The sequence below is a fragment of the Nostoc sp. genome (assembly GCF_036919595.1).
In the GTDB taxonomy this organism is placed as follows: Bacteria; Cyanobacteriota; Cyanobacteriia; order Cyanobacteriales; family Nostocaceae; genus Nostoc.
Window position 1 is genome coordinate 1 of sequence record NZ_JBALCO010000041.1, and the last position, 42,030, is coordinate 42,030.

Consider the following 42,030-nt stretch of genomic DNA (forward strand, 5'->3'; position numbering starts at 1 on the left):
GCGACCAACGAAAATTTTTTGAGTTGCATTTAGCTGCTGATTTTCAGGTACAACTCTTAATTTACCCGTTTTTAGGCTTAACCGAAAAGTATTGGCTACAGACTTTTCTCCATTCCACAAAAAAATGTAGTGGATTCAATTAACCGCTAGCAATCACACTTTGCCAGCCAAGTTCATCAACTGTTTGAAGTTCACAAGATAAATGGTGTTGTTGGCGCTGTCAATGTTAATCCACCCTTTTTCATGCAGCTTTTCCATGATTTTGGTGGTTTCTTCAACACCGATTTCTGTCACCTCTGCTAAATCTTTAAAGGGAATGTTAAAAATTTCTCTTCCTAAGTCTGATTCCTGACCATAGTTTTCACCTAAAGTCACTAGGGTATGGGCGAGTTTGACTGCTGGTGGTGAAGACCGCATTTGTAAGCGCAGGTTAATTTGCCGCAATCGCCGCACCATCAGTTGCAACATACGGTGATGTAACTGCGGGTCTTTAAACAATATTTGAATAAAACGCTCTCTAGAGATACTAAGCAACTTCACGGGTGAAAGGGCAATGACATCGGTTGAACGTGGAGATTCATCCAAAATTGCCATTTCTCCAAAAAAATCGCCACGGCCAAAAATTGCCAGAGCTACTGAATCTTCCCCGACGGTACGCCGGACTTTGACCCAACCAGAAACCACGAAGTAAACAGCGTTACCCCAGGCATCTTCCATCACAACAGCTCGCCCAGATGGGTATTCATGTTCAATTGCAACGTTGAGCAGCCATTCCAAAGTCTGTGGATTGGCTGTACTCATTAAGGGGAAAAGTTCACTAAAAACCTCAGTTAGCATGAAATATTTGCAAAAAATGGATTCAAAAGTGGGAAACTAACTTTGCTACTATAAGTTTGTTGAAACCGTAATCTTACTTAGAATATGGTCGCAAAATTTGTATTTATTTGAGATGAACCTTTAAGGTTGATCGGTCTAGGGTTTCATTACAACATAACAATTATGTATGTGATCGAAATCAGCAGTTTTACTGACAGATTTATGATTTGGTGTTTGTTTATGAATTGCTATCTAGTGCCAGTATTTTGATCTGTTTATCTAAATTTTTCACTAATTCATTCAGGGCTACCATTGCCTCTAATTGCTGAAAGTCAAGGCTAAGAATAATATTTTGCCTTTAATTTACAGGACTTACGCACAGGTAACGGAAAATCGAACCACAGAGGACGTAGAGAAGCCAGTACGCCCTTGCGCTTCCCCAACTTGAAGCAACTGGCGCGACACTGAGGAATAAGAGTTTGAGAGGTTTTTTGCGTAAGTCATAATTTAGTTGGTAGTTAATAAATTGGACTTTGTTCGATTGTTAAAATTTAAATTAATATATATACCTAAATAGACCTAAGTAGAAGATGAATTTCAGATGTGGATTGGGGATAATATTGAGTTACGATCTGCTGTAGTAAGTGAGGCATGAGGCGATGAAGAGGCTCCAGGAGTAGAGGGGAGAAACTTGTGATGAATTCCCCTCTGCTCTCCTACTCCTTGTCTCCCACGGTTTGAATTGATCAATTAGATGCCTCACAGCCTACTCCTGAGTTCTTAAAGCTTGGGCAGCAAGATAGACTTTTGTCCATTCGCCTAGCACTTGATGGGTTTTGAGTTTTAAATTTTGGGCTATTGCTTCTATTGAGTTACCCGCTCTTTGCAAATCTAGGATCTGCCGCTCTAGAGGAGTCAACTTTTTATAAAGTTGCTGCCATTGATTTTGTGTTAATCCCAAGTTATGTTCTTGTAAGGAAATTGAGAGCCAGCTGTCTACGAGTTCTGGTTTACCTTTAAGAGCAAAAACCCGCACGGCGTGGTAACTAATTTTTTCTCGCAGACGATATACCTCTTTAGTCTGCTTATTTAATCTGTGGGCAATCTCTTCCTGGGACTTACCTTGCAGATACAGTCGTAGCCACTCCACTGCGTCTGTTCCCAGATTTTCTTGTAGATAATTTTCAAATTCTTTTTGTACTGACTGACGCAGCACTTGTTGTTCCTCTAGTTGTTGTGCTTGTTGATATTCTGCGATCGCCTGACTATCCACTAAGTTAACTCGATTCTCACTGTCGTCTGTAAGAACTTCTTCCGATACCAGTCTAATTAAGTCACGGCTTGGCACTTGAGTTAAGCCACCGCGCTGAGTTCGACGCAAGTAATTTACAAACCGATAAGCTAATAGGGGTTGATTGCGTACTGGCCGCAGACAATATTCTTCTACACTGGCAAATAGCAGAGCATCCCCCAATCGTCGATCGGTTGTATATTTGGCAATATCAGCCATTTGCTGTTGCATGTGGCTATCGCTTTGCAGTAATTCCTGGAGTACTTCTTGCAACACATCGATCACGCTGCGCTGGCGATCGCGGCTAAGGGCAACCCAAGTCTGAATTTTATTTCGTAATGTCACTAAACTTCCCAGTCGCGTTATCAAGTTGCGATAAGCACGCTCTCGCCCCAGCCCCAAGTAGCGTTGACGTAAAATCCTCCAGCGATATTCCATCGCTTGCTTGGCGATATCTAGTTCCTTAGGGTTAAACAGATCAAACCGTTTTGAGTCAGATCCAAATAGCCAGAAAATAATACTTTGCCTAGCAGCTTCACTTTGTTCTGGACATTCCGCAGCCAAGCGCTTTCGCCAATCTAGAGCTAGTTTTTCCACATCTTTTATCATAGCGAGATTGCGCTCCTCGAAACTCAATTTTGAAGTTTGCATCACAACCCCCATTTGTCCCACCTAATTGTTTAACTGGCAGCTGCCCCTGATTTCATGAGTTTCATGAAAACATCTCAGTGATTCCACTTTTATTACGTCTTAATTCACTAAAATTATGCAAAAATTTTTGCATTGGTGTTTTGCTTTCAATTTCAAAGTGCTCTAAATCCTTGAAAATCAAGCATTTCTGCCAATTCTGTTAATTTAAATTTTTTGTTAAGTTATGTTTTTTAACTGAGAATAGAAATCTGCCTCCTATAGTGGTGAGGATACACCTTTGCAGGAGATGGGTTGCAAAAATCTGATATTTTATAACCGAGCCGAGGAACGAATCTAATTTAACTCAATGTCAGACGTTATTTCACTCGTATAAGTTTCGACACTCTATAACCTTTTACGTAGTAATATCACTAGTTTTATTTTATCCTACACTCTTTTAAATAAAAATTTAGAAGCAGATATGAGACTCTGCTTCTGAATTCTTTTTTGATCATAAATTTTGGATAAATCTGAGCGCTATAGCTTGGAATTAGCCCCAATATGCCATGTAGCGATGTCTACGACGGGGTATGCCTACGCTATTCTAGTAGTATGGATTGAAATTCGCTTATTTATCCTCTTTAAACTAACTTCAGCCACAACTGTACCTCTAAAATTGGCAAGTTATTCTTAAAACCTTTACATTCCCAAAAAGGAATAGTCAACAGTCAATATTGATTTTGACTATTGACTCTGATTGTTGCTTTCCCTTCTAGTTCAAAATTTAACTTATGCAAAATCTAAAAACTGTAAGAATGCAATTCTCTAAAGTTTTGATAGTCATAAGCCTCACAAGAGACTTCTCTTTAAATTCATTGATAGGGATTCTTCGTTTTGAATTTTGAGAGAAGTCGGAGCGCTGGCTTCCAGCGAGATGAACTTGGGTAATTTTGAATTCTCTGTTCGCGTAGCGCCTTTGCAGGAGAAGGGGTTGACTTTATCGCCCGTTCGATGATCTAACAATGGGACTTTCTACAGATTCTCGATACTGTTGGACTTGTTCTGTGTAAGCAATTGGCAGAACAGCTTCAACGTTTTCATGGGGACGAGCAATAATCACCCACGATTCCAGTGTACCGCCAAAAACATTTTCTGCGGCTTCAATACCAGCAGCCATAGCTGTCTTTACTTCAGAAACATCGCCACGAATATTAACTGTAAAGCGAGCACTACCTACTCTGATATAACCAACAAGGGTAACTCGACCAGCTTTTAGCATAGCATCTGCTGCTGCTAGCACCGCAGGAAAACCTTTAGTTTCGAGTGCTCCAACTGCTTGTAATGACATTATTAATCTCCTGTATGAATAAACGATATGGGGGCTACAAGTTAATTGTACGAAGCTTCGCTACAGATTTTGATAGCAAAATTGCTTAGGACATGCGGAAAGGTTCTGATTCTTCAGTGAAATGGATTGGTAATATGGTTTCCACATTTTTCGGAGGATTAGGAACGATGTAGTGGGTAATTACTGCACCAACCTTGACTTGCTCTCCAGCTGCGATTCCGGCTTCAACAGCTCTTTTTACCTCAGCAACGTGTCCCCGGACGGCGACTAACAAACGAGCGCTTTCAGCTTGACCATAGTACACAATTGTGACTTCGCCAGCTTTGACCATTGCATCTGCCGCTGCTAAGACACTAGGAAAACCTAAAGTTTCAATTACGCCAACCGCCATTGGCATGGCATTAGCTCCTGGATTAAGGGATAGGCGACTTTAATTGTACGTGGCTTTAGTCCCAATTTTGACATTTTGGAAAACTTTCTTTGATACCAGGATTCTGCGGGAGTGGGGAGTGGGGAGTAAGGAGTTAAAAGCAAAGCCGAAGACGCTTCGCCTCCGATTATGAGTTGGGAGTTAGAATGTTTTGATAGCCGCTGGTCTATGTTTTATATATTATAAGTAATACCTTAGCATGTCAGTTTGTGTAATTTTGTTGTTTAACAAAATCAGCGATGCGTGGAAGCAAGCTAGTACGATAAACTAAAATTTATGTTTCCGAATTTTCTTCCTACAGCAGTTGGGCAACTGACAGAATCTACCTCGATCGCACTAGCTCGGAGTATTCAAACAACTGCGATCGCAAATCTGTCTTTCAAACAGACAGCAGTTCATTAGGGTAGATTTTGAAATTTACTAGAAAGTCAGTTTATAAAGAAATAGCTATGAGAATAGAAAGAAATAATAGTGTGGATGCCTTAAAAGCATTAAGCGTTGCTTTTGTTTTCATCTGGCATTCACGACCATTTTAATGGAAGAATTGCAATTATTTGTGGAGCAATAACTATTTTATGTTATTTTCATTCTCTAAAGCAAATGAAATATAATTTCTTATTACAAAAATTATTTAAATACTTTCTTGGTTTATTTTCATTACATAAATACTGGCAATACTTATTCTTCTAGCTAGTTAAGCCTTATCAAGTTGCCATAAATACAGGAGTTTTTGAAACTCCTTTGAGTAAAATTTTTATAATTGAAGGATTTTTTACTGTTTTCTCAATTTGTTTATTCAGATTAACTCGTTTAAAGCAGTTTGTTACCTAGAGCATCGATTCAGCAATCAAAAACCTAATCCCCCAACCCTTGTAGGGTTGGGGGAGCAAAGATTAACTGACTTTAGTCAAGTAACCACATCTCATTAGAACTATCAGGATACTCATTTGGTTGATTTTGAGGTTGATTTTGAGCTAGTGTTTCCGATGAGCGATATGATTTTTTGTAATTAAGTGGATTGTAGTGGCCTTTTACTGGTTGTATAGCACTAGTTTCTTTTACAACACTATCAGCATACTGATCTGGTTGATTTGGAGCTAGTCTTTGCGATGGCAGATGTGATTTTTTGTAGTTATATGGATTGTAGTGTTCTTCTACTGGTTTTATAGCACTAGTTTGTTTTACGACAAGTTTAGAATTATCTTCTGCTGTTTGTTTTAAAGCACTAATTTCTTCTATGAGATGGGAATTTGCTTCTGCAAGTTGCAGTGCTGTTTTTTTGGTTTCGTCAAGTTCTTTTGTTACCTGTTGTACTAATAATTTGTGTTCAGATGCTAATGTTTTTTGTTTAGATAATTTTGATTGCAGATCAGCAATTTCCTGCCCAAGAGATGCTTCATTCTCGTGGCTTTTTTCCAAATTACTTGTCAACTCTTTGACAGTTGCTTCTAAATCAGCCTTAGTGGGACTTGTGCGCTTAATAGAAGTTGACTCAGGTGTCTGTGCTGAGGATTCCTCATCAGACGAAGCCTGTTCTTCAGCAATTTTTTCTGCTGTAACTTCGATCGCAGATTCACCTTCTGGGGGTGTAAATTTTTGCGCCTCTTCTTGTAATAAGTCAGAGAGACTTTGTTTCTTAACCATTATTTTCTCCAATCATGCTGTAGTTCATCAGCTGCGCGGCGATAGTCTAACTCCGCCTCCCGTGCGTTTCCTCCTCGCCATTGAGTAATTGCTACACCTTCAAGCGCCGCTCGTTCATGAGCTTTATAGGTACGGATGAAGGTATTAAAAGCAGGAATACCTAACCGAGTCAGAGTGTTTTTCGCTTCTAGTGCTTCCCCCAGACTGCGCGTATCGACTTTAGTGAGCAATACCCGATGGGGGGTTCCCAAGGGGATGACGGCTTCCTTGACTGTTTCCACGAGGATAGCTAAATCCATTGCGGCTGGGGGTGTAGGCAAAACTAGATAATCTGCGATCGCAACTACCGCCACTAATGCTTCAGAGCGCAGCGCGGGAGGCGTATCCACCACTACTAAATCGTACCCTGTTATCTTTCCTAAATCACCTAAAAGTGTGGGATCGGTTTCTTGAGATAAATCAAACCCCATTCCCTGCTGACTGCGCCCAAACCACCAACTGGCAGAACCTTGAATATCTGCATCAATCAGCAGCACCTTTTTTTTCTTCGCAAAGTTTGCAGCCAGATTGACTGCGGTAGTCGTTTTACCGACTCCTCCTTTACCGTTAAGAATAGCGATGATTTTTGGCACTGCTGCTTCCGATTCTGCCTCTTGAGTGCTGAGTTAGGAGTTGAGACGCGATTAATCGCGTCTGTACAGGAGTTAGGAGTTATTATTCTCCTTTTTGTCTCCCTGGTCTCTAGTCCCTAGTTCCTAGTTCTTAGTCTTTAGTTCCTAATCCCTAGTTCTCAGTCCCTGGTGATGAAACATTTTTTATTGGGACTGCCTTACAAGAATATACCGCTTTATGTGACCCTCAAGAACATGGAAACTCGTAACAATAAAATTCAGAAGCCATCAACTCCACAAAATTCTATGACAGCAACTTACAATTTGCCTGATGGGCCTAAAATGCCGCGCTGGCTACGGATGATCAAGTTTATTAGTCAACCAGTGAAATATGTGGATGATTTTGCCAAAATCTATGGTGATACCTTTACTATCAGGAGTAGTCGCGGGGATAACCATCTTGTGTACTTTAGTCAACCCCAAGCACTTGAGCAGATTTTTACTGCTGATTCCAGCCATTTTGAGGTTGGGAGGGGGAACATAGGACTAAAATTTTTACTTGGCGATCGCTCCTTTATGTTATCAGATGGCGATCGCCATCAGCGCCAACGGCAACTATTAGCTCCTCCTTTTCATGGTGAAAGGATGCGAGCTTATGGTCACGATATCTGTAAAATAACCCGACAGGTGAGTAATGAATGGCAAATTGGCAAGCCTTTTAATATCCGTGAGTCGATGCAGGAAATCACCTTGCGTGTTATCCTGCGGGTTGTATTTGGTTTGAGTGAAGGACAGCTTTTTGAAGAACTTAGGCGATCGCTAAGTGACTTGCTAGACTTCATCACTTCGTCCGTAATGTCCAGCGCCTTCTTTTTCAGGTTCATGCAAAAAGATTTCGGTGCGTGGAGTCCGTGGGGTTGGATTTTGCAACAACGGCAAAAAATTGATCAACTGATTTATGCTTTGCTTCGGGAACGTCGGGCTGAATCTAATCAAAATCGCCCAGATATCCTGAGTTTGATGATGGCTGCTCGTTACAACGATGGTCAAGAGATGTCAGATGAAGAATTACACGACGAGTTAATGACGCTATTAGTTGCAGGACATGAAACTACCGCTTCTGCATTGACATGGGCTTTTTACTGGATTGACCATTTACCAGAGGTGCGTCAGAAGTTGCTACAGGAACTTAACACCATTGGAGTCAACCCCGATTTGAGTAGTATTGCTAAATTGCCCTATTTGACAGCAGTTTGCCAAGAAACATTGCGAATTTATCCAATTGTCATGAATGCTTTCGTGCGGATTGTGAAGACCCCAATTAAAATTATGGGCTACGAACTGCCAGAGGGAACGGCAATAATTCCCAGTATTTATTTAGCGCATCATCGAGAAGAAGTCTATCCACAATCCAAGCAGTTCAAACCAGAACGCTTTTTACAAAGGCAATATTCACCATACGAATATTTACCCTTTGGTGGCGGTAATCGTCGCTGTATTGGGATGGCATTTGCCCAGTATGAAATGAAAATCGTCTTGGCAACTGTTTTGTCAGATTTTCAACTTTCGCTGGTGAACAAACGTCCTGTGCGTCCTGTGCGCCGCGGTTTAACTCTAGCTGCACCTACTGGAATGCAGATGGTTGCAACACCTCAAGTTAAGCGTGCAAATACACCAGCTCTAGTTTAGGTAAGTAGGGGAGGCAGTTATCAGCGGTGGAAGCCGCCGCTGATAACTGCTATTGGATTAGACGGAACCTCGTAACGCACCATCCATCATCTTGATCTATCGCGGTGCCGTATCCGTGCTAACACACCCTACGATTAATGGATATTTTTTTAATTGAAGTTTATTAACAGCGATCGCACGGGATTAGATTACCACCAATTATTATTTTATTTGTCAATAATTAAAAAAAAATATAGCGCCAGCCTAATAACAGGCTGGCGCTGGTTTATTGATTTAATTTACAGTTAAAAATACTTAAATGAATTTATTAAATTTTCCTGGCTCATTGTCCGCAATCTTATTTAAAATCAGGCGATGTCTACGACGGGCGTAGTTATTGAAAATTAGATATTAGGAAAACTATTCTCTAGTGCCCCGTCTCCAGTTCCTAGCCCCCAATCCCTAATTGCCAGTGAAAATGCTTAATCAAATTTGGTTATCACAGTTACAAAAACATCAAGCGATCGCAGTCATCCGCGCCCCTAAAATCGAAGTGGGACAGCAAATGGCAATGGCTGTAGCATCTGGGGGAATACAGTTGATTGAGATTACCTGGAATAGCGATCGCGCTGGGGAATTAATCAGTCAACTACGCTTAGAATTACCAGACTGTATTATTGGCACCGGTACGCTATTCAATGTGCAACAGCTACAAGAAGCGATCGCATCTGGGGCGCAATTCCTCTTTACACCCCACTTTGATTCCGCAATGGTTCAAGCAGCACAAGAAAAAAATGTACCCATTATCCCAGGAGCGCTGACTCCAACAGAAATTGTTACCGCCTGGAGTCAGGGCGCTAGTTGTGTAAAAGTGTTTCCCGTGCAAGCAGTGGGAGGGGCTGATTACATCAAAAGTTTGCAAGGACCACTAAGTCAAATTCCCTTAATTCCTACTGGCGGCGTCACTCTGGAAAATGCCAAAGAATTTTTACAAGCGGGAGCGATCGCTGTAGGTTTGAGCAGTGAATTATTTCCCAAAAAGCTTGTCACAGAGGTAAATTGGGAGGCGATCGCATCCAGGGCAAGAAAGCTGATGCGACAGTTAGGTTAACTTAGAATCAAATCATCAAAAGTTCACGTCTATTAAAGTAATAGATAGGGAAATAAAGGTGAAAACTGATAAGTTTCTCAAGACTTCATGATTTGAGTGTGAGTGTATCTAAAATGAAAAAACTGATTTCTCCTGACTGGGTGCGTTGCCTACAAATACTTCTCACTGGTACAGCACTGTCCTTAAGTGTTTTTACTACTACTGGAACGAGTGAAGTTTGGGCGAATTCCAAAAATCAAGTGATTGCACAAACAATCCAGACATTACAACAATCGGATCAGCGCTGGATTCAAATTAATCTTTCAAAGCAACGATTAATAGCTTGGCAAGGTGACAGAGTTGTTTATGGAAGCGCTATCTCCTCTGGCAAAAAAGCTACTCCCACTCTTGTTGGTACTTTTAAAATTCAATCCAAGTTCAAAACTACGCAGATGCGGGGAGAAAACTACAATGTTCCCAACGTTCCTTATGCGATGTTTTACCAAGGTAGTTACGCTATTCACGGAGCTTACTGGCATAAAAGTTTTGGTACTCCAGTGAGCCACGGCTGTGTGAATATCGCACCTAAACATGCAAAATGGCTATTCGAGTGGGCATCAGTCGGTACACCAATAGTCATTCAGAAATAATAGGTTAAGCAGCCAGAAGGCAATTTAGGTAAAATCATAAATAACAACAAATCAAGACAATTAAGTAATTCCCAGCAAGATTTTATGCTAGGAATCTTCGGAGTCGGAATTACTGAACTTGAAATAAAATATAGAAGAGGGCATTCAACGATTTGCCCAAAGAAATAAGCGTAAATCCTGACAATTCCTGGATGAAATTACAAATGCAAATATAAATTCGGAGAAAATTTGCATTTAGGCATATTAAATGACAGATTTTTTGTAAAGGTTGTCCTTTGTAATTAGTTATTAGGAATGCAGATTAAATAAAATGCAAAACTTCTGTTTCGTAGAGTGCGTTATGCCCTTGGTTAACGCACCATCCCAATATTTTCGGTGCGTTCCCGAAGCCGTAATACTACGAAAGTTGCTCTTTGCTCTTTATTTAATTCGTGTTCCTTAGTGAATAACAAAGCACAAATGACAAATGTGCTTGGACACAGATTAGCTTAGGACTTGTCTTGAAAAGCATTAGCGGATGAATTGCGTAAATCCTCTACAGGAAGCTAGAAGTCGCTCTGGAAATTTGTAGTTTTCCAGAAAACTACTTCACTTCATGATTTTTGCGTAGTTTAGAAGATGAAGCATAATGCAAACCTGGATTCGCAGTGGTGGGATTCGTTCTTCAGGAACTTTTTGTACAGGTGTGGCGCTGATGATGGTGACTTTATTCTCTTGGTCATCACCTTTAGTAGGTACACCCAACTCGACTACAGCAACAGCCACGTCAGTTGATGAAAACGGCATCACTGTATTTAATGATATCAGGCAAACATCCCAACCTCGCTGGATTGAAATTGACCTGTCAGAGCAACGCTTACGCGCATGGAAAGGTAATAAACTTGTTTATTCATACCGCATTTCTGGAGGTAAGCGATCAACCCCCACACCCATAGGTAGATTTCGGATTAATTCTAAGTATCGCACTCACCGAATGCGAGGCAATGGCTACAACATTCCTGACGTTCCTTACACAATGTATTTTTACAGAGGCTATGCCATTCATGGTGCTTACTGGCATAACCGTTTTGGGACTCCAGTCAGCCACGGTTGCGTAAATTTACCTGTTAAGCAAGCTCGCAATCTTTACAACTGGACTACAATGGGAACTTTAGTAATCGTGCGGAAATAATTGCAATTCTTACCTTGATGTATGGACAGGTGCGTTACACTCCGTGAAAGTGCCTGTCCATATATACTGCTAGACTAAAAACACATTTTCGAGAAATTCAGGAGCTATGAGCGCCACAACTACTCAACGACTTACCCTGGAAGAGTTTCTGAAGCTTCCAGAAACAAAGCCTGCGAGTGAATGTATTAACGGTAAGATTATTACTAAGCCAATACCGAAAGGGAGACACAGCCGCTTACAAGGTAAACTTTGTGCTGTTGTTAATGAAGTCACGGAAAATCAGAAGATTGCCTATGCATTTCCCGAATTACGGTGTAGTTTTGGAGAACGCTCAATAGTACCCGATGTGGCTGTATTTCAGTGGGGACGCATATCGTTTACTCTTGATGATGAAGTACCTGATAATTTTGAACTTCCACCAGACTGGACGATTGAGATTCTTTCGCCAGAACAAAAACCCAACAAAGTAATTGGGAACATTCTTTACTGTCTAAAGTATGGTAGCCGCCTGGGATGGTTTCTTGATCCTGATGACTTCAGTATTTTGGTATTTCTACCAGAGCAACAGCCAATGCTACTCCAGGGAAAAGATTTTTTGCCTGTATTACCAGAAATTGAACTTGCACTAACCGTCAATCAAGTTTTTGGATGGTTAAAAATGGGCGGCTAAAAATAACTCGCCTGGAATAAGAAGGTGCGACGCCGAATAGCCCGCACTTCTCTTTGCACTTGGGCAAGATTATTCCATACACTTTTATTAGCAGCTTTGTACCAGTTGTTAAGCGCATCACAGAAGTCAGCATACTTTTGACAAAATTCGCGCTGCTTTTTACGACTGATGATGTGCATTATATCTAGCTCAATTGTGCCACGAGTTGATTCTCCAAAAGCGTATCATTCGTTAACAAGTCTTCAACGGTGATTCGCAAAAAGCCTTGCTCATCAACTTGAAAGAAAATTTTGATCCGATCGCTTCCAGGATATCCAACTGGTGTCAGTTGGGCAATTGTTCTCGCGCCTTCTTGATCGTTGAGGGATTTGACGCTGGTTTCACTACTTTCCAGACGGCGAGTAATTAGGCGATCGCCATCAAAATAAACTTCGGTATTGCCTGTATCTGTTCCCAATTCTCCCACAATTAATTCAATACTAGGCTGATTTTCCACAGAAGCGCCTAAGACTAATTCTACTGGCTGATTCATCGGGTATGCTTGTCCAGCTTTAATTAGAGAATGCCATTTGTGACGCTGGTTGCGGCGATCCCAGTAGCGGATACCATAACTATGATACAGAAAGTCTTTGATTTGTATCCCTTGAGTTAGTTGTAATGCACCTTGAGCGATCGCTTCAAAGGGACGTTCGCAACGGATTTTTTCTGGTTCAAAATACTGTTTTATCCATGTCTGCACTGCTGGTAATTGCACTGTTCCACCAACTAACAAAACTGCATTAATATCAGGAAGTTCTATCCCTTGGCGTTTTGCTTGCTGCAATAGTGTCGTCATCGACTCATCTAGTAATTCAAAAAATGCATGTTCTTTGAGGACATTTTCAAAAGTGTCGCGGTTTAGTTCCAGTTCATAGCTTTCAAATGTCTCATCATCAAAATAAACTTCACTTGCTTGGTTTTGGGTTGATAGCTGAATTTTTACCCGTTCCGCCAATCGTGTTGTCAAGGGACTTATCCTCAGTTCTTGAGTTTTGGCAAAGTAATCTACCAACCAATTATCAATATCAGTACCACCCAAATTTTGCCCAGCTTTCGCTAAGACACGGGCAGTTTTGACTTTTTGTTTTGAATTTTCAGCCAGGGACTTATTACCCCACTTGAGGATAAATCCCAGTGGCTTTGTGGCTGCTTGCACACCTTGATCCAACCGGACAAGGGATAAATCTAAAGTACCGCCACCAAAGTCAATCACCAAGAGAATTTCTTGATCTGCCAAACCATAACCTAAGGCTGCGGCTGTGGGTTCATCTAGCATTCGCACCTGTTCGACGGGAAGGGCTTGACACACGTTCCCCAACCAATGACGATAAGCTTCAAAACTGTCTACAGGTACCGTTAACACTAAAGAATCTAACCCCCCTTCCAGGGGCGCTAGTTGTTCAATCACCTGGGTGAGGAACCATTGCCCTACTTGTTCAAAGGTGACAATTTGCCCATCTAATTCGGGTAAGAAACCTTGGATATCTGCACCGATACCCCGCTTAAAGCTGCGGAAAAATCGTGTTTCGCCCCTGAGGTCAAGACCGCGATCGCGTACTTGTTGCCCTACTAATACTTTATTTTGGGTCGCATCTTCAACATAAACCAAGCTGGGAATCAGTGGCGGATTGAGACTTTGTTTAATTGATAAACCTGGTAGATTCAGGGTTTCTGGCTGCTGGGTTACGGGGTTCCAACGAGCAATGACTGTGTTGCTAGTACCAAAATCGATTGCGATCGCCATATTTTATATTTATTCTCTCGTAGGAAGACGCCAAAGTTACTTTATTTTTGATTATTCTCTATAAGCCACCAAGAATGCAAATGCGCCCAGAGGCGTACTCCTGCGATCAGCAAGCTACGCAAAGCATCTAGTAGAGAAGCACGGTTTGTCCTTAGAGCTTGTTTGATAAAGTATTTTTGGTAACATGAAAGCTTCGGAAATCTAACCTTCCTAGCCCCCAGGGCAAACGCATCTAAATTACTCTTGATCAGGATCAAGTTAAGAAGCAACGAAAAATCAGCATTTCTCGTTTAATTTATTTTCCCAGGCTCAAAGCAATGTCTACGACAGGCTACGCCTAAAGCTTTGGCAATAAGCAGGGATTAATGATATTGTTTTCTAGCCTATTGAAAATAGAACAGTCTTATTGACATAATGCGATCGCTCTGCTCATTAAGCCCTACAAATAAGAACTTAACACTAACCCGGTACGCCGGGTTAGTTTTAGGTATTCATGCTCAATCTTCACGCCGTAACTGCCATGCTGCACCGCAAGCGGCCCCGGCCCCAGCTAACAATCCGGTACTCATTCCTTGGATAGTTTTTTGGATTGGATCTTGGATTAAACAGTCGCTTGTAACCTTACTGTTTTCCAAGCAGAGACTACTTTCTGCCCAACCGGCAGTACCTCCTAAAATTACACCAGTTATACTACAGGAAATAACTAGCAGCAAAAGACGCTGGGTTTTTCTAACCATAGATAGATGTGTCAAATATTAGAGATAGTGAGCGACTCTCAATTACTTTACACATTCTTGCTAGCAAATGTCAGCTGGTTTCAAAAGAACTGATCGCTATTCAAAACCTAAACAAGTCTTAAAAATCTGATTGGACATCGCAAAAGTTAATTTTGCCTGTAATTAAGGATACAAATTACATTGATAAATCGTATGGATCATATTTTTACCTCTTTTGAGGTACTAATACAGGTAGTTGACGGACGCCTGCTACGAATTTGGCGTGTTGTCCAACAGTCAAAACATTGAACTGACTGGATATAAGTTCCAAACTTTTGTTCACTACTGCTAGCTTTTTGTAGGTGGGAACGCTCATTCCAGGGAAGAATGATAGTTCTGGCACATCCTCTTGACTTAAAAAATCTGTAGGATGGAGTAACAAAGAAGGCTGGACGCGTGTTATTTTACACAGCCACAGGGCAATTCGCAGGTAGAGTAACGCCACTTCCGAAGAAAATGTACTTAGATACATTATGTAACTGAAATGAATTGGCACCTTAAAAATTGGCATTGTGGTAACGGGAATCTCAGTGAGTTTATCCTTACCCATGTGCCACTGGTAAGCTTTCAGAGGCTGCAAACCGTCTTTGAAACCACCAAATAAGGCTTCCCGTTTCTTGCGTTCTTCCTTGCTCAGTTTACAAGTCATCAAATAATACGCTCGTGCTATGGGCCCCAAAAATGTGGGAAAAGTCGAAGCATCATATTCGTATCCCCGTCGTGCTAAGACTCTCAATACCGCAGGAGAAAAACTGTATCCAGGTCCCCGGAAGCCAATAGGATGTTGATGAGTGACGCGCTTGATATGTTCTTCAGCCAAGGCCACCTCTTGTTCAATCTCATCCTCTGAATACAGATGTAGCCAAGGATCATGGTAAAATGAGTGGTTGCCAATTTCGTGACCAGCGCTAGCGATCGCTTCTAATGCCTTGGTGTTCTTTTCCAGCGCTGCATCCTGACCCACAATGAATACTGTGATTGTCAAATCCCATTGTTGAAGAATATCTAAGAAACGAGGGACTGCAATATCTAAGTAAGAGGGAAAAGTCTCCCAACCCAAAGCGCCCTGATTTTTTAGATAAGACCAAATATTATCTAAGTCTAAAGAAAGACTGGCTATTGGTTTGTTTCTTAGTCGCTTCGTTTTCATTATGAGTTTAAGTATTTGGACGATTTTAAGCGTAAATTTAAGTAAGTCTTAAGAACACGGATTTAATCTTCAGTAACTTTAGTACGGGGAGTCCGACACCGAAAGTATTGAGATGGTGCGTTATGTATTATACTAACGCACCTTACTAAACATAAATTTTGGATTTTGTTTAATTCACATCCTTTTGCAATGTTTATGACATGCTATTGGGCGGCGCACCAGCTACAGGACTTATAAATTAAGAACAGCATATTTTCTAGATTCTGATGTTCAATTTATATCGTCACTTTCAAGAAAAAGCGATTATATAAACAATTTTCTCAACATCCTAAAATATTGATTTGCTGCCTCTGAGTCAAACACATTGCAATTCCCTTTTCGTAGTAAGCTGCCTCATTAATAAAAATCGGCCAAACGGTAGATGTCCCTTCATAAACAATTGTTTTATTCTCAAAGGTTAGAAATATTGGATCTCTTGGGTTCAAGGCTTGATAATCCTTGTCTTGAAGTTCTGGATGAATCATCCCAAAGATTGTCCCATCCTGTTTTTTTGGATAGTCTACAACTGATAAATGGTCATAGAGAATTAACGTTTCCTTAGTTGATGGAATTTCACCCTGATTAAACCTTTCTAGATAGTCGAGAATCGTATAAACAAGTTGCTGTGTTTGTTGGAACAGCGTCGCTTTTAAGATACCTTGAGCAATGGGGCCAACCTCGATCGCAAAGCCTAGTTCACACAGGGAATTTACAAATGGGTTTTCTTCAACTGATTTGAAAGAGCAGTGATAAACCCTAACCAAAGGATTAATCTGGCTTACATAAGCAGCCAATTTCAAGTTTAAGGGATGACTGTTTACCAAAATAATTGTCAGACCCATATTAGCTGTAGTGCTGTGCAAGTCTAAAATGAAATCTGCTTTATTTACAGTTGATGCTAGTCTATTTTGGATTGATTTAGCTTGCAATTCTTCATAACTGCTCAGAGTCGGATCTTGTAAATCTTGTTTGAGAAAACAGCGATTTAAATCCTTCTGTATATATCGCCTCCCCACCGCAAAAGCGTTAGGATTTGCTAACAGAGCAACTGTCTCAAAACTTGGTCTAGTAATCAAGTCGGGAAACTGGGCAAATTTTTGGATTAAGTAGGCCCCCGTAAACTCATTGCCATGAGTTCCACCGACAATTGCAACTCGATTAATCTGGTTCACGATTACACCAACTTTGGAATGCAGCCATTGAGGTATCAGTTTTCAATCTACCTTATGAGGCATTCACCGAAACAGCGCTAAGTGGGAAGATTCATAAGTACTACTTACTCACCCCTCAGCCCTACTGAATTTGCCAATGCGATCGCGATCATGTGGTTGATCAAGATAAGACATATCAGGCCCATCGGGAATGATCCCGCCTGGATTGAGTGGGAATAGGTTCCCGTAGTAGTCCCGCTTCACACTGTCTACATCGCAGGTGTCAGCTACACCTGGAAGCTGATATAGATCACGTAAGTAAGCTCCAAGGTTCTGATAGTCTCGAATTCGCTGCCTATTGCACTTAAATAACCCATAGTAGGCACTATCAAACCGAAATAACGTCGTGAATAAACGGACATCTGCGAGTGTGAGATTGTCCCCACACAGATATCGATTATTCTGCAATGCTATGTCAATCTCATCGAGAGTTGCGAACAGTTCGTTACAGGCTTGATTGTATGCTTCCTGGGTTTGGGCAAAACCGCAGCGATACACACCGTTATTTACCGCGTGATAAATTTTTTCATTCCACCAGTCAATCTTTTCTTTGAGTGCTTCTGGGTAGAGATCGAGTGTGGGATTATTGGCAAACTCGTTAAACTGAGAGTTCAGCATGATGATAATCTCTGAACTCTCATTATTGACGATAGTTTTTGCTTGGTTATCCCATAAAATTGGAACTGTAGAGCGTCCACTGTAACCAGGTTCTGCCAGCTGATAAAATTCAGCCAGTGTACGACAACCTTCTTCTTCCTCGTTGAATATCCAACCGCCTTCAATGGGAGAAGGAGAGACAATACATATTGATATTACCGCTTCGAGTTTTTTGAGCGATCGCACTACCAAGGTTCGGTGCGCCCAAGGACAGCCCAGCCCAACATAGAGTTTGTAGCGTCCCTCTGCTGGTGGGTGTGGATTTCCCTCTTCTTTAGCGATGAATTTCCGAAACTGGCTATGAGGACGAATATACGCTCCCGATTGATTGCTAGGAGCAAGCTTTGACATCATGATCTGCCACATACTCGTCCAAACAAACTTTCCCAGCCAGATGATCAGCTTGGGAGGGAGTGTCTTGCCCTTTTTCTTCGGGAGATTTTTCTCGTTATCCATTGGAGTTGAGTTGCTCATGGCAACAATCTTGCTTTGGGAGCGATTGACGTTACCACTGTTTCCCCTAAGTAGGTTTCCATGCTTACAACCTACTCTGAGTTTTACTACTTTACTTTACTACGCTTTCCCTATACTTTGTATCATGCTAATTGCAAAAAATTTCTCAGTTAATCGTCTCAAAGGAGCGATCGCAGCCAAAAGCGATCGCCACATCTCAAACTGAGTTTAAGCACTGCTTTCTAAAAAACCTACTTTCCCCAATTTAATTCGTGTATCTGCTGTAACAAATTATCAATTAATTTAGCAAAGGTCTTAATGCGGATGTCGTGAGCCTCTTAATTATTTTAAATTTTGCGTATAACAATATATCAGTATTCAAATTTAAGATGATCAACCATTTATCAATAAGTAATAGTGTTTAAAACCTAGTAATAAATCGAGGTCGGAAACACAATTTTTAAGCCAGCGATGTCCAATGGCAACCTCTCTAGCGTTTATGCATCGTATTTAAAAACATTTTCAGTCTTACCTCAAAAACCCAGTTCAAAGGTTAATCAGATACTCTACAGCATGGATGGTTGTCAGTGTAATTACTATTGATTAAACAGATTTAACACTATCTTGTTATAAAACACATCACATCTTAACATTAAATGAGCCTAAAAAAGGATAAATATAATAGTGAAATTACTGAAATAAATAACAAAAAAATAAAAATTACGTAGGAATAATTGTAAATAAAGTGACTCAACCTAATAAGACTGACCTTCAAGAGAAAACGGATGTAGGGACTTTCATCGCTCAGGCTACTACCACAGACAAATGGCAAGTATTGTCGTACAGTGCTCCAATTCTACCTATGCATGCCGCTCTACTTCGTACTGGTAAAGTATTCTTTTTCTGCGGTTCGGGTAATGATCCGGCTCGATTAAATACTCCTTATGACAGTGTGGTTTGGGATGTGACTAAAGGAACCTTTTCCCGTCAAGCGCCTCCATTGGATGATAATAATCAACCCATTGACCTTTTTTGCGCTGGTCAGTCCTTCCGTTCTGAGGGTCTGTTAATGGTTGCGGGTGGAACTCTGCGCTATGACCCATTTTGTGGTTCACCCTCTGCTCTGATGTTTGATCCGATTAGCGAAAAATGGGTTAAGAAGCCATCAATGAATAATGGCCGCTGGTATCCTACTGTGTTAACACTTGGTAGCGGTCGGATCTTTGCACTGTCTGGACCGGATAAAGATGGCAAGCTCAACAGACAACCAGAAATTTATTCTGTTACATTTCCAAATGGTTGGAACGCTTTTCCAGTAACTAGTTCCTTCCCCCAATACGCAAACTTATTTTTACTAAGTAATGGAAACATCTTTTATTCAGGTGCTCAGATGGGCGGCAACTATGGAGTAGCGCCAACTATACTAACCGTGCCAGGAACATTTACGCAAACCATGACAGAAAAAGTGGTGACAGGACTGCAAAACTCAGGTTCCTGTAACCAAGCTACCAGTGTGCTTTTACCACCAGCACAAGACCAAAAAGTGATGATTCTCGGTGGGGGTGATAATACTACAGCAACAAACAGGGTAAATATTGTAGATTTAAAAGCTACTAACCCAACTTACGTAGCAGCAAAGTCTCTAAACTATGCTCGGATGCATCTGAGCGCAGTTTTGTTACCCGATCGCACAGTGTTTGTTTGCAATGGCAGCAAAATGAGTGAAGACACAAAACAATCAATGCTGCCAGCAGAAATCTACAATCCAGCCACAAATACCTGGACAGTAGTAGCTAAACAAAATGTCCCCCGCGTTTATCACTCAGTGGCCTTGCTCCTGCCAGATGGTAGGGTAGCAACAGCTGGAGGTAACCCCGCGCGGACTGTCAATGAACTGCGATTAGAAATTTACAGTCCTGCGTATATGTCGCGGTCACGACCAATCATTCAGAGCGCTCCTCAAAGATTGAGCTATGGGCTGCAATTTACGATTCAGACACCCCAGGCTGGGAATATTAAATGGGTTAGTCTAATTAGACCAATGGCAACCACTCATTCCTGCGATACAGAACAAAGGTTAGTGGATCTACCGATTAATTCTCGGAACGCGACTTCTCTCAATGTCACGGTAACAAACAATCGAAATATAGCGCCACCAGGCTGGTACATGCTTTTTATTAGTGACAATAATGGAACACCATCAGTAGCAACCTGGACGCGATTATTTTAGCCTTAGAGGATATTTTAAAAGGGCCTTTTGCTCTCCTAGTTAGCACAGCAAGGTATCTCAGTGCATGGCTAAAACCTTGATTTATCATCGAAGTTAACCCAAGTGAGAACAGCAAAATTATAGCTTTTAGGACTTTTAAAATATCTTCTTATACGTTAATGTTCAATACACTGCATTTTACTCAATAAAAGTCATTAATTCTAGGCGTAGAAATATGAATTACAAGGTATCACGTCGAAAGTTTGGGCAGTTGGCACTTGCTGGAACTATAGTATCTGGACTTAGTTATGTAACTAACAAAACCTTGGCGCAAACACCAAGTTTTAAAATTATAGGTATAGGTTCTGGCTCTATCATCAGCAGTGACCAAACGGCTATTCCAGAGGTAAACACCACTGAATTAGACAGCACTGCCTCAGAGGATGTAGTCACAGATATTAAGCCTGTAGGGGTAGGACTAGTTTTGCAATCCTTTGGTTTGCAATCCTTAAATACAGGAAAGGTTCAGCTTGTAAGTCCACTAGTCTCTGAGATACTTGCCCAGCACGGTACAGCTTTAGTAAAGTCTAATGATGCATTGAATGTCTTCACTTCTTTAAGCGATGGCACACTTACCGATCGCATTATAGATTTGACTAACGGGATATTGAGTGGCATCACTCCTTCAAGTGATAGCACACTTAGCGATAGCGTTAAGCCTTTAGTAGAGGCTAACGAGACATTGAGTGGTTTTACTTCTTTAAGCGATGGCACACTTGTTGTAGCCGTTACTCCTGTTAGCGCTAGTAGGAGAGAGAGGACACCTACTCGCATTACATTTTTGAGTACGCCTGTAAAAACTTTGATTGTCTCAGGACTTAAACAGAGTCAACAGCTTGGGAGCTTGGTAGGCACTAATGATGGGCGACTCATCGGTCTAGTAAATAAGAAGAATGGTACACCGCCGATCAAATTGGTAGATATTGACCTTCAAACAGGAGAGATAAGTGTTATTAGTAAAGTAAAATTCCCGAACGATGAGCGAGCTAGCAATCTAGCTGAATGCCCAGATGGAAAACTCTATACATCTTCAGTTGGACCAGGTGGTGAAACAACTCTGGTGCAGCTAGATTCAAATAAAAAAAATCCGATCAGACTGGCACAATTGAAACTTAATGGTAAAGCATGGAATAATGGCTTACAAAGCTTAGTTTGCTCTGCAACAGGTCAACTCATCGCTTTTGGAGCGTTGAGGTATGAGACACCTAATGTTGTGTATAGCGTAGATAAGAACAGTGGAAACATGACTCGGCTACAAGACTTTGACGCTGCTCAGATTACGCTTGCTCGTGGGTAGAAAAGATTGAGCCGATATATAGCAAAAAAGTGCCAAGCCCTCATCTTGCCTTGAGGGCTTTTTATTGCCATTGATTGGTACACCTTATTATTAAGAAGATTTTGAGTATTTTAATTGATTGACAAAAGGCGCTTTATTCTAACTTCTTACAGATGCCCTTTCCCTAAGAAACGCATCAAATGTAAACCTATCCGGTAGCGAAGTTTGTGCGCCTGGTTTTGTTGTCGCCAAGGCACCTGCTGCTGCACCCCAAACAACTGCCTGATGTAAAGAAAGTCCTGCAAAAAGTGCTGCCGTTAAACCGCCATTAAAAGCATCACCAGCAGCTACTGTGTCAACCGTATCAACTGGAAACGCCGGTACAAAAAACTTTTCCTCAGTAGTGGCACAAAAAACACCTTTAGCACCTAGTTTAACGATCGCACATTTCACACCCCGTTGTAATAAAACTCCAGCTGCTTTGGCTGCAAGTTCCTCTCCATCCACAGGAAAACCCACTAACTGCGCGGCTTCAACTTCATTCGGTGTGATAATGTCCACTAACGGGTAAAGTTCATCTGGGAAATCAGATTGTGCGGGTGCAGGGTCGAGAATTACGGTTATTTTGGTTTTTCTTGCGGCTTTAGCGGCTGCAACCACGGCAGTAATCGGAATTTCTAATTGTAAAAGCAGTGCTGTAGCTTCTGGTAATAAATGGGACAATCGTTCTACATCTTCTTGATTGACACACCCATTTGCACCAGGAATTACAATAATTTGATTTTCACCAGCATGATTTACGGCGATGATGGCGACTCCAGAACTAACAGTCTCATCCACGAAAATATTGTCAATCTGCACACCAGATGTTTGCAAATTGTTGACAAGTTCCACACCAAAACTGTCTGCACCTATACGCCCCACCATTTGGGTAGGAATTCCCAATCTTGCTAATGCTACGGCTTGATTAGCTCCTTTACCTCCCGAAACTTGAAAAAAGTCTTCTCCTAGCAACGTTTCTCCTGCGACTGGCAACCGGGGTGCTGTTGCTACCAAGTCTATATTTATGCTGCCGAAGACAATAATGCTCATAATGCTTATTTTTGTTGATTTTAAACTTATTCAGCCTAATATTATAGTCAGCGATCGCAACTGTTGTTTTGGCAATGGTAGAGGTCGAATATTTGCGATCCCATTTTGTGATTTTGACGCGAATATTATTTGGTATGAAACTAAAAAAATAATTTTGTTACTCAGTTAAATCTAAATCACTCTGAGTATTTAAATTTCTCTAAACCTGATTTGCAAGTAAAGCAGGTTTCTTAACGCTTCTATATTACCCTGAACAAATTACTAACGCTGAACTTGCCGAATCATAGTTTGTGTTTGTTGATAAGCTTGGGTATCGCCTTTTTTAAGAAATAATCTTGCAGCTGACTGAAGGTCTGTGACAGCACTCTTACTATCTCCTAAAGCATATTTTGCCAGTCCTCGATTGCCGTAGGCATCAGCTAGGTTGGGATTGATTTTTAGTGCTTGGTTAAAGTTTGCGATCGCTTGTTGATGATTTCCTTGTTTAAAATGGGCTAGTCCTAGATTGTAATAACCATCTTGTGAGGTTGGATCAATTTTCACTGTCTGATTAAAGTCGGCAATGGCTTTCTGAAAATCTCCTAGTTCTACATAAGAGATTCCGCGACCATTATAAGCATCTGTATGGTTGGGATTTAAACGCAGCGCTAGGTTAAAGTCAGTGATTGCTGCACTGAAGTCTTTTAATTGAGATTTAGCCAAACCTCGAAGGCAAAAACCCTCATAAAATCGTGGATTCAGCCGCACTACAGAGTCAAAATCTGCGATCGCTCCTTTGAAGTTGCCTTGCTCAAGCTTTTGCACCCCTTGGTTATAGTAATCTTGAAAGTTCGCCGCCTTCAGAGGTATTTGTGCTTCTTGTGCATAAACAGCAGGCATTACACTCAGTACACTGGTTATTCCCAAGAGGGCTATTGTTCGCTTGATATGGTTCATAGCTTTACCCCTTCATAACTTGCAGCACAACGTTGGATTGCCAAGGATCTGTTCTTTCATCTTAACTGGGAACTTGGAACAGTCATCCTAAAATAGTTTGTAATAGTAACCAAACATTTAAGCCAACGATAATAATAGCAACTAACCAGGCTAAATATTTTAACCACAAGGGATTTACAAACTCACCCATCAAGCGGCGATTACTCGTAAATATCACCAATGGAATTACTGCAAACGGTAACTGTAAGCTGAGAATAACTTGGCTGAGAACTATGAGCTTACTTGTACTCTTTTCACCAAAAAGAATGATTGTAATTAACGCTGGAATGATCGCAAGCAGACGGGTTATTAAACGGCGTAACCAAGAGGGAAAGCGAAATTGCAAAAAGCCTTCCATAACAATTTGTCCTGCCAGAGTTGCAGTCAACGTTGAACTTTGCCCAGAAGCAAGTAAAGCGATGCCAAAAATAGCACTGGCAGCACTAACTCCTAATAATGGTGAAAGTAATTTAGAAGCATCTTGAATTTCTGCCACATTCCGATTATCAGAAAAATGAAATGTTGCAGCAGACACAATTAAAATCGCTGAGTTGATAAACAATGCTAATGACAAAGCAAAAGTTGAATCAATTGTACTAAACTTAATTGCTTCCCATCTTTTTTCAGTATTAGGTTGCCAATCACGAGTTTGCACAATTGAGGAGTGTAAATATAAATTGTGAGGCATCACTGTTGCCCCTAAAATGCCGATAGCAATGTAGAGCATTTCTGGATTCTGTAAAATCTCTCTCTTGGGCAGATATCCCAACAAAATCCCCCCCAGATTAGGGCGGGAAAACAGAATTTCTGCTATAAAACAGATGCCTACTGTTGCTACCAGCATTATTACCAGGGCTTCTGTATAGCGAAAGCCTTTATGTTGCAGAAATAGCAATACCAGAACATCCAGCGCAGTGATGCACACACCCCATATCAAGGGAATACGGAATAAAAGTTGCAGTGCGATCGCACTTCCCAATAGTTCTGCTAAGTCACAAGCGGCGATCGCAATCTCACACAGTACCCACAAACAAAAGCTTACCCTTCGACTGAAATAGTCCCGACAAGCCTGTGCCAAATCTCGCCCCGTAGCAACTCCCAAACGTACGCATAGTGATTGAAGTAATATTGCCATCAGGTTTGATAGCAGGATCACTGTTAACAGAGTGTACCCAAACTTTGACCCCCCAGCGATATCTGTTGCCCAATTTCCAGGGTCAATGTATCCGACTGAAACCAGATACCCTGGTCCTGCATAAGCAAACATCTTGCGCCAAAAGCCGCTGCTGTTAGGGACTCTAATACTGCGGTGAACCTCTGGTAAGCTAGGTTTGTTTTCTGGGGGAGTCATTTACTTTGCCGTTAAATCTTCTCATATTTTTTTCATAATCTCATCAAATATAGAATAAACATCAACCTTTAAGCAAGTATAAATGTTGTATTACCTCAGTACATTATTGTCAATACTCCCAACAGCACAATGTGTGAGCCTAACGGTTCTGATTGGGTAATCTAATCACACACTTTAATCTAAAAACGATAATAAGTATTAGGTTTTAGTTGTGATTACAGGTATCTATTTTGTTATTTTAATGACAATATTTTGTCATTCATTTAATTCCATCAATTCTTTGGTTTTAAAATCAGCAGCTATCGGTTGAGAACATCCTTCAATCTGAGGAGAGATAGAGCAAATTGCATCTGTCGTTGTTTCAAAACAATTTGATAATCCAATTGTTTTTAACAATCCTGAACGTTGTAGTAGTTGTTTAACTTCGAGTTGTAAACCTGTAAGAATTAAGCGGCAATTGTGCCGTTCCAAGTCATGGTAAATATCCTCTAAAGCTACTAATCCAGTTGTGTCCATATTTGGCACAAACCGCAACCTTAGAATTAAATATTTCACTTCCGGTTGATGGCGGACGAAGGTAACAAACCGTTCCGCAGCACCAAAAAATAGAGGGCCATCTACCCGATAAACGGCAATTTCCTTACCTAATTCCAAAGGAGTACCAGAGGGAAATACTTCGGTTTCAGGTATTTTGACTAGGCTTAAATCACTCATCCGTTTGATGAACAAGGCTCCGGCTGCAATCAATCCCACTTCTACAGCCAGAATTAAGTCAAACAAGATTGTTACTAGCCAGGTGAGAATCATCACAGCAAAGTCGGAGTAGGTAGCACGCATCAATAAACCAATGGCTTTCCACTCAATCATCCGCACGCTAACTACCATCAAAATCCCAGCAAGTGCTGCTAAAGGAATCTGTGCTGCTAGGGGTGCTAAAGTTAAAACAATAATCGCTAAAGCAACACCGTGAATTACCCCAGATAGTCGGGTTTTAGCGCCAGAACGGACATTGATAACAGTCCGAGCGATCGCACCTGTTGCGGGGATGCCACCAAAAAATGGGACAATAATATTTGCCAATCCTTGACCAATTAATTCGCGATCGCTATTGTGTTTTTCGCTCACCGTCATCCCATCAGCCACCACTGCCGAGAGCAAGGATTCAATACTTCCCAGTGCCGCTAAAGCCAAAGCGGGATTAATCAGTTCCCGAATTAACCTAAAATTATTCCAGTGAGGGATACCGTGGGGCATCGGTAAAGATTGCGGAATACTGCCAATTGTGGGTACATCCAGATGGAAATAAGCAGCGATCGCTGTTGCCAAGATCAACCCCATTAAAGAGCCTGGTATTGTCGTATTGATCCTGGGCCACAAAACTGTGGTTGTAATCACTACCATTGCCAACCCAACAGCAGGCCAGTTTAGAACTTCTATATGAGTTAAACTTTGCCAAACTCCCGGTAAAAAATGTTCGCTACGCGGTAGTTGTAAACCAAAGAAATTATTTAACTGTCCACAAAATATAATCACGGCAATACCATTGGTAAAGCCTGCTGTCACTGGATAGGGAATAAACTTCACTAGCTGTCCCAGTTTGGCAACCCCCAAGGCAATCTGGATAATCCCAGCCATCACCCCAGCAATCCAAACTTTCTCAATGCCGTACTTGCCGACAATTGCCACCAAAATCACAGCCATTGCACCTGTTGGCCCTGTAATCTGGACTGAGGAACCACCAAAAATTGCCGCTACAATTCCCGCCACAATAGCCGTGTAAAGTCCAGCTTTTGGTTCTACTCCACTTGCCACTGCAAAGGCTAAAGCTAAAGGCAAGGCTACCACTGCTGCCGTCAGTCCTCCCGTCAAATCGCCACGCAGTCCACTAAACAAGCTACCCAGACGCTGTGGTTCTTGGAGGATATCAGATATTGCCATATTCCATTTCAACTCTTATAGACAATTTGTTGATAGACAGATAGATGTCATATGATATCCGGGCAATTAAGCATCATACCCGGAACCTCAAAGAGCCTGGAGGGAAAAGCTCCTTTATTATAGACACCTGCGAAAAAAGTCAAAATTATATTGTTATTAACTTGTAGCGGCCGATGCCTGCGGCGGGCTGTTCGGTGACGCAGTCTTGAAGAATCCGCCTGTTTTGGTTTTAGATGAAGCTACCTTGGCGGTGGATAATAAAACAGAAGTGGCAATCTGGCGATCGCTCGAACCGATTACAGTAGATCCACTAATAATGGTGAAGTAATTCCTTCTAATTTGTTGCAAATTCATAATACTGAAAGTAATTCTCGATAAGAGTGGCTCAACGGACGCCAGTCGTCATGGGGGAAACTCCCTGTAAGAGCGCTGGCTCCCCAACCCACTGCCTCCTCAGGACTTTGTTCTGTGTTAGTATCAGTTGCACGAAACCGCAAAAAGCCGTGGCTACTGTATTAAAATCTCATCGGGTATCAAGAAGGCGTAAACATTCAACGTATCCTCTCCAGCGTTTGCTTGAGTATGGACACCAGTATCGTAAACAAATTTGGCTAGCGACTACTTATTCCATCCTCAATAAATTTTTCGACTTGGCACCACCCGGCTTAATTGGTATTGCGGTGGATGTGGTAGTCAAGCAGCAGGATTCCATAATTGCACAGTTAGGGGTACACGATGTTTTTGGACAATTTTTGATTATTTCCTTCCTGACTGTGATCATTTGGATACTAGAATCTGTTTTTGAGTACGCCTACGCTCGACTTTGGCGGAATTTGGCTCAGAATATTCAGCATGACTTGCGTTTGGATGCATACAAACATTTGCAAGAGTTGGAATTGGCTTATTTTGAAGAACGCAGCACTGGCGGTTTAATGTCTATTCTCAGTGATGATATTAACCAATTAGAGCGGTTTTTGGATGGGGGAGCAAATGATATTATCCAAGTTTCCGCAACTGTTATAATTATTGGCGCTACTTTTTTCATTTTGGCTCCTAATGTGGCGTGGATGGCTTTGTCACCAATGCCATTTATCCTCTGGGGTTCCTTTGCCTACCAACGACTACTTGCACCTCGTTACGCCGATGTTCGGGAAAAGGTAGGTTTCCTAAATTCGCGTTTGTCAAACAATCTCAGCGGAATTACTACTATTAAAAGTTTCACCGCCGAAACTTATGAAGCCTCTCGTTTGGAATTAGATAGTGACGCTTATCGCCGCAGTAATGCCAAGGCAATTACTCTTTCTGCTGCTTTTGTACCGTTAATTCGGATGCTGATTTTGGTGGGTTACACGGCATTACTTTTATATGGTGGGATGGCAGCAGTTTCTGGAAAAATATCTGTAGGTACTTACAGTGTGTTAGTATTTTTAATCCAGCGATTGCTGTGGCCTTTAACAAGCTTAGGCGAAACTTTTGACCAATATCAACGAGCAATGGCTTCTACTAATCGAGTCATGAATTTATTAGATACTCCCATCGCTATTCATACAGGTGATGTATCGTTACCTGTGGATAAAGTGCGCGGTGAAGTACAATTTAAAAATGTTTATTTTGCCTATAAAGATAGATTTCCAGTTATTAAAAATCTGTCTTTGGATATTCCGGCGGGGAAAACCATTGCAATTGTAGGTTCTACTGGTTCGGGTAAAAGCACTTTAGTTAAACTTTTGTTGCGGTTGTATGAAGTGCAAACTGGAAGCATTACTCTCGATGGTTTTGACTTGGAAAGTTTAAATTTACAAGATTTACGCCGCTGCATTGGTTTAGTGAGTCAAGATGTCTTTCTATTTCATGGCACTATAGCAGAGAATATTGCTTATGGCAGCTTTGAGACTACAGAGCAAGAAATTATCACGGCGGCGAAGATAGCCGAGGCGCACGAATTTATTATTAACCTGCCCCAAGGTTATGAGACAATTGTGGGGGAAAGAGGACAAAAGTTATCTGGTGGACAAAGACAACGGATTGCGATCGCCCGTGCAGTTCTCAAAAATCCTCCGATTCTGATTTTAGATGAAGCTACCTCGGCAGTGGATAATGAAACAGAAGCGGCAATCCAGCGATCGCTCGAACGGATTACAGTCGATAGAACTACAATTGCGATCGCTCATCGTCTTTCCACCATCCGCAATGCCGATTGCATTTATGTCATGGAACATGGGAAATTAGTAGAGTCGGGAACCCATGAGCAATTGCTGGAGAAAGATGGGATTTATTCTAGTCTCTGGCGTGTACAGTCAGGTTTGAGATAACTTTCGCGCAAAGTTTTGTTTCTTCATTACGAATTATTTATGTTTTTTGGTAATAGTCAACCAGAATCAGGTGATAACAAGTGGCGTCGCGAGTTAGATAAGTTTGTCAAAGCAAATCAGCAAGAGTTGGCGGCGCTGTTTTGGGGATTGTGGTTAGCAAATGGTGACAGTCAGGGTACTGTTGGTATTGATTTACAACCAGCGCCCCATTTTATTTATTGTCCGAAAGAGCAGATAGAGAATTTAAATAATAAGGTTGATAATCGGCTGCAAGAAATTTTAGGAATCGTTGAGAATCATCAGCCAGAAGTGGAAGTTGTGATGATTGGAATTGGTAAGGGTGAAATTAAGTTAATTCAGTTTGTACCGGAACCAGCACCACAAATTTGCTTTGAGCAAGCTGGTAAGGATGTGGATGGGTTATTAGATGTGCTGGAACAGCGGATGAGTGAGCATTTTTCAAGTTAATAATTAGATGAATATTATTTTGCTAATTAAACTTTGATCCTATAAGGTTCTATTTTTATATGTCCTCAAACACCAAGCAAAGTAAAAGTTGGAAAGAAGATTTTGCTCAATTTTTTGAATCTCCAAGTCGAGAAACTTTACGTGAATTACTCCGCAATACTACAGGCGAATATGATGATCTAGACTTTAAAAGTGAGCTTGTTTCCGAGGATGAAATAGCCAAAAATATTCTTGGTATGGCTAATAAATCTGGTGGTGCAATTATTTTTGGTGTTGAGGAAAAAAAAGAAGATAACAGCTTTAACTCTAAGGGATTGTCCGACTTAAATGATAAAACTGATTTTAAAAATAAAGTTGAAAAATATCTTCCGTCTCCGTTAGATTTTGATGTTATAGATTTTTCATACGAAGAATCAGAATATCCGAAATTAAAAGGTAAACTATTTCGGGTTGTGATTATAGAATATAATCCACGATATATTCCCTTTTTGCCTAAGAAAGATAGTGATAAAATTAAGCGTTATCACATATTTATTAGACACAACACTAGCACTATCACTGCTGAATATGAACATTTGCAAGATATTTTAAATCGTAGAGTAGAAACGACATATTCCTCTACTACAGAAATGTCTTTAGCTGAACACCTTGCTCAATTAAAAGAACTATATTTAATGATACAAAAGAATAAACCTGGTTCAGCGTTGGCTTTGAACTTTTTGGAAAATACATATTTTACACAGAAAAATCCATATTATCCAAAAGAAGAATATGATGCTTTTATTAGTAGAATGATTTCTGTAAAAAAGGAAGTAATAGAAACTATAATCAAAAGAAAAGAACCTTTATAAAGCAGAGTTTTAAATAAAGTGCGGTCAATACTGTCAAGTCTACATGCGATGAGTATCTGTAAACTTTTCCCTCTTATAACTAAAAAAAGCAGCTAGCGAAATGTGGAAAAACTCCGCGAAAAAACCCTGACCGTAGAGTTTATTTAGATACGTAATATCAATCACTCCTGTTCATAATCACAGGGTCGAATTTATATCTCCCCTCTTAAGAGAAAGACACTATACTCTGACATAAATTAACAGCAAAGTGATAAATCATTTAAATAAGTATAAATACGCTAATATCTAAAGCTTTCATGAAATTTTCAAGAAGTTGCATTGGTTACTACTCACAATCCGATAATTTTTAGTTAAGCTGTAAGCGCTATGATTGAGCTTTATTGAACGTCTTATGCATTGGTTGTTATCTGGGCCGTTGAGTACAGAGAAATTGACGGTTAAGATTGCAGGGTTGCCTGCATCGTTACAAGGTAAGAAGCTGGTGCAGTTGTCAGATTTTCACTACGATGGTTTGCGGCTGTCGGAAGACATGTTAGAAAAAGCGATCGCAGCTACTAACGAAGCTGAACCAGATTTAATTCTATTAACTGGTGACTACGTAACTGACGATCCGACGCCGATTCACCAACTGGTACTTCGACTCAAACATCTGCAAAGTTGCAGTGGTATCTATGCTATTCTTGGCAATCACGATATATATCACAGACACGCAAAAGCAGAAGTTACAGATGCCCTTACTAGCATTGGAATTCATGTCCTTTGGAACGAAATTGCCTATCCACTTGGAAAAGAATTGCCACTTGTGGGACTGGCGGATAGTTGGTCACGGGAATTCCACCCTGCATTAGTCATGAATCAACTAAACCCCGACACACCCTGCATCGTTTTATCCCACAACCCAGATACTGCGGAGATACTGCAAGCATGGCGAGTTGATTTACAATTATCTGGTCATACTCATGGTGGTCAAATCGTGATTCCCGGAATTGGCCCTGCGACCTTGTTTTACGAAAAGGTTGTAAAAAAAATACCCAGAAAAGTGCGTCGTCTAATCCCATTTTTAGAAGTAAATGTTTCTGTAGTCAGCCATTGGGAATGGGCACAGGGTTTCCATCGGCTAGGAAAAAATCAGTTATATGTCAATCGTGGTTTGGGAACTTACCTCCCAGGACGCTTATTTTGCCGCCCAGAAGTTACTATAATCACCCTACAAGGTGAATAATAAGGCAGGAGGTAGTCACTGACTTGTACGCCGTACCACTTCTCTACGAGACGCTCCGCAAACGTGGAAGCAAGCTACGTGCAGCGTCTTGTAGAGAAGTGCAGTAGAAAAAACCCAGAACTAAATTCAGTGATTTCAAATAAATCAATTAGTTAATTGTATCTGGAGTATAAGACATAAATTATTGCCGTTTCTCAAGTTACATTTTGATTTTTGGTAAGCTGTAAGCGCTGGTATGAGGGGTATCGGTTGTCTTATGCATTGGTTGTTTACAGGACATTTAAGAGTAGATAAAATCACGGTTAAGATTGCGGAACTTCCTGCATCTTTACAAGGGACAACGTTAGTGCAGTTGTCAGATTTTCACTACGATGGTTTGCGGCTGTCGGAAGATATGTTAGAGAAAGCGATCGCACTTACTAACGAAGCTGAACCAGATTTAATTCTATTAACTGGTGACTACGTAACTGACGATCCGACGCCGATTCACCAACTGGTGCTTCGACTCAAACATTTGCAAAGTCGCTGTGGTATCTACGCCGTACTTGGTAATCACGATATCTATTACAGCCACTCCAAAGCAGAAGTTACACAGGCGTTAACTAGTATAGGGGTACATGTGCTTTGGAATGAAATCGCCTATCCATTAGGAAAAGAATTACCATTGGTAGGACTAGCTGATTATTGGTCACGGGAATTCCACCCTGCACCAGTCATGAATCAACTAGACTCCGTTACACCCCGTATCGTTTTATCTCATAACCCAGATACAGCCAAGATATTGCAACAATGGCGCGTAGATTTGCAACTATCTGGTCATACCCACGGCGGTCACATCGTTTTTCCGGGCATCGGCCCTGTAGTATTTTATTATAAAAAGCTACTCAAACAAATTCCCAAAAAATTACGGCGTTGGGTAATATTTTTCCTGGGAGACTGTTCTAAAGTAGTGCGATATTGGGAGTGGGCGCAAGGGTTTCATAAGGTAAAAGAAAATCAACTATATGTCAATCGTGGTTTAGGAACTTATAAACCAGGACGTTTATTTTGTCCACCAGAAGTGACTGTAATTACCCTAATTAGTCATTAATAATTCTGAACTTGTTTAGCTAATTCAAAGTAGAAACCGCCTGAAGCTACGATGGATAAATATCAGCAGCTTGGGACGGTTTCTTGAAGATTGGAGAATTCAAAAGTAACTAACTTAAACTTTGGTGGACAGTCTTGGCGTAGGCGTAGGCCGTCGTATACACCGCTTTACTCAGAATTGCACATCCTTGTATTCCAACTAGGCAGGCATTTTCTTGCTGTGCGTTCTAAAACCTCCAAAACAACTCATTGAACTTAAGACAAAAACACATTCAATGGATGCCACAACTTCGGAGCGATCGCAATATCATTAGAGCATGAGGCACACGCTCTAACTTAAAAGTTCTTGTTGACTTTTAAGCTGTTTGTACCTTGCTCTTAATCTAGCATTCTGTTTGTTCAGGTACACCACATGCTTACTAAACTTTAACACCATTAATCTGTCGCAATAATTTAGAAATATTGCTTAAAAATTGTCCCACTTGTTATATGTTGGCGTTAATGCCAGCATTATCAAGTGGGCTAAAAATTCGGAAGCCGTTATTGAGCAGAACCGCGTGTAGTAGGATCATCTGCGGTAGAAGAACCGCTATTAGATTTACTGTTTGACTGGTCTACTCCTTGAGGTGGAGTGGTTTTAGAGGTGTCACTTTTCGTACCTGGAGCAACAGTATTAGTAGAAGTATCGCCCTTGTTCTGCGAAGTCGGAGTATTACTCGTTGGACTCGTCGGGCTTTGTGTGGCTTTGGGGGTTGGCTGGGTTGCAGAAGGTGCTTTTTGTGTCGCAGGCTGCTGGGGTGGAATAGTAATGTTAATATCCGGTTGGCGAGGTGGTGCAGATGGAGGTGCAACCTGCTGTTGTGGAACAGGAACAGCAACAGGAACAGGTACTTCCCTAGTTCTTTCGATTATTGTCGTTCGTGGTTGAGGAGATGCACTGGGAGTTGGACTACTCTTACTCGGTACAGGAACCACGACCGGCACAGTATTGTTGACGGCTGCGTTATTCTGCTGGTTGAAGTACCAGACCCCACCTATAACCAAACTAAGCAAGGAAGTAATAATAACACCCAACAGCAAACCACCACTAGCATTGTTATTGTCACGCTCGGCTAAATCAGCTTGCTGATTGCTACGCTCAGTATTTCGACCTTCTACGTAACCCTTACTATAAGAGTTGGGATTATTTGTGCTATTCTTGACTGTTTCAGTTGTTCGCGTCAAGTCAGTGTGAGTATTACCATTAATATCAGTGTAAGATTCTTGCTTAACTTCACTGTTTTTCCTTTCGTGTTCATTGGGAATAGACATAGCTGTTGATTTAACTCCTCAGATACATATTGACAAACTAAAGCTTTGTAAGAACAAGAGGTTTTTATGAGTTGAAAAATGTATGTTGCTGATAAATATTGAGTTTTATTTGCTACCCAACTGTTGGTAATTCTCAGGATAACCTCTGTGATTAGCAAGTGGCTCTATCTCTAGGGAGTTAATACTCTATCAAAAGAAAGAGTACCTCCAAAGATAGATGTTATTAAACTGTCAGGTAATGCATTGATAAAAAATCTAGTGATTTACTGAAATCATCTAAATTTTTAATTTGTCGTTAGATATCGCATCGCCAAAGCTTGATTGTCATGTCTCGACTACCACTAGCTAGGGTTTTGCCATCGGGACTGAAAGCGACAGAGTTAACCCAATCCGAATGGTTATCCAAAGTGTAAAGATTTTGTCCAGTGCTAACATTCCATAGCTTCACAGTATGATCTGCACTACCACTAGCAAGATGCTGACCATCGGGGCTAAAAGCTACAGACCAAACATAACTATGATGTCCCGCAAGTGTGTTAATTAGCTTACCTGTACTGATGTTCCATAACTTGATAGTCTGGTCATAACTACCACTAGCTAAAATTTGCCTTGATGGGCAAATGGCAACACAAGTTACCCAACCTGAATGCCCGTTGAGAGTTTGCAGCAGTTTTCTACTCTTCAAATTCCACAGCTTAATGGTATTGTCTGCACTACCACTAATTAAAATCTGCTGCTTTGGGCAAATAGCAAGGGAGTAGACCAAGTAGGAATGACTTTTGAGGACGTGCAACAATTGTCCCATGCCTATATGGGAAATCTTGATAGTGGTGTCTCTACCGCCACTGAGGACAGTTTGACCATCCGGACTAATGATTACAGAAAAAACTGGGGTTGAATGTACTTTGAGAGTGCTAAGTAATTTACCTGTAGATACTTGCCAAATCATCATGCTGCTGTCATCACTTCCACTAACCAGAGTTTGGCTATCTGGGCTGTAGGTGAGGCATCTTACCCATTTTGTATGACCAGTGAGAGTATGTAGCAATTTCCCTGTGTCGAGATGCCAAATTTTGATAGTCTTATCAGTACTTCCACTGGCGAGAGTTTGCCCATCTGGACTAATTACAGTGGTAAAAACCCAGTTCAGATGACTCAGAGTGTGTACACATTTCCACGGTGAAGGTTGAGGTTGTGGTTCAGGTGGCTTTGGCGGTGGCGATGTAGATTTGGGTGGTGGTGGCGGCGTTGGTGGCTTTGGTGTTGGTGATGAAGGTTTAGGCGATGCTTTTTTCTGTTTCAGTTCCAGTTCTGCGGCATTTTTAAAATCAGACCAAGCTCTATTTTCATATCCAAGTTTTGAGCAAGCAAGCCCTCGGTATCTGTAAGCTTTAAAGTATTTAGGGTTGAGACGAATCGCTTGGCTAAAGTATTCAATTGCTTCAGTATATTTTCCTTTTTCAGCTTTCTCCATGCCCCGTTTATAGAAACTTTCAGCGTTGAATATAGTGGAATCAATTGTGGTGGAAGTAGAAGCTGATTGATTTGTCTCACTTGGTTGATAAGACTTTAACCTTCCATAAGCTTGATTGATTTCTTTGATTTTTTCTTCCGCTTCTAGCTTTTGCTGCGGTTCGAGAAAACAATCTGGATGCCAAGTCTTAGCCATCTGGCGGTAAGCTTGCTTGACTTCCTCAACAGATGCACCTGGTTTCAACCCCAGAATATTGTAAACACGATTTATATCAAAGCGATCGCTCATACTAAGAAATCAGCAGCAAATCAAACTTTACTTAGTATTCCCAAGCATAAGTATTATCTAACTCAAGCTATGGTGTCGCCGTCTGAAGCAACACGCTCTACAGGCACAGCATTACTGTCCCCTACGAATGATATATATTCCGCTTCTTATCTCCAACGCCGATTTAGCCGCAGTAAACTTTTTATCCCTTCACAAAATCTTTTTACCAGAGTTTTAGGCTTTGATACAGGTCTAGGTGAGCGTGATGTACGTGCAGCGCCTGGATTCGTTAACTCTTGTTCTATTTGTGCAGCTTTATTTAAATCTGAAGCGGCTCTATATTCGTATCCTAGTTGAGAGCAAACTAGCCCACGATATTTATATGCGTCAATATAGTGAGGATTGAGACGAATCGCGTGGGTAAAATCTGCGATCGCATCTTCATATCTTCCTTCTATAGCATTCTCTACTCCCCAACTATAAAAAGTTTCTGCATCCCAACGATTGACAGATATTTTTGTGGGATTTGTAGGCGAAGATGAAGATGGGTTTTCAGGAGTAGGAGGCTCGGATGGACTTTCAGATTTGAGCTTGTTGTAAGCTGCGTTGATTGATTTGATTTTTTCCTCAGCTTCCTGTTTTTGCTTTTGATCAAGAAAGCGATCGGGATGCCAAATTTTTACCAGTTGACGGTAAGCTCGCTTCACTTGTGCTTGTGATGCACCAGTTTTCAACCCAAGAATTTCATAAGCATGATTGAGATCGAAGTCATCGCGCATACTGAAAAAATCGGCAACTATATAAATCTATGTTAACTATTCCTCTAAATCTCCTTCAATCAACCCAAACACCTCATTCTGGCTATCACTGGGATGGCAGTAGTCGCCGCTTCTTTGAAGGCTGGTATTACCGCATCACGTTACCGGAAATTGGGCAAACATTCGCCTTTATGTACTCCATCGAAGACCCCATCGGCGGTAAACCCTATAGTGGCGGTGCAGCCCAAATCCTCGGCCCGGATGATGAGTATTTATGCCGGACTTTTCCTGATGTGAGCAAATTTTGGGGTAGTCGAGATGTTCTGGGTTTAGGTCATTGGGGTAAAACGGATTTGCAAGTTTCTCCCCTATACCTCCTACCAGCCGAGTTTGAGCATCATGTTCAAGAAGGATATCAAGCCACAGCCACTTTAAATCAAGGAATTATTCGCGATCGCGCCACCAATAATTATTGCCGTTGGGAATATGAAATTCAACCAGTATATGGTTGGGGTAATAAAAATAGCATTCAGCAATCAACCGCAGGCTGGCTCTCATTCTTGCAGATTTTTGAACCCGGATGGCAAATTTTAATGGCTCACGGTTTAGCCAGTGGGAAGATTGACTGGAATGGCAAAATCTACGAATTCACCAACGCCCCAGCCTACGGCGAGAAAAATTGGGGTGGTGCTTTTCCCCAAAAATGGTTTTGGATAAATTGTAATTGCTTTGAGGGCGAACCCGACTTAGCATTAACTGCTGGCGGTGGACGGCGGGGTGTACTGTGGTGGATGGAATCTGTAGCGATGATTGGGTTGCACTATCAACGCAAGTTTTATGAATTTGTTCCCTGGAATTCACAAGTAGATTGGAAAATTCAGCCTTGGGGTAGATGGCAAATGAAAGCTAGCAACTCTAGTTACGAAATTGAATTAACAGGAACCACGGATCTACCTGGTACACCTCTGCGTGCGCCTACAGAGGAAGGTTTAAGATACTGTTGCCGAGACACTATGCAAGGAAAGTTAAATTTAGAATTACGAGAATTAAATGGAAGAAAATCTAAAATAATCCTGAAAGCAGAAAGTTTTCTTTGTGGTTTAGAAGTAGGCGGCGGCTCTTGGGATAATTATTGGCAGTCTCGCTAAAATTACTGCTATGATTATATATGCTTCATAGTTGGGGTTGTAGCTCAGTTGGATAGAGCGGACGCCTCCTAAGCGTCAGGTCGTGCGTTCGAGCCGCACCAGTCCCGTAAGCGAAATAAATCCCTAAGACCTTGATTAGTAGCAGGTCATAGGGATTTTCTTTTTACCAGTCCTGAATTGGCAGCAGCTTTTAGTGACAAGACTCATGAAGTAGCAATTAACTAAGCCGTCTGCTCAGAGTGTTGCCTGAATTTGAGCAATGTCAGAAAGTCCTCCAGAAATTCCAATAATAGAGAATGTGGAGCCGCCAGAGGTAAAACTGACGGCTCCACATTTTCTGAGACAGAAATGCTAATCAGCGACTCATTGCAAAAATCTGTTCAGCCGTTAAGGGAATGTTCGGAAACAATCTAAAATCAATTCGATCTTGCCCTCGAAACACTTTTGGGGGTAAATACTCTCCATCTTCAAGTTGGTAGATTGTAATGGTTGGCTGCTTGGGAGAGCCAATGAACCGAATGCCACCAAAAGCAGCATAGTCCACAATTATGTACTCGAAAACGCCCAAGTCCTCATATTCAGCAAGTTTTGTCAGATAGTCGTCCTTCCAGTTATTGCTAACAACCTCAATGATTCCGGGTGGTGGAATATATGCAGCGGTAGAACTAGAGCTAGTTTTCATCCTCTGCCATTCTTGTCTAGCAAATATGACAATATCTGCTTTCCGGCTTTTTTCCTTTTCTCCTGGTGCTGTTTTGAGCCGAACCTGCTTGGACTGGCGCGACACGTAAGGCAGGTCGTTTTCTTGGCAGTGATTTTCTAAGTAGGCACACAATCGCTCGATCAAATCCTCATGATTTGCATTTGGTTCTGATAATGGCGCGGGAATCCCATTCAATAGCTCAAAGTCTCTGCCTGAACCATCGTCCCAGGTAAGAAACTCTTCAAAAGTCAGTGGTTGTGTGACGGTTGCATACATCGCCCTCGCTCCCTTGCTGACGGATACTTTACTCAATGCTACCAAGATGTACAGCTTTGTCTGTGAGTCCTGGCTGATTTTCCTGCCGTAGTTCTGAAACAACGGCTTGAGGTTGGATAATAGAAGGTGATCGCACCTTTGGTTGGTGCCAAGAGCTATCACTTTTAAGTTGAGTTATTGTAGAGCGACAAATTATTTGACCGTGGCGACAAAATATTTGTCAAATTTCGTCGTTGATTAATTTCCGCAGCAGTTCTAAAGCTAGGTGGCGCTGGGGTAGTTGGCGGACATCTGCTAAAAATTCATCGGAGAGGATGGAAATATCAGGATTTTCCACCCCAGCAGCAGCGAAAATATCTACCACCTCATTACTTACAACGGCATTAGAGACAATTTGGCGAATTGCTGTATCTACATCTTCGGGACTTTTACCCCCAGTTGTGGTGTGTTTGACAAAAGCAGCGCGAATAGCTTGGAATAAACCGACTTCATCCCGAATTGCGATCGCTTCATCACTGTAACTGCACAAAGCAAAGGCTTTGGCTAATTCGTTCACAGCTTTGATAAACTGCTGTTGTCCATCTTCCAGTCCCAGAACATGATCCATTGCGGCGAGGATGATGGAGACACGTTGGGATGGAGTACCTGTAAAGAACAGCGAATAGTCGAAACCGTTTAACAGTACTGTGACGTTTTCGTACTTTGATAGCATGAGAGTGATCGCTTGTTCTTGAGGAATGCCTATTTGACCTTGACTGTCAGCAGTATAATCTCTCATAACTGATCTGAGTTGGTCAGCAATGCCTAAATAGCCTATAACTCAACCGCCTGGTTCGATAATAAAAAAATATACTTGATGCTTGGGTTTATAAATTAAATAATTAAAAATTATGAAACTAAAATCCGTTTCGTTTGAAAATTATAAGGCATTTTCTGAAAAGCAGACAATGCAATTAAAGCCAATTACTGTTTTAATTGGCAAAAATAGTTCAGGTAAAAGCTCTATTGCCAAACTATTTACCTTATTTGAGAACTCACTTATGGGTAATATTGATATACCGTTATTACTAAATAATAATGGAGTAGAGTTAGGTGGAGAATTTGACAATTTATTTTTTGAGAATAACCCAGGTGGAATTCCTTTAATTTTTAATATTGTATTTGATAATGATGTCCAAATAGAAATTAGTTTACTAAAAAAAGCAGACGGCTATGGATTAGATATTTTTCAATGGAAATATAAAGATAACATACATAAATTTGAGCTTGAGCTTAATGATGATGGATACTTTGACGCTATTAGTAAAAAAATCTATAATTGCGAATTTAAAGGATTTGTTCCTAATAAGTTTTTTCAGAAAAATAGTACTGAGAATTTATCTAAAAACTTTGAAGTTGAGCAAATTGTTGTTGATTATATTGGCCCGTTTAGAATTTTGCCTGAAAGATATTTTTATTTGACGGGGCAGACACAATTTCGATACACAGGTATCACAGGTGAAAATGCTTATGCAATGCTTGGAACAAGTAAATCAAAGAAAGATGATGAGTTATACAAAAATGTGGGAAAGTGGTATAAAGACCATTTTGACGGTTGGGAATTAAAAGTAGATGATAGGGATAAAAAACCTCTTATTCAAATTTTACTTTCTAAAAATGATACGGATGTAAATATTGTAGATGTTGGGCAAGGAATGAGCCAAGTTTTACCTTTGGTAGTTCGAGCCAATATTACGGATAGACCCAATTCTATGATTGTTATAGAACAGCCAGAACTACATTTGCATCCTGCCGCACATGGCGATCTAGCAGAGTTATTTGCTAAATCTGCAAAAGAAAAATTGAAAATTATATACCTTTAAATATACTATTTGAAAATATTACATCAATAACTCAGACTCAGAAAAGTGATTTAGAGAGTAAATCCAATAATGATTTGGATTTTGTGGAATACAATCAAAATAATATAGGAATACGCGAGGCAAAAATCAAAGCTCAATTTCCTGAAATGTTTCTTGCTTCTTTTTCTTACCGTGACTTTGAAAAGAGATGTGAACACCACAAAGTTTTTCTGACAGAAGCAAACGAATCAGTTTCTGAAATCGAACATGTTTTACTTAAAATGGCGAAATTAATATGAATGATAAAATAAGTGTCAAGCCCGATACTATATATCTTGAAGACCTATTAGATGACATAGCTAATGGAGAGTATAGAATACCTATATTTCAAAGAGATTTTGTTTGGAAATCTTCTCAAATGCTTGAACTATTTGATAGCATTTTAAAGGGTTATCCAATAGGGAGTTTATTGTTTTGGAAGACAAAAGGCTATAAAACTAAAGACCAAATAGGCCCTTATATTCTTAAAAAAGAAGATAGTGATGATACAAAGTATGTTTTGGATGGATTTCAAAGAATATCTACGTTGTTTGGAGTGTTGACTAATCCTAAAGAATATAAAGAAAAAAATAATACTGAGCTTAGAAACTTTTTAATTTATTTTGATATCAAAGAAAATAGCTTCAGCTATATAAGAAATAAGAGAGATAAAAATATATTTTCGATTCCTATTTATGAAATTTATGATAATCGTGAATTATTTAATTTGCTACGTGAATTAGACAAAGAAGATATTACAGAAATTGATAAAAGCAGATATATTGAGAATGCAAGAAATTTACATAATATTTTACATAAATACAAATTACCTTATGTAGAAATAAGAGGAGGAGATATAAGAAGTGCTGTTGTAATTTTTTCAAGAATAAACTCAACAGGAACAGAAATTTCTGAAGACTATATGCTTTCAGCACTTAGCTATAATGTAGAAACAGGATTTGTACTAAGTGATTCGATTACTGAATTCATTAATAGCTTAAATGCTTACAATTTTGAAGACTTGAAAAGAGATACCGTTGTAAATTGTATTTCTAATGCAAAAGGAAGAATTTATTTTGATGTAAAGATAGAAGATTTATTGAATCGAGGTTTAGAACCAAATCTAGAATCGTTAACAAACAATGCATATACATATATCAAAAAAGCAGTTCATTTTTTATATAAAAAATTAGTAACTGCCCAGGTAGGAATGTCAGGAATATTCCCATGAGGGAAGAAAGATGGTAGTGTTCAAGCATGAATCCAGAAGAAAAAGATCAAA

Annotated in this window: 40 protein-coding genes, 1 tRNA gene and 1 pseudogene; 20 read left to right on the forward strand and 22 right to left on the reverse strand. The window is 40.6% G+C overall.

The window, feature by feature from the left end; all coding sequences use genetic code 11:
* Nucleotides 1-153: 153 nt before the first annotated feature.
* The 4 genes from V7K21_RS05225 to V7K21_RS05240 all read right to left on the reverse strand — a co-directional run bounded on the left by V7K21_RS05225 (nt 154) and on the right by V7K21_RS05240 (nt 4,482).
* Nucleotides 154-837 carry a Crp/Fnr family transcriptional regulator gene (locus tag V7K21_RS05225; RefSeq protein ID WP_335172180.1) on the reverse strand — a complete coding sequence of 228 codons (684 nt, stop codon included), beginning with the start codon at nt 835-837 and terminating at the stop codon, nt 154-156.
* Between the two features lie 745 nt (nt 838-1,582).
* Nucleotides 1,583-2,770, reverse strand: a complete 1,188-nt coding sequence (locus V7K21_RS05230; RefSeq protein ID WP_335172182.1) for a HetZ-related protein 2 — start codon at nt 2,768-2,770, stop codon at nt 1,583-1,585.
* A 964-nt stretch (nt 2,771-3,734) separates the two neighbouring features.
* The gene (locus V7K21_RS05235; RefSeq protein WP_334792721.1) at nt 3,735-4,085 is read right to left on the reverse strand and encodes a carbon dioxide-concentrating mechanism protein CcmK; all 351 of its coding nucleotides are present in this window, start codon (nt 4,083-4,085) and stop codon (nt 3,735-3,737) included.
* 85 nt (nt 4,086-4,170) lie between these two features.
* Nucleotides 4,171-4,482, reverse strand: coding sequence for a carbon dioxide-concentrating mechanism protein CcmK (locus V7K21_RS05240; protein ID WP_335172184.1), 312 nt, complete (start codon nt 4,480-4,482; stop codon nt 4,171-4,173).
* A 309-nt stretch (nt 4,483-4,791) separates the two neighbouring features.
* Between V7K21_RS05240 and V7K21_RS05245 the strand changes: the two are divergent.
* Nucleotides 4,792-4,884: pseudogene (locus V7K21_RS05245) on the forward strand (alpha/beta fold hydrolase); the annotation flags it as partial.
* 534 nt (nt 4,885-5,418) lie between these two features.
* Here V7K21_RS05245 and V7K21_RS05250 read toward each other — a convergent pair.
* Nucleotides 5,419-6,159 (reverse strand): hypothetical protein, encoded by a 741-nt coding sequence (locus tag V7K21_RS05250; protein ID WP_335172186.1) that lies wholly within the window; start codon nt 6,157-6,159, stop codon nt 5,419-5,421.
* The gene (locus V7K21_RS05255; protein WP_335172188.1) at nt 6,159-6,791 is read right to left on the reverse strand and encodes a ParA family protein; all 633 of its coding nucleotides are present in this window, start codon (nt 6,789-6,791) and stop codon (nt 6,159-6,161) included. The genes V7K21_RS05250 and V7K21_RS05255 overlap by 1 nt, the downstream gene beginning before the upstream one ends.
* A 285-nt stretch (nt 6,792-7,076) precedes the next feature.
* Between V7K21_RS05255 and V7K21_RS05260 the strand changes: the two genes are divergently transcribed.
* From V7K21_RS05260 to V7K21_RS05280, 5 genes are all read left to right on the forward strand, one after another.
* On the forward strand, nt 7,077-8,459 hold the full coding sequence (locus tag V7K21_RS05260; RefSeq protein WP_335172190.1) for a cytochrome P450: 1,383 nt from the start codon (nt 7,077-7,079) through the stop codon (nt 8,457-8,459).
* Nucleotides 8,460-8,916: 457 nt separating this feature from the next.
* Entirely contained in the window at nt 8,917-9,549 is a 633-nt protein-coding gene (locus V7K21_RS05265) for a bifunctional 4-hydroxy-2-oxoglutarate aldolase/2-dehydro-3-deoxy-phosphogluconate aldolase (RefSeq protein ID WP_335172192.1), read from the forward strand.
* A gap of 113 nt (nt 9,550-9,662) precedes the next feature.
* Nucleotides 9,663-10,178 (forward strand): L,D-transpeptidase, encoded by a 516-nt coding sequence (locus tag V7K21_RS05270; RefSeq protein ID WP_335172194.1) that lies wholly within the window; start codon nt 9,663-9,665, stop codon nt 10,176-10,178.
* Nucleotides 10,179-10,806: 628 nt separating this feature from the next.
* On the forward strand, nt 10,807-11,349 hold the full coding sequence (locus tag V7K21_RS05275; protein WP_335172196.1) for a L,D-transpeptidase: 543 nt from the start codon (nt 10,807-10,809) through the stop codon (nt 11,347-11,349).
* Between the two features lie 106 nt (nt 11,350-11,455).
* Entirely contained in the window at nt 11,456-12,019 is a 564-nt protein-coding gene (locus V7K21_RS05280) for a Uma2 family endonuclease (protein WP_335172198.1), read from the forward strand.
* On the opposite strand, the gene V7K21_RS05285 is transcribed toward V7K21_RS05280, so the two are convergent.
* From V7K21_RS05285 to V7K21_RS05310, 6 genes are all read right to left on the reverse strand, one after another.
* Nucleotides 12,016-12,198, reverse strand: coding sequence for a hypothetical protein (locus V7K21_RS05285; RefSeq protein WP_335172200.1), 183 nt, complete (start codon nt 12,196-12,198; stop codon nt 12,016-12,018). The genes V7K21_RS05280 and V7K21_RS05285 overlap by 4 nt on opposite strands.
* A gap of 5 nt (nt 12,199-12,203) precedes the next feature.
* On the reverse strand, nt 12,204-13,802 hold the full coding sequence (locus V7K21_RS05290) for an Hsp70 family protein (RefSeq protein ID WP_335172201.1): 1,599 nt from the start codon (nt 13,800-13,802) through the stop codon (nt 12,204-12,206).
* Between the two features lie 497 nt (nt 13,803-14,299).
* Nucleotides 14,300-14,539 (reverse strand): hypothetical protein, encoded by a 240-nt coding sequence (locus V7K21_RS05295; protein ID WP_335172203.1) that lies wholly within the window; start codon nt 14,537-14,539, stop codon nt 14,300-14,302.
* A gap of 205 nt (nt 14,540-14,744) precedes the next feature.
* On the reverse strand, nt 14,745-15,728 hold the full coding sequence (locus tag V7K21_RS05300; RefSeq protein WP_335172205.1) for a polysaccharide deacetylase family protein: 984 nt from the start codon (nt 15,726-15,728) through the stop codon (nt 14,745-14,747).
* Nucleotides 15,729-16,048: 320 nt separating this feature from the next.
* Nucleotides 16,049-16,939 carry an aspartoacylase gene (locus V7K21_RS05305; protein WP_335172207.1) on the reverse strand — a complete coding sequence of 297 codons (891 nt, stop codon included), beginning with the start codon at nt 16,937-16,939 and terminating at the stop codon, nt 16,049-16,051.
* 108 nt (nt 16,940-17,047) lie between these two features.
* Complete coding sequence (locus V7K21_RS05310; protein WP_335172209.1) at nt 17,048-18,109, reverse strand: glutathione S-transferase family protein; 1,062 nt, start codon at nt 18,107-18,109, stop codon at nt 17,048-17,050.
* On the opposite strand from V7K21_RS05310, the gene V7K21_RS05315 reads away from it, so the two are divergent.
* The 3 genes from V7K21_RS05315 (at nt 18,108) to V7K21_RS05325 (ending at nt 21,654) form a co-directional block, all read left to right on the forward strand.
* A complete protein-coding gene (locus V7K21_RS05315; RefSeq protein WP_335172211.1) occupies nt 18,108-18,314 on the forward strand; it encodes a hypothetical protein in 207 nt (68 codons plus the stop codon). The two genes, V7K21_RS05310 and V7K21_RS05315, sit on opposite strands and share 2 nt — an antisense overlap.
* Nucleotides 18,315-18,833: 519 nt before the next feature.
* Nucleotides 18,834-20,318: a galactose oxidase-like domain-containing protein gene (locus tag V7K21_RS05320; RefSeq protein ID WP_335172213.1), complete on the forward strand. Its 1,485-nt coding sequence runs from the start codon at nt 18,834-18,836 to the stop codon at nt 20,316-20,318.
* Between the two features lie 214 nt (nt 20,319-20,532).
* The gene (locus tag V7K21_RS05325) at nt 20,533-21,654 is read left to right on the forward strand and encodes a hypothetical protein (protein ID WP_335172215.1); all 1,122 of its coding nucleotides are present in this window, start codon (nt 20,533-20,535) and stop codon (nt 21,652-21,654) included.
* A gap of 138 nt (nt 21,655-21,792) precedes the next feature.
* Here V7K21_RS05325 and rbsK read toward each other — a convergent pair whose 3' ends face one another.
* The 4 genes from rbsK to V7K21_RS05345 form a co-directional block, all read right to left on the reverse strand.
* Nucleotides 21,793-22,725, reverse strand: coding sequence for a ribokinase (rbsK, locus tag V7K21_RS05330; RefSeq protein ID WP_335172217.1), 933 nt, complete (start codon nt 22,723-22,725; stop codon nt 21,793-21,795).
* 261 nt (nt 22,726-22,986) lie between these two features.
* The gene (locus V7K21_RS05335; protein WP_335172219.1) at nt 22,987-23,661 is read right to left on the reverse strand and encodes a tetratricopeptide repeat protein; all 675 of its coding nucleotides are present in this window, start codon (nt 23,659-23,661) and stop codon (nt 22,987-22,989) included.
* Nucleotides 23,662-23,743: 82 nt separating this feature from the next.
* On the reverse strand, nt 23,744-25,051 hold the full coding sequence (locus V7K21_RS05340; RefSeq protein WP_335172221.1) for an Nramp family divalent metal transporter: 1,308 nt from the start codon (nt 25,049-25,051) through the stop codon (nt 23,744-23,746).
* Nucleotides 25,052-25,306: 255 nt separating this feature from the next.
* Nucleotides 25,307-26,989 carry a SulP family inorganic anion transporter gene (locus V7K21_RS05345; protein WP_335172223.1) on the reverse strand — a complete coding sequence of 561 codons (1,683 nt, stop codon included), beginning with the start codon at nt 26,987-26,989 and terminating at the stop codon, nt 25,307-25,309.
* A 205-nt stretch (nt 26,990-27,194) separates the two neighbouring features.
* Here V7K21_RS05345 and V7K21_RS05350 point away from each other — a divergent pair, with 205 nt between their 5' ends.
* Nucleotides 27,195-27,317, forward strand: coding sequence for a hypothetical protein (locus V7K21_RS05350; protein ID WP_335172225.1), 123 nt, complete (start codon nt 27,195-27,197; stop codon nt 27,315-27,317).
* A gap of 22 nt (nt 27,318-27,339) precedes the next feature.
* On the opposite strand, the gene V7K21_RS05355 is transcribed toward V7K21_RS05350, so the two are convergent.
* Nucleotides 27,340-27,486, reverse strand: a complete 147-nt coding sequence (locus tag V7K21_RS05355; protein ID WP_335172227.1) for a hypothetical protein — start codon at nt 27,484-27,486, stop codon at nt 27,340-27,342.
* A 6-nt stretch (nt 27,487-27,492) separates the two neighbouring features.
* Here V7K21_RS05355 and V7K21_RS05360 point away from each other — a divergent pair, with 6 nt between their 5' ends.
* From V7K21_RS05360 to V7K21_RS05380, 5 genes are all read left to right on the forward strand, one after another.
* A complete protein-coding gene (locus tag V7K21_RS05360; RefSeq protein ID WP_335172229.1) occupies nt 27,493-29,301 on the forward strand; it encodes an ABC transporter ATP-binding protein in 1,809 nt (602 codons plus the stop codon).
* A gap of 39 nt (nt 29,302-29,340) precedes the next feature.
* A complete protein-coding gene (ccmS, locus tag V7K21_RS05365) occupies nt 29,341-29,769 on the forward strand; it encodes a beta-carboxysome assembly chaperone CcmS (RefSeq protein ID WP_335172231.1) in 429 nt (142 codons plus the stop codon).
* Nucleotides 29,770-29,828: 59 nt separating this feature from the next.
* Nucleotides 29,829-30,620, forward strand: coding sequence for an AlbA family DNA-binding domain-containing protein (locus V7K21_RS05370; RefSeq protein ID WP_335172233.1), 792 nt, complete (start codon nt 29,829-29,831; stop codon nt 30,618-30,620).
* Between the two features lie 391 nt (nt 30,621-31,011).
* Nucleotides 31,012-31,842 carry a metallophosphoesterase gene (locus V7K21_RS05375; protein ID WP_335172235.1) on the forward strand — a complete coding sequence of 277 codons (831 nt, stop codon included), beginning with the start codon at nt 31,012-31,014 and terminating at the stop codon, nt 31,840-31,842.
* A gap of 256 nt (nt 31,843-32,098) precedes the next feature.
* Nucleotides 32,099-32,932 (forward strand): metallophosphoesterase, encoded by an 834-nt coding sequence (locus tag V7K21_RS05380; RefSeq protein WP_335172237.1) that lies wholly within the window; start codon nt 32,099-32,101, stop codon nt 32,930-32,932.
* 539 nt (nt 32,933-33,471) lie between these two features.
* Here the strand turns inward: V7K21_RS05380 and V7K21_RS05385 are convergent.
* The 3 genes from V7K21_RS05385 to V7K21_RS05395 form a co-directional block, all read right to left on the reverse strand.
* Nucleotides 33,472-34,242 (reverse strand): hypothetical protein, encoded by a 771-nt coding sequence (locus tag V7K21_RS05385; protein WP_335172239.1) that lies wholly within the window; start codon nt 34,240-34,242, stop codon nt 33,472-33,474.
* A gap of 295 nt (nt 34,243-34,537) precedes the next feature.
* The gene (locus tag V7K21_RS05390) at nt 34,538-36,004 is read right to left on the reverse strand and encodes a DnaJ domain-containing protein (RefSeq protein WP_335172241.1); all 1,467 of its coding nucleotides are present in this window, start codon (nt 36,002-36,004) and stop codon (nt 34,538-34,540) included.
* A gap of 146 nt (nt 36,005-36,150) precedes the next feature.
* The gene (locus V7K21_RS05395) at nt 36,151-36,762 is read right to left on the reverse strand and encodes a J domain-containing protein (protein ID WP_335172243.1); all 612 of its coding nucleotides are present in this window, start codon (nt 36,760-36,762) and stop codon (nt 36,151-36,153) included.
* Nucleotides 36,763-36,791: 29 nt separating this feature from the next.
* On the opposite strand from V7K21_RS05395, the gene V7K21_RS05400 reads away from it, so the two are divergent.
* Nucleotides 36,792-37,889, forward strand: a complete 1,098-nt coding sequence (locus V7K21_RS05400) for a tocopherol cyclase family protein (RefSeq protein ID WP_335172245.1) — start codon at nt 36,792-36,794, stop codon at nt 37,887-37,889.
* Between the two features lie 33 nt (nt 37,890-37,922).
* Nucleotides 37,923-37,996, forward strand: a tRNA-Arg gene (locus tag V7K21_RS05405).
* Nucleotides 37,997-38,244: 248 nt separating this feature from the next.
* On the opposite strand, the gene V7K21_RS05410 is transcribed toward V7K21_RS05405, so the two are convergent.
* Both V7K21_RS05410 and V7K21_RS05415 read right to left on the reverse strand, forming a co-directional pair.
* Nucleotides 38,245-38,904 (reverse strand): Uma2 family endonuclease, encoded by a 660-nt coding sequence (locus tag V7K21_RS05410; protein ID WP_335172247.1) that lies wholly within the window; start codon nt 38,902-38,904, stop codon nt 38,245-38,247.
* A 184-nt stretch (nt 38,905-39,088) separates the two neighbouring features.
* Nucleotides 39,089-39,646, reverse strand: a complete 558-nt coding sequence (locus V7K21_RS05415; RefSeq protein WP_335172249.1) for a DUF3387 domain-containing protein — start codon at nt 39,644-39,646, stop codon at nt 39,089-39,091.
* 112 nt (nt 39,647-39,758) lie between these two features.
* Here V7K21_RS05415 and V7K21_RS05420 point away from each other — a divergent pair, with 112 nt between their 5' ends.
* The 3 genes from V7K21_RS05420 (at nt 39,759) to V7K21_RS05430 (ending at nt 41,979) form a co-directional block, all read left to right on the forward strand.
* Nucleotides 39,759-40,730 (forward strand): AAA family ATPase, encoded by a 972-nt coding sequence (locus V7K21_RS05420; protein WP_335172251.1) that lies wholly within the window; start codon nt 39,759-39,761, stop codon nt 40,728-40,730.
* Between the two features lie 83 nt (nt 40,731-40,813).
* The gene (locus V7K21_RS05425) at nt 40,814-41,008 is read left to right on the forward strand and encodes a hypothetical protein (protein WP_335172253.1); all 195 of its coding nucleotides are present in this window, start codon (nt 40,814-40,816) and stop codon (nt 41,006-41,008) included.
* Complete coding sequence (locus tag V7K21_RS05430) at nt 41,005-41,979, forward strand: DUF262 domain-containing protein (RefSeq protein ID WP_335172255.1); 975 nt, start codon at nt 41,005-41,007, stop codon at nt 41,977-41,979. Before V7K21_RS05425 ends, V7K21_RS05430 begins: the two co-directional genes overlap by 4 nt.
* The last annotated feature ends 51 nt before the right edge of the window (nt 41,980-42,030 follow it).

What these genes read in the sequence shown, in the direction of transcription:
- V7K21_RS05390 (WP_335172241.1), bottom strand. Translation starts at nt 36,004, where the DNA reads ATGAGCGATCGCTTTGATATAAATCGTGTTTACAATATTCTGGGGTTG.
- V7K21_RS05265 (WP_335172192.1), top strand. Translation starts at nt 8,917, where the DNA reads ATGCTTAATCAAATTTGGTTATCACAGTTACAAAAACATCAAGCGATC.
- V7K21_RS05315 (WP_335172211.1), top strand. Translation starts at nt 18,108, where the DNA reads ATGGCAACAATCTTGCTTTGGGAGCGATTGACGTTACCACTGTTTCCC.
- V7K21_RS05235 (WP_334792721.1), bottom strand. Translation starts at nt 4,085, where the DNA reads ATGTCATTACAAGCAGTTGGAGCACTCGAAACTAAAGGTTTTCCTGCG.
- V7K21_RS05345 (WP_335172223.1), bottom strand. Translation starts at nt 26,989, where the DNA reads ATGGCAATATCTGATATCCTCCAAGAACCACAGCGTCTGGGTAGCTTG.
- V7K21_RS05295 (WP_335172203.1), bottom strand. Translation starts at nt 14,539, where the DNA reads ATGGTTAGAAAAACCCAGCGTCTTTTGCTGCTAGTTATTTCCTGTAGT.
- V7K21_RS05335 (WP_335172219.1), bottom strand. Translation starts at nt 23,661, where the DNA reads ATGAACCATATCAAGCGAACAATAGCCCTCTTGGGAATAACCAGTGTA.
- V7K21_RS05230 (WP_335172182.1), bottom strand. Translation starts at nt 2,770, where the DNA reads ATGGGGGTTGTGATGCAAACTTCAAAATTGAGTTTCGAGGAGCGCAAT.
- V7K21_RS05370 (WP_335172233.1), top strand. Translation starts at nt 29,829, where the DNA reads ATGTCCTCAAACACCAAGCAAAGTAAAAGTTGGAAAGAAGATTTTGCT.
- V7K21_RS05240 (WP_335172184.1), bottom strand. Translation starts at nt 4,482, where the DNA reads ATGCCAATGGCGGTTGGCGTAATTGAAACTTTAGGTTTTCCTAGTGTC.
- ccmS (WP_335172231.1), top strand. Translation starts at nt 29,341, where the DNA reads ATGTTTTTTGGTAATAGTCAACCAGAATCAGGTGATAACAAGTGGCGT.
- V7K21_RS05310 (WP_335172209.1), bottom strand. Translation starts at nt 18,109, where the DNA reads ATGAGCAACTCAACTCCAATGGATAACGAGAAAAATCTCCCGAAGAAA.
- V7K21_RS05325 (WP_335172215.1), top strand. Translation starts at nt 20,533, where the DNA reads ATGAATTACAAGGTATCACGTCGAAAGTTTGGGCAGTTGGCACTTGCT.
- V7K21_RS05285 (WP_335172200.1), bottom strand. Translation starts at nt 12,198, where the DNA reads ATGCACATCATCAGTCGTAAAAAGCAGCGCGAATTTTGTCAAAAGTAT.
- V7K21_RS05375 (WP_335172235.1), top strand. Translation starts at nt 31,012, where the DNA reads ATGCATTGGTTGTTATCTGGGCCGTTGAGTACAGAGAAATTGACGGTT.
- V7K21_RS05400 (WP_335172245.1), top strand. Translation starts at nt 36,792, where the DNA reads ATGTTAACTATTCCTCTAAATCTCCTTCAATCAACCCAAACACCTCAT.
- V7K21_RS05340 (WP_335172221.1), bottom strand. Translation starts at nt 25,051, where the DNA reads ATGACTCCCCCAGAAAACAAACCTAGCTTACCAGAGGTTCACCGCAGT.
- V7K21_RS05270 (WP_335172194.1), top strand. Translation starts at nt 9,663, where the DNA reads ATGAAAAAACTGATTTCTCCTGACTGGGTGCGTTGCCTACAAATACTT.
- V7K21_RS05415 (WP_335172249.1), bottom strand. Translation starts at nt 39,646, where the DNA reads ATGAGAGATTATACTGCTGACAGTCAAGGTCAAATAGGCATTCCTCAA.
- V7K21_RS05430 (WP_335172255.1), top strand. Translation starts at nt 41,005, where the DNA reads ATGAATGATAAAATAAGTGTCAAGCCCGATACTATATATCTTGAAGAC.
- V7K21_RS05275 (WP_335172196.1), top strand. Translation starts at nt 10,807, where the DNA reads ATGCAAACCTGGATTCGCAGTGGTGGGATTCGTTCTTCAGGAACTTTT.
- V7K21_RS05380 (WP_335172237.1), top strand. Translation starts at nt 32,099, where the DNA reads ATGCATTGGTTGTTTACAGGACATTTAAGAGTAGATAAAATCACGGTT.
- V7K21_RS05395 (WP_335172243.1), bottom strand. Translation starts at nt 36,762, where the DNA reads ATGCGCGATGACTTCGATCTCAATCATGCTTATGAAATTCTTGGGTTG.
- V7K21_RS05290 (WP_335172201.1), bottom strand. Translation starts at nt 13,802, where the DNA reads ATGGCGATCGCAATCGATTTTGGTACTAGCAACACAGTCATTGCTCGT.
- V7K21_RS05280 (WP_335172198.1), top strand. Translation starts at nt 11,456, where the DNA reads ATGAGCGCCACAACTACTCAACGACTTACCCTGGAAGAGTTTCTGAAG.
- V7K21_RS05225 (WP_335172180.1), bottom strand. Translation starts at nt 837, where the DNA reads ATGCTAACTGAGGTTTTTAGTGAACTTTTCCCCTTAATGAGTACAGCC.
- V7K21_RS05385 (WP_335172239.1), bottom strand. Translation starts at nt 34,242, where the DNA reads ATGTCTATTCCCAATGAACACGAAAGGAAAAACAGTGAAGTTAAGCAA.
- V7K21_RS05250 (WP_335172186.1), bottom strand. Translation starts at nt 6,159, where the DNA reads ATGGTTAAGAAACAAAGTCTCTCTGACTTATTACAAGAAGAGGCGCAA.
- V7K21_RS05260 (WP_335172190.1), top strand. Translation starts at nt 7,077, where the DNA reads ATGACAGCAACTTACAATTTGCCTGATGGGCCTAAAATGCCGCGCTGG.
- rbsK (WP_335172217.1), bottom strand. Translation starts at nt 22,725, where the DNA reads ATGAGCATTATTGTCTTCGGCAGCATAAATATAGACTTGGTAGCAACA.
- V7K21_RS05420 (WP_335172251.1), top strand. Translation starts at nt 39,759, where the DNA reads ATGAAACTAAAATCCGTTTCGTTTGAAAATTATAAGGCATTTTCTGAA.
- V7K21_RS05300 (WP_335172205.1), bottom strand. Translation starts at nt 15,728, where the DNA reads ATGAAAACGAAGCGACTAAGAAACAAACCAATAGCCAGTCTTTCTTTA.